The organism is Flavobacterium crocinum, assembly GCF_003122385.1.
Lineage (GTDB): Bacteria > Bacteroidota > Bacteroidia > Flavobacteriales > Flavobacteriaceae > Flavobacterium > Flavobacterium crocinum.
Genome location: NZ_CP029255.1, coordinates 3,287,273 through 3,344,943 on the forward strand (window position 1 = coordinate 3,287,273; position 57,671 = coordinate 3,344,943).

The 57,671-nt window shown below is 33.9% G+C and carries 55 protein-coding genes and 1 pseudogene (2 of these 56 running past the window's edge); 36 read left to right on the forward strand and 20 right to left on the reverse strand.

Translation table 11 applies throughout. The annotated features are described in order from the left end of the window. Both prfH and HYN56_RS14775 read left to right on the forward strand, forming a co-directional pair. Nucleotides 1-307, forward strand: the 3' end of a protein-coding gene (gene prfH, locus HYN56_RS14770) for a peptide chain release factor H (protein WP_109192875.1). 383 nt of this gene lie to the left of the window's left edge; the window shows 307 of its 690 coding nt (coding positions 384-690); its start codon lies beyond the left edge, outside the window; the stop codon is at nt 305-307. Next, on the forward strand, nt 294-824 hold the full coding sequence (locus tag HYN56_RS14775) for a hypothetical protein (protein WP_109192876.1): 531 nt from the start codon (nt 294-296) through the stop codon (nt 822-824). The genes prfH and HYN56_RS14775 overlap by 14 nt, the downstream gene beginning before the upstream one ends. Before the next feature lie 146 nt (nt 825-970). Here the strand turns inward: HYN56_RS14775 and HYN56_RS14780 are convergent, their stop codons facing one another. The 7 genes from HYN56_RS14780 to HYN56_RS14810 form a co-directional block, all read right to left on the reverse strand. After that, nucleotides 971-1,717, reverse strand: coding sequence for an acyl-[acyl-carrier-protein] thioesterase (locus HYN56_RS14780; protein ID WP_109192877.1), 747 nt, complete (start codon nt 1,715-1,717; stop codon nt 971-973). Between the two features lie 80 nt (nt 1,718-1,797). Then, the gene (gene miaA, locus HYN56_RS14785; protein ID WP_109192878.1) at nt 1,798-2,718 is read right to left on the reverse strand and encodes a tRNA (adenosine(37)-N6)-dimethylallyltransferase MiaA; all 921 of its coding nucleotides are present in this window, start codon (nt 2,716-2,718) and stop codon (nt 1,798-1,800) included. 153 nt (nt 2,719-2,871) lie between these two features. After that, a complete protein-coding gene (locus HYN56_RS14790) occupies nt 2,872-3,711 on the reverse strand; it encodes an ion transporter (protein ID WP_109192879.1) in 840 nt (279 codons plus the stop codon). A 30-nt stretch (nt 3,712-3,741) separates the two neighbouring features. Further along, a complete protein-coding gene (locus tag HYN56_RS14795; RefSeq protein ID WP_109192880.1) occupies nt 3,742-5,103 on the reverse strand; it encodes an exonuclease domain-containing protein in 1,362 nt (453 codons plus the stop codon). Nucleotides 5,104-5,200: 97 nt separating this feature from the next. Continuing rightward, nucleotides 5,201-5,860, reverse strand: a complete 660-nt coding sequence (locus HYN56_RS14800) for a YggS family pyridoxal phosphate-dependent enzyme (protein WP_109192881.1) — start codon at nt 5,858-5,860, stop codon at nt 5,201-5,203. An 11-nt stretch (nt 5,861-5,871) separates the two neighbouring features. Then, nucleotides 5,872-6,759, reverse strand: a complete 888-nt coding sequence (locus HYN56_RS14805) for a 3-hydroxyacyl-CoA dehydrogenase family protein (protein ID WP_109192882.1) — start codon at nt 6,757-6,759, stop codon at nt 5,872-5,874. Nucleotides 6,760-6,847: 88 nt separating this feature from the next. Continuing rightward, complete coding sequence (locus tag HYN56_RS14810; protein ID WP_109192883.1) at nt 6,848-7,813, reverse strand: Gfo/Idh/MocA family protein; 966 nt, start codon at nt 7,811-7,813, stop codon at nt 6,848-6,850. Between the two features lie 239 nt (nt 7,814-8,052). On the opposite strand from HYN56_RS14810, the gene HYN56_RS14815 reads away from it, so the two are divergent. Next, a complete protein-coding gene (locus tag HYN56_RS14815; protein ID WP_109192884.1) occupies nt 8,053-8,694 on the forward strand; it encodes a protein-L-isoaspartate(D-aspartate) O-methyltransferase in 642 nt (213 codons plus the stop codon). A gap of 28 nt (nt 8,695-8,722) precedes the next feature. Here HYN56_RS14815 and HYN56_RS14820 read toward each other — a convergent pair whose 3' ends face one another. The 3 genes from HYN56_RS14820 to smpB all read right to left on the reverse strand — a co-directional run bounded on the left by HYN56_RS14820 (nt 8,723) and on the right by smpB (nt 11,035). Then, nucleotides 8,723-9,772 carry a Fic family protein gene (locus tag HYN56_RS14820; protein ID WP_109192885.1) on the reverse strand — a complete coding sequence of 350 codons (1,050 nt, stop codon included), beginning with the start codon at nt 9,770-9,772 and terminating at the stop codon, nt 8,723-8,725. An 83-nt stretch (nt 9,773-9,855) separates the two neighbouring features. Continuing rightward, complete coding sequence (locus tag HYN56_RS14825) at nt 9,856-10,497, reverse strand: hypothetical protein (RefSeq protein ID WP_109192886.1); 642 nt, start codon at nt 10,495-10,497, stop codon at nt 9,856-9,858. An 82-nt stretch (nt 10,498-10,579) separates the two neighbouring features. After that, nucleotides 10,580-11,035: an SsrA-binding protein SmpB gene (smpB, locus tag HYN56_RS14830; RefSeq protein ID WP_091496954.1), complete on the reverse strand. Its 456-nt coding sequence runs from the start codon at nt 11,033-11,035 to the stop codon at nt 10,580-10,582. A 139-nt stretch (nt 11,036-11,174) separates the two neighbouring features. On the opposite strand from smpB, the gene HYN56_RS14835 reads away from it, so the two are divergent. Then, a complete protein-coding gene (locus tag HYN56_RS14835) occupies nt 11,175-11,813 on the forward strand; it encodes an outer membrane beta-barrel protein (protein ID WP_109192887.1) in 639 nt (212 codons plus the stop codon). 106 nt (nt 11,814-11,919) lie between these two features. Beyond that, a complete protein-coding gene (locus tag HYN56_RS14840) occupies nt 11,920-12,141 on the forward strand; it encodes a VF530 family protein (protein ID WP_109192888.1) in 222 nt (73 codons plus the stop codon). Here HYN56_RS14840 and HYN56_RS14845 read toward each other — a convergent pair. The 3 genes from HYN56_RS14845 to HYN56_RS14855 all read right to left on the reverse strand — a co-directional run bounded on the left by HYN56_RS14845 (nt 12,136) and on the right by HYN56_RS14855 (nt 14,214). Further along, complete coding sequence (locus HYN56_RS14845; protein ID WP_109192889.1) at nt 12,136-12,690, reverse strand: DUF3575 domain-containing protein; 555 nt, start codon at nt 12,688-12,690, stop codon at nt 12,136-12,138. The two genes, HYN56_RS14840 and HYN56_RS14845, sit on opposite strands and share 6 nt — an antisense overlap. Nucleotides 12,691-12,808: 118 nt before the next feature. Next, on the reverse strand, nt 12,809-13,357 hold the full coding sequence (locus HYN56_RS14850; RefSeq protein ID WP_109192890.1) for a GNAT family N-acetyltransferase: 549 nt from the start codon (nt 13,355-13,357) through the stop codon (nt 12,809-12,811). A 5-nt stretch (nt 13,358-13,362) separates the two neighbouring features. Next, on the reverse strand, nt 13,363-14,214 hold the full coding sequence (locus tag HYN56_RS14855; RefSeq protein ID WP_109192891.1) for an aldose 1-epimerase family protein: 852 nt from the start codon (nt 14,212-14,214) through the stop codon (nt 13,363-13,365). A gap of 184 nt (nt 14,215-14,398) precedes the next feature. Between HYN56_RS14855 and HYN56_RS14860 the strand changes: the two genes are divergently transcribed. Next, nucleotides 14,399-16,669 (forward strand): M1 family metallopeptidase, encoded by a 2,271-nt coding sequence (locus tag HYN56_RS14860; protein WP_109192892.1) that lies wholly within the window; start codon nt 14,399-14,401, stop codon nt 16,667-16,669. Nucleotides 16,670-16,769: 100 nt separating this feature from the next. Here HYN56_RS14860 and HYN56_RS25080 read toward each other — a convergent pair whose 3' ends face one another. Then, nucleotides 16,770-16,937 carry a hypothetical protein gene (locus HYN56_RS25080; protein ID WP_167398317.1) on the reverse strand — a complete coding sequence of 56 codons (168 nt, stop codon included), beginning with the start codon at nt 16,935-16,937 and terminating at the stop codon, nt 16,770-16,772. A 202-nt stretch (nt 16,938-17,139) separates the two neighbouring features. Between HYN56_RS25080 and HYN56_RS14865 the strand changes: the two genes are divergently transcribed. The 11 genes from HYN56_RS14865 to argH all read left to right on the forward strand — a co-directional run bounded on the left by HYN56_RS14865 (nt 17,140) and on the right by argH (nt 28,719). Next, the gene (locus HYN56_RS14865; RefSeq protein WP_091496941.1) at nt 17,140-17,787 is read left to right on the forward strand and encodes a GNAT family N-acetyltransferase; all 648 of its coding nucleotides are present in this window, start codon (nt 17,140-17,142) and stop codon (nt 17,785-17,787) included. A 55-nt stretch (nt 17,788-17,842) separates the two neighbouring features. Beyond that, nucleotides 17,843-19,036, forward strand: a complete 1,194-nt coding sequence (locus HYN56_RS14870) for an argininosuccinate synthase (RefSeq protein WP_109192893.1) — start codon at nt 17,843-17,845, stop codon at nt 19,034-19,036. Continuing rightward, on the forward strand, nt 19,029-20,006 hold the full coding sequence (gene argC / locus HYN56_RS14875) for an N-acetyl-gamma-glutamyl-phosphate reductase (protein ID WP_109192894.1): 978 nt from the start codon (nt 19,029-19,031) through the stop codon (nt 20,004-20,006). Before HYN56_RS14870 ends, argC begins: the two co-directional genes overlap by 8 nt. A 176-nt stretch (nt 20,007-20,182) precedes the next feature. Then, complete coding sequence (locus HYN56_RS14880; protein WP_109192895.1) at nt 20,183-21,322, forward strand: aspartate aminotransferase family protein; 1,140 nt, start codon at nt 20,183-20,185, stop codon at nt 21,320-21,322. A 160-nt stretch (nt 21,323-21,482) separates the two neighbouring features. Continuing rightward, complete coding sequence (locus HYN56_RS14885; RefSeq protein ID WP_109192896.1) at nt 21,483-22,676, forward strand: glutamate-5-semialdehyde dehydrogenase; 1,194 nt, start codon at nt 21,483-21,485, stop codon at nt 22,674-22,676. 156 nt (nt 22,677-22,832) lie between these two features. Beyond that, on the forward strand, nt 22,833-23,594 hold the full coding sequence (proB, locus tag HYN56_RS14890) for a glutamate 5-kinase (RefSeq protein ID WP_109192897.1): 762 nt from the start codon (nt 22,833-22,835) through the stop codon (nt 23,592-23,594). 108 nt (nt 23,595-23,702) lie between these two features. Beyond that, the gene (locus HYN56_RS14895; RefSeq protein ID WP_109194815.1) at nt 23,703-24,083 is read left to right on the forward strand and encodes a GxxExxY protein; all 381 of its coding nucleotides are present in this window, start codon (nt 23,703-23,705) and stop codon (nt 24,081-24,083) included. 107 nt (nt 24,084-24,190) lie between these two features. Then, entirely contained in the window at nt 24,191-25,144 is a 954-nt protein-coding gene (locus HYN56_RS14900) for an N-acetylornithine carbamoyltransferase (protein ID WP_109192898.1), read from the forward strand. 101 nt (nt 25,145-25,245) lie between these two features. Next, nucleotides 25,246-26,019, forward strand: a complete 774-nt coding sequence (gene argB, locus HYN56_RS14905; RefSeq protein ID WP_109192899.1) for an acetylglutamate kinase — start codon at nt 25,246-25,248, stop codon at nt 26,017-26,019. A gap of 281 nt (nt 26,020-26,300) precedes the next feature. Beyond that, complete coding sequence (locus HYN56_RS14910; RefSeq protein ID WP_109192900.1) at nt 26,301-27,371, forward strand: M20 family metallo-hydrolase; 1,071 nt, start codon at nt 26,301-26,303, stop codon at nt 27,369-27,371. A 67-nt stretch (nt 27,372-27,438) separates the two neighbouring features. Further along, nucleotides 27,439-28,719: an argininosuccinate lyase gene (argH, locus tag HYN56_RS14915; RefSeq protein ID WP_109192901.1), complete on the forward strand. Its 1,281-nt coding sequence runs from the start codon at nt 27,439-27,441 to the stop codon at nt 28,717-28,719. Nucleotides 28,720-28,791: 72 nt separating this feature from the next. Here the strand turns inward: argH and HYN56_RS14920 are convergent, their stop codons facing one another. Then, entirely contained in the window at nt 28,792-29,844 is a 1,053-nt protein-coding gene (locus HYN56_RS14920; RefSeq protein ID WP_109192902.1) for a pectate lyase family protein, read from the reverse strand. Nucleotides 29,845-30,106: 262 nt separating this feature from the next. On the opposite strand from HYN56_RS14920, the gene HYN56_RS14925 reads away from it, so the two are divergent. Further along, nucleotides 30,107-31,105, forward strand: a complete 999-nt coding sequence (locus HYN56_RS14925) for a DUF2157 domain-containing protein (protein WP_109192903.1) — start codon at nt 30,107-30,109, stop codon at nt 31,103-31,105. After that, entirely contained in the window at nt 31,102-32,268 is a 1,167-nt protein-coding gene (locus tag HYN56_RS14930; protein WP_109192904.1) for a hypothetical protein, read from the forward strand. Before HYN56_RS14925 ends, HYN56_RS14930 begins: the two co-directional genes overlap by 4 nt. A 155-nt stretch (nt 32,269-32,423) precedes the next feature. On the opposite strand, the gene ytxJ is transcribed toward HYN56_RS14930, so the two are convergent. Beyond that, nucleotides 32,424-32,813, reverse strand: coding sequence for a bacillithiol system redox-active protein YtxJ (gene ytxJ, locus HYN56_RS14935; protein ID WP_109192905.1), 390 nt, complete (start codon nt 32,811-32,813; stop codon nt 32,424-32,426). A gap of 205 nt (nt 32,814-33,018) precedes the next feature. Between ytxJ and clpB the strand changes: the two genes are divergently transcribed. From clpB to HYN56_RS14970, 7 genes are all read left to right on the forward strand, one after another. Next, nucleotides 33,019-35,616 carry an ATP-dependent chaperone ClpB gene (gene clpB, locus HYN56_RS14940; protein ID WP_109192906.1) on the forward strand — a complete coding sequence of 866 codons (2,598 nt, stop codon included), beginning with the start codon at nt 33,019-33,021 and terminating at the stop codon, nt 35,614-35,616. A 135-nt stretch (nt 35,617-35,751) separates the two neighbouring features. Next, nucleotides 35,752-36,243: a T9SS type A sorting domain-containing protein gene (locus HYN56_RS14945; protein ID WP_109194816.1), complete on the forward strand. Its 492-nt coding sequence runs from the start codon at nt 35,752-35,754 to the stop codon at nt 36,241-36,243. Between the two features lie 26 nt (nt 36,244-36,269). Next, nucleotides 36,270-37,310, forward strand: a complete 1,041-nt coding sequence (locus tag HYN56_RS14950; RefSeq protein ID WP_109192907.1) for a SadB/YajI family lipoprotein — start codon at nt 36,270-36,272, stop codon at nt 37,308-37,310. A 406-nt stretch (nt 37,311-37,716) separates the two neighbouring features. Further along, entirely contained in the window at nt 37,717-38,595 is an 879-nt protein-coding gene (locus HYN56_RS14955; RefSeq protein ID WP_109192908.1) for a DUF808 domain-containing protein, read from the forward strand. Between the two features lie 345 nt (nt 38,596-38,940). Beyond that, complete coding sequence (locus tag HYN56_RS14960; protein WP_109192909.1) at nt 38,941-39,351, forward strand: hypothetical protein; 411 nt, start codon at nt 38,941-38,943, stop codon at nt 39,349-39,351. A 144-nt stretch (nt 39,352-39,495) separates the two neighbouring features. Then, nucleotides 39,496-39,741, forward strand: a complete 246-nt coding sequence (locus HYN56_RS14965; protein WP_109192910.1) for a hypothetical protein — start codon at nt 39,496-39,498, stop codon at nt 39,739-39,741. Between the two features lie 390 nt (nt 39,742-40,131). Continuing rightward, nucleotides 40,132-41,022, forward strand: coding sequence for a carbon-nitrogen hydrolase (locus HYN56_RS14970; protein WP_026729496.1), 891 nt, complete (start codon nt 40,132-40,134; stop codon nt 41,020-41,022). Nucleotides 41,023-41,140: 118 nt separating this feature from the next. Here the strand turns inward: HYN56_RS14970 and HYN56_RS14975 are convergent, their stop codons facing one another. After that, nucleotides 41,141-42,400 (reverse strand): OmpA family protein, encoded by a 1,260-nt coding sequence (locus HYN56_RS14975; protein ID WP_109192911.1) that lies wholly within the window; start codon nt 42,398-42,400, stop codon nt 41,141-41,143. A 201-nt stretch (nt 42,401-42,601) separates the two neighbouring features. Then, the gene (locus HYN56_RS14980; RefSeq protein ID WP_109192912.1) at nt 42,602-44,119 is read right to left on the reverse strand and encodes a choice-of-anchor I family protein; all 1,518 of its coding nucleotides are present in this window, start codon (nt 44,117-44,119) and stop codon (nt 42,602-42,604) included. Between the two features lie 184 nt (nt 44,120-44,303). Between HYN56_RS14980 and HYN56_RS14985 the strand changes: the two genes are divergently transcribed. Then, a complete protein-coding gene (locus HYN56_RS14985; protein WP_109192913.1) occupies nt 44,304-45,344 on the forward strand; it encodes an agmatine deiminase family protein in 1,041 nt (346 codons plus the stop codon). Between the two features lie 214 nt (nt 45,345-45,558). Further along, nucleotides 45,559-46,743, forward strand: coding sequence for an endonuclease/exonuclease/phosphatase family protein (locus HYN56_RS14990; RefSeq protein WP_109192914.1), 1,185 nt, complete (start codon nt 45,559-45,561; stop codon nt 46,741-46,743). A 113-nt stretch (nt 46,744-46,856) separates the two neighbouring features. Here HYN56_RS14990 and fahA read toward each other — a convergent pair whose 3' ends face one another. Further along, nucleotides 46,857-48,140 (reverse strand): fumarylacetoacetase, encoded by a 1,284-nt coding sequence (gene fahA, locus HYN56_RS14995; protein WP_109192915.1) that lies wholly within the window; start codon nt 48,138-48,140, stop codon nt 46,857-46,859. Nucleotides 48,141-48,250: 110 nt separating this feature from the next. On the opposite strand from fahA, the gene glyA reads away from it, so the two are divergent. From glyA to HYN56_RS15015, 4 genes are all read left to right on the forward strand, one after another. Continuing rightward, the gene (gene glyA, locus HYN56_RS15000) at nt 48,251-49,525 is read left to right on the forward strand and encodes a serine hydroxymethyltransferase (RefSeq protein WP_109192916.1); all 1,275 of its coding nucleotides are present in this window, start codon (nt 48,251-48,253) and stop codon (nt 49,523-49,525) included. 105 nt (nt 49,526-49,630) lie between these two features. Then, on the forward strand, nt 49,631-50,224 hold the full coding sequence (miaE, locus tag HYN56_RS15005; RefSeq protein WP_109192917.1) for a tRNA-(ms[2]io[6]A)-hydroxylase: 594 nt from the start codon (nt 49,631-49,633) through the stop codon (nt 50,222-50,224). Nucleotides 50,225-50,483: 259 nt separating this feature from the next. Then, on the forward strand, nt 50,484-51,524 hold the full coding sequence (locus tag HYN56_RS15010) for a GMP reductase (RefSeq protein ID WP_109192918.1): 1,041 nt from the start codon (nt 50,484-50,486) through the stop codon (nt 51,522-51,524). 1 nt (nt 51,525) lies between these two features. Then, complete coding sequence (locus HYN56_RS15015) at nt 51,526-52,023, forward strand: GNAT family N-acetyltransferase (RefSeq protein ID WP_109192919.1); 498 nt, start codon at nt 51,526-51,528, stop codon at nt 52,021-52,023. Nucleotides 52,024-52,299: 276 nt separating this feature from the next. On the opposite strand, the gene HYN56_RS15020 is transcribed toward HYN56_RS15015, so the two are convergent. Beyond that, complete coding sequence (locus tag HYN56_RS15020) at nt 52,300-52,878, reverse strand: pentapeptide repeat-containing protein (RefSeq protein WP_109192920.1); 579 nt, start codon at nt 52,876-52,878, stop codon at nt 52,300-52,302. Between the two features lie 156 nt (nt 52,879-53,034). On the opposite strand from HYN56_RS15020, the pseudogene aspA reads away from it, so the two are divergent. The 4 genes and pseudogenes from aspA to HYN56_RS15040 form a co-directional block, all read left to right on the forward strand. Continuing rightward, nucleotides 53,035-54,445: pseudogene (gene aspA / locus HYN56_RS15025) on the forward strand (aspartate ammonia-lyase). Between the two features lie 151 nt (nt 54,446-54,596). Further along, nucleotides 54,597-55,871 (forward strand): BamA/TamA family outer membrane protein, encoded by a 1,275-nt coding sequence (locus HYN56_RS15030; protein ID WP_109192921.1) that lies wholly within the window; start codon nt 54,597-54,599, stop codon nt 55,869-55,871. Nucleotides 55,872-56,089: 218 nt separating this feature from the next. Next, nucleotides 56,090-56,764 (forward strand): response regulator transcription factor, encoded by a 675-nt coding sequence (locus tag HYN56_RS15035; protein ID WP_109192922.1) that lies wholly within the window; start codon nt 56,090-56,092, stop codon nt 56,762-56,764. 1 nt (nt 56,765) lies between these two features. After that, nucleotides 56,766-57,671 carry the 5' portion of a HAMP domain-containing sensor histidine kinase gene (locus HYN56_RS15040; protein ID WP_109192923.1) on the forward strand. 477 nt of this gene lie beyond the right edge of the window, so 906 of the gene's 1,383 nt are visible here — the first part of the coding sequence; it begins with the start codon at nt 56,766-56,768; the stop codon falls past the right edge of the window.

Consider the following 57,671-nt stretch of genomic DNA (forward strand, 5'->3'; position numbering starts at 1 on the left):
TAAAGTAAGTTCGGCAATTCGGGCAACACATATTCCGACTGGAATTGCGGTTGTTGCTATGGACAGTCGTTCGCAACATCAAAACAAAAAACTGGCAACAGAAAGATTATTAAAAAAACTAGAAGACGAGAAACTGGTTCAGCTTAAAAATCACGTGGGCAAACAATGGGAAAATCAGCTCAATATTGAGCGTGGAAATCCGGTAAGAGTGTTTACTGGAAGTGATTTTAAAAAGGATAAAGCAGCGAAAAGCTACAAAGGAACTCGTCAGAAATTAAAAAACGATTTACGAAATGAAAACAACTGATAAATACCTTTTTCAGGCCTTGGATAATTATCCGTTTTGGCTGGAAGGAACAATAGAATCTTTAGATTACGCTTTTTCTTATGATGATAAAAATACAATGGTTTTATGTTTGTACGGAAGAATTCAGGCAGAACAATTAATGAACTATGAAGAGGCGAAATCTTATTTTCAACAAGCTTTATCGATTAATATTCATGCTCTTGAAGTGTATCCGTATTATTTAAAGACATTGATTTTAAATGAAGATTATGAAGAAGCACGAAAACTGATTGATTTTGCCTTAACGGTAAAAGGAATTAATAAATCAGAGATTTATGTCAAGAAAGCCATTCTTTTAGAAGCACAAAATGAGTTTAAAAAAGCATTAAATGAAATTAAAAATGCAAAAATTCATTTATTGCAATTCAATTATGAATCTGATATTGCAGATGTTGAGAAGAGAATTGAGAATAAAATTGATTTGCTTAAAAAGAAGAAAAAGAAAACTAAAAAAGATTCTAAAAAGAAATCGAAATGATTTTGATAAAAAAAACGATGCAATTTGCATCGTTTTTTTTTAGTATGGGTTCCTGCAAGGTTTTCAAAACCTTGTAGGTTTGTTATTTAAATTCTAATATTTTATACCTACAAGGTTTTGGAAACCTTGCAGGATGGGATTGCAGTTTACTTCCAATGCAACTCCAAAGCAAAACAGGTCTTTTCGTCTTTTGTAATGCTGAATGTTGCTGTGGTATGATCGTCGTCTTCGCTTTCATGAATTACAACATTATCTTGTAATGAAAGCTCTTTCATGAAATTCATTTCAAAGCTTTTAACTTCTTGTTTTAGGATTCTTTTTGGATCAACGTGATCCAAACACCATTCCAGATATTTTACGTTATTGACGTGATTTACAATATCTAAATCGGATAAATAAACTGTTTTTTCAAAAACCGCTTCTTTTTCGTGGTTGATATTTATTTTAGAAAAACCTTCTTCAGTAGCTCTGTTTTCAGGGAATAATTCGAAATGTTCATAAGGAAGAGCCAAAGCTTCGGGGCGACGTGCCAGTGTATTGAAAACAGCCCAATACGTTTCACAGCCCACTATTTTTTTTCCGTTTACATACATTTCTAAGGCACGAACAGAACGTGAATTTTCTAAGCTGTTAATCCATGTTTTTACGGTTACAACATCTTGCCATTTTGGTAAAGCGTGGACTTCAACGCGCATTCGGCTTAAAACCCAGGCTTGATGAAATTCCTGCATATCATAAAAGCTGATTCCTCCAACTTCAGAATGTGCAGCGGCGGTTAATTGTAAAATATTACACAAATCGGTATATTTTAGGAATCCGGTTGGCGTGCATTGTGTGAAATTGATTTCCCAGTCTTTGCTTAAAACTGATGTGAAATTCGGAGATATTGGCATTTTGTGATTTTAGATTTTAGATTGCTGATTTTAGATTTTTACCTCAGAGAATAAAATATGGAAGAAAGAATATAGACTTTTTACTTTAGAAGATTTTCTATGTAAACTATAATTTCTTTTCTATCTGTTGCGTAATCAAACCATTTTGTATTTTCGTTTCGTTTGAACCATGTTAATTGTCTTTTGGAAAATCGTCTTGTGTTTTTTTTGATCTCTTCTACAGCAAAAGGCAAAGTGAATTCTTCATCAAAATAACTAAATAATTCTCTATAACCGACGGTTTGGAGCGCATTTAACGCTTTATTAGGATACAAAGCTTTTGCCTCTTCAAGTAATCCTTCGTTCATCATAATATCAACACGTTGGTTGATTCTGTTGTAAATGATTTCTCTGTCTGCATCTAAACCAATTAAAATAGGAGTGAAGTCTCTATTGTTTTTCTTCTGATTTAAAAAAGAAGAATACGGTTTTTGAGCTCCAATACAAACTTCTACAAAACGCATCATTCGTTGTGGGTTTTGTAAAGTCTGCGGGTTTTCTAAAGCTATTTTTTGATAATATTCGGGATCTAAACTTTTCAATTGTTCTTGAAGATATTCAATTCCTAGTTTTTCGTAATTTGAATTTACTTTAGAACGAACTTCGGGATCTATTTCGGGGAATTCGTCGAAACCTTTTAAAATTGCATCTACGTATAATCCTGAACCGCCAATAAGAATTGCAAAATCATTGTTTTGAAATAATTCTTCGATTTTGGCTAAGGCTTCTTTTTCGTAATCGCCAACAGTGTAATTCTCAAAAATCGATTTGTTTTGAATGAAATGATGTTTTGCTGAATTGAGTTCTTCCTGACTTGGAACTGCGGTTCCGATGGTCATTTCTTTGAAGAATTGGCGACTGTCGCACGAAACGATTTCGCATTTAAAATGTTGTGCCAAAGCGATACTCAAGGCTGTTTTGCCTATCGCTGTTGGTCCGACAATGGTAATTAGATATTTCATAGTTTTTAGCCCAGATGGAAATGGAAACCCCGGACTTGTATTTGTTTAATTTTTTTGGCGTAAAAGAGCGACCAACGGAAGCTCCTTTTATGCCTTAAAAAATTACAAATATAAGGAGGAGTTGGAATGTACAGCTGGATTAGCTTCTAAAAATTAATTATTTGGTAATTCGGTTCCGCATTCATAACAATATTTAGCGTTATCGAAGTGAACTTGAGACTGGCATTTTCGACATGTTTTTTTCCCGCTTACAGTACTGTTTCTCATACTGCTTTTGGCGAATTCGGCAGTTACAATTCCGGTTGGAACCGCGATGATTCCATACCCTAAAATCATTACAAAAGCGGCAATGAATTGTCCAAGAGGAGTTTGTGGAGAAATATCTCCATAACCGACTGTTGTTAAGGTAACTATTGTCCAATAAATTCCCATTGGAATACTTGTAAATCCAGATTCTCTGCCTTCAACCAGATACATAATTGTTCCAATTATGACGGTACTGATTAATACAAAATAAATGAAGACTAGAATTTTTTCTTTACTGGCTTCTATTGCTTCTTTTAGTTGCAGGGATTGATGGTTGATTTGTGGAATATGCAAAATTTTGAATAAACGAAGAAAACGCAATGCTCTCACGATTGATAAAATACTTGCACCAGGGAAAAAGATGGACAAATACATGGGCAAAACGGCAAGCAAATCGATGATTCCGTAAAAACTGAAAACGTATTTAACGGGTTTTTGAATGGAAATAATTCTCAATATATACTCGATGGTGAAAAATACGGTGATTATCCATTCGCAAATCAATAATTGTTCATGATATTTAGAACTGACTCCTTCGACAGTATCAAGCATTATTAAAAGAACGCTCAATAAGATTAAACCCAGCAATACTAAATCGAACATTCTTCCTAATATGGTGTTAGTGCCATATAGAACGATTTTGACTTTTTCCCTGAAGATTTCGTATTGTGATTTTTTGTTTTTCATATCCTTAAAGATAATGAAAGTTTGGTTTTGTTAAAAATGAAGTATTTTTAGCGATTTGCTTTTACGGATATAGCTTTGAATGATATTCTTTACGTCGCGATTGTGTTGCATTGGAACCAAAATATTTTTCAGGATATCAATATTGGTGATTTGATAATTCAGATCATAATACGCATAACCTTTGTAGATTCCGTTTTCAATCAGGATTGCACTTCGTTCGTTTACATTTCTTCCTCTGTCTACCAGAATCATGCTTTTGTTTTCGAAACTATTTTCTGAGATGAATTGCTGTACTCTTAAATTGTAAATTTCGGGAGTCACTTTGCCAATGCAGGCACCGTCACATTCTTTGATTGTGTATTGAAAGCACTCTTTTTTGGTTTGATATAAACCGGTCAGTTTTTGACACAAATGGTACTTTGCTGTAATTTTAAAAAGCGCATTTTTGCCTTCCTGCAATGATGCGTAAGAAGTAATTTCTTTTTTACGTCCGTCTGCTTTTTCTAATTTTAAATTGATATAACCGTTTGAATCTTTTTCGGCATATAATGCAAAAGGGAAAACTGATTTTTTTTGTGAGCGATTGTATCGGGGACGATTGATTTTGACTTCCTGACTTTCTTTTAAAAGCGCTATTAGCTCGCTTCCGGTTTCGTCATACGTAATCGTAAAGACTTCGGCCTGAATTCTTTTGCTTTTAGTGGTAATTCCAGTAAAGTGCTGATTGACTCTTTTTTTAATGTTTTGGCTTTTGCCAATGTAAATTAAAGTTCCGTCTTCCTTGTAGATGTAATATACTCCAGTTTTAGCCGGCATTTGATTTAAAATATCTAAGAATTTTGGAGAAATTCCTTTTTCTACTTCGAGTTTTATAAAATCCTTTACGATGGTTTTTTCGACATCTTTTTCTAAAAGCATTTTGAAAAGCTTAGTTGTAGCCATAGCGTCTCCGCTGGCACGATGTCTGTCTGCCATTGGAATTCCTAATGAACGCACCAATTTTCCTAAACTGTAAGAGGGTTGTTCTGGAATTAACTTTTTAGCTAATTCTACAGTACAGAGTGTTTTGGCTTCAAAATCGTAGCCTAAACGTCTGAATTCTGTACGTAGGATTCTATAGTCAAATGAAGCATTGTGAGCTACAATTACGCAATCTGTGGTGATTTCTATAATACGTTTGGCTACTTCATAAAACTTTGGAGCAGAACGCAACATGGCATTATTTATCCCGGTCAGTTTTACTACGAAGGGCTGAATCGGAATTTCAGGATTGACAAGGCTAATGAATTGATCAACTACTTCATGTCCATCAAATTTATAGATGGCGATTTCGGTAATTCCTTCTTCATTAAATTGTCCTCCGGTGGTTTCTATGTCAAGTATTGCGTACAAATTCAGTATTCAGTGTTCAGATTCGATTGAAATCGAAATTAGTGTTCAGTTTTTCTGTAAAGACACAAATGCTTCCTTACGATTGTGGTTTAAAAAATTATCTTCCTCCAAAAATATTACTTCCAATGCGAACCATTGTGCTTCCGCATTCTATTGCTAGTTTATAATCTCCGGACATTCCCATTGATATAGTATTCAGTTGGCAGTTTTCAGTTTTCAGTTCTTTTATCGAATCAAAAATCGATTTTAAATGGGTAAATTCTTTTTTAATTTGGTTTTGGTCTTCTGTGAAGGTTGCCATTCCCATTAAACCTAAGATACGAATATTTTTCAAGTCTTTGAACTCCGAAGAAGTTAAAAGTTCATTTAATTCGTTTTCGTCCAAACCAAATTTGGATTCTTCTTCGGCAATATAAATTTGAAGAAGACAATCTATAGTTCTATTATTTTTTAAAGCTTGTTTGTTGATTTCCTGTAATAATTTCAAACTGTCAACGCCGTGAATTAAATTCACATAAGGCGCCATAAATTTGACTTTATTCGACTGAACATGACCAATCATATGCCATTGAATGTCTTTTGGCATTTGCTCCCATTTTTCAGTCATTTCCTGAATTTTGTTTTCTCCAAAAATGCGCTGACCAGCTTCGTAAGCCTGCATCAAATCGGATACAGGTTTTGTTTTTGAAACGGCAACTAGAGTTACGTGCTCAGGTAAAGTAGCTTTAATTGTATTTAAATTCGATTGAATCGACATAATAATTCTTTTTATAAAAACTGCTTAGAGATTTTCTCAGCCTTTTTGTTTTCGCTATAATCATAAAATCCTGCACCAGATTTTACTCCCAGTTTTCCAGCTCTCACCATATTTACTAAAAGTGGACAAGGAGCATATTTAGGATTTTTGAATCCATCGTACATTACATTTAAAATGGCAAGACAAACATCAAGACCAATAAAATCGGCTAATTGTAATGGTCCCATTGGATGCCCCATTCCTAATTTCATAACGGTGTCAATTTCGTAAACACCAGCAACTTTATTGTATAACGTTTCGATTGCTTCGTTTAGCATTGGCATTAAAATTCTGTTTGCTACGAAACCTGGATAATCGTTTACTTCAACAGGAACTTTACCTAATTTTTCAGCTAAATCCATTATGATTTTGGTTACTTCATCGCTCGTATTATAGCCTCGAATGATTTCAACCAATTTCATAATTGGTACCGGATTCATAAAATGCATTCCGATAACACGCTCAGGATGTGCTACAACAGCTCCGATTTGTGTAATTGATATAGAAGAAGTATTAGTTGCTAAAATCGTATTATGAGAACAGTATTCGTTTAATTGTTTGAAAATGTTCAGTTTTAATTCAACGTTTTCAGTTGCTGCTTCTACAACTAAATCAACGCCAACAAGACCATCTTTTAAATCTGTATAAGTAATAATATTAGTGATTGTTTTCGCAACATCTTCCTGAGTGATTGTTCCTTTTGCAAGCATACGCTCCAAATTGCCTGCAATAGTTGCCATTCCTTTATCTAATGATTTTTCTGAAACGTCGATTAATTTTACGGTGAATCCGCTTTGTGCAAAAGTATGGGCAATTCCGTTACCCATTGTTCCTGCGCCAATTACAGCTATTGTTTTCATTTTTTGCTAGATATTTTTTTATGATTTAGCCACGAAATCACCAATTAATTCGTGAATTCGTGGCTAATTATTTTGATTTTTTTTCTAATTATTTATCGAAACACTCAATAATTTGATACGCCACGCGCAATGCGTCTGTAGCTTGTTCAAGTGTAACAACTGGAGTTGTATTATTGTTAATGGCATCTGCAAACGAATTTAATTCGTCTAAGATAGCATTGTTTTGTTCCACATCTGGATTGGTGAAATAGATTTGTTTTTTTACGCCTTCTGCATTCTGCAAAATCATATCAAAATCTCCAGGAACTTCAGGTGCGTCTTTCATACGAACGACTTCACATTTTTTCTCTAAAAAGTCAACTGAGATGTAGGCATCTTTTTGAAAGAAACGAGATTTTCGCATGTTTTTCATTGAAATTCTGCTGGCTGTTAAATTGGCAACACAACCATTTTCGAATTCGATTCTGGCGTTGGCTATATCAGGCGTTTCACTAATAACCGAAACGCCACTTGCGTTTATACTTTTAACTTTAGATTTTACAACGCTTAAAATTGCATCGATATCATGAATCATTAAATCTAAAACTACAGGAACGTCTGTACCACGTGGGTTAAACTCTGCCAAACGATGCGTTTCTATAAACATCGGGTTTTCGATCATTTCTTTTGTAGCGATAAAAGCAGGGTTAAAGCGCTCTACGTGACCAACTTGTCCTTTTACGTTGTATTCATTTGCTAAAGCAATAATTTCTTCGGCTTCTTCAACTGTATTGGCAATTGGTTTTTCAATAAAGATATGTTTTCCTGATTTGATGGCAACTTTAGCGCATTTGTAGTGCGAAAGCGTAGGAGTAACAATGTCAATCACGTCGACAGCGTGAATAAGTTTTGCAATTGTGCTGAAATTTTTATAGCCAAATTCTTTTGAGATTCTTTCGGCATTTTCTTGATTTTCGTCGTAAAATCCAACTAATTCGTATTTGTCAGATTGTTGTAATAAGCGTAAATGTATTTTACCAAGATGACCAGCACCTAAAACTCCTACTTTTAACATGAGAATGTATTTTAAACAAAAATATAATTTATTTGTTTACCGTGAAAATGAATTTATGGAATTGTGAATTGTGAGTTGGAAGTTATGAGTTGGAAGTTATGAGTGATGAGTTATTGATAGTGCTTTACGATTTTTAACCCCTAACCCATAACTTTTAACCTTTAACCTTTTTTAATTTAAAATCAATATTTGAAATCCTGTTTTCTTTCTTATTTTTGCGAAAATAAAACCTACCCATTTTGAAAGACACTGCCAAACATCAAGGACTTCGTAATCAATTAGTAACTACTTTAGAGCAAAAAGGAATTACTGATAAAAACGTTCTGGATGCGATAAAAAAAATCCCAAGACACCTTTTTTTGAATTCTAGTTTTGAAGATTTCGCTTATCAGGATAAGGCTTTTCCTATTGGTGCAGGCCAAACTATTTCGCAACCTTACACTGTTGCTTTCCAATCTCAGCTTTTAGAAGTGCAGAAAGAACATAAAGTTTTGGAAATTGGAACGGGTTCTGGATATCAAACTGCCGTTTTGTTTCATCTTGGAGCAAAAGTTTATACGGTAGAAAGACAAAAGGAATTGTTTAAACAGACTTCTATTTTGTTTCCGAAATTAAATATCCGTCCAAAACATGTTTCTTTTGGAGACGGTTATAAAGGTCTTCCAAATTTTGCGCCTTTTGACAGCATAATAGTTACAGCGGGTGCGCCTTTTATTCCACAGCCATTAATGGCACAATTGAAAATAGGAGGAAGACTCGTTATTCCATTGGGAGAAGATGTTCAGATTATGACTTTGTTAATTAGAAAAAATGAAACGCAATTCGAAAAACATGAGTTTGGAGAGTTTCGATTTGTTCCTTTGTTAGAAGATAAAAACTAATGAGAAAGCCCGTTTTGAACGGGCTTTTTTATTGGGTAAGAATTGAAATATATCTTTCCAGACTTTCTTTTTCTTTTTGAGCGATAAACAGAAAAAAATCTTCTTTGTCTTTTTTAGTTTGAGCAATTTCTAAAGACTGGTAATATTGCATACGAGTTTCGTAATCACCTTTTATATTAGCAATTGGATATCCTTTTTGCATTAAAATTAAATTCATAATTAATCGCGAAGTTCTTCCGTTTCCATCAATAAAGGGATGAATTGTAGCTAAACGTTCGTGCATTTCTGCCGCTAGAATAATAGGATGTAGTTTGTTTTTATTGATTTCATACCAAACAAAATATTCTTCCATTTCCTGTGGAACTATTAAAGGTTGTGAAGGCATGTGACTGCTTCCCTGAATCATAACCTGAACTTTTCTGTAACGTCCTGCATCTTCGGGAATAATTCCTCGTAAAACTAGATTATGAATAGATAAAAGATCTCGTTCGTTTAAAGAGTTGTTTTTATTTATTAAATCTTTAATAAAACCAATTGCTTCCTGATGATTTATAGCTTCAAGATGTTCCCGCATGCTTTTTCCGGAGATCGTCAAACCTTCATTGATGACCATATCTGTTTCACGAAGTGTCATTGTATTTCCTTCAATTCGATTGCTTTCAAAAGTATATTCCAATTCTAAAGCCTGTTTTATTTTAAAGCTGTCATACTCGCGGTAAGAATTTAACTTTTCTTTTAAGGCATCAATTTCTTTTAGAATTTTTTCTAATGAAGTAGATAATTTAAGATTTGAAACTGTTTTGTTGTATTTGATTTCATCTTCAGCAACTTTTAAAGCTTTTAAGGCGAGTTCATCATCGCCAATTTCATAAAGAATCTTTTCTTTAAGCCAGGCGATCATTAAAGTTTCATAATCAATTTCTAAAAGCTGAGACAGCTTAATAACCTGTTCCTTAGTTGGTTTTCTGGTTCCTGATTCGAATTTGCTGATCAATGCCTGATCAATATCTGCAAGTTGCGCCAATTCACGAGTTTTTAAACCTTTTTGCTCTCTGGCATTTTTAAGAAGTGATTTCATTTTAATGAAAATTTTTGTCTTGACAAATTTAGTCAATTTTTAAAGTGTAAAAAAAGCAACCATTAAATGTTGCTTTGAGGATTTTATTTTGGAGGTAAAGAACCGTCTTTTCTCATTTCTTTTACAACGGCCTGCATAATTGCATCGACAGTTTGTCCCAAATCTGTAACGTACTCGGATTTTGTAGTTCCTGTCCAGATTAATTTGTTTTCTTTTAATGAAAAAATATTGGTTTCAACCATGTAAGATGTAGTTTCCTGATAATAACCCGGATCATAAAATGCAGGAGAATACATTCCGTACCAGTTTCCAAAACCATATCCGTACATTCCGGTATACATTCCGTCAAAACCTCCATAATACATTCCGGTGTAAGTTCCGGGAACATAATTGGTTTCTTTGTCTTTGCTTACAAGTCTCATTGTGATTACTCCGTCAAAATTTTCATCCTGAAGAATTTTTAACTTTTGTTCTTTTGTAAGGTCTTTGGTTGTTTCGTTTAAGTACTGATAAGAAGTTCTGAAAATTGGATGATTTGCGGCTATTCGGTTTTCTGTAACTCTTCTGGAGGCTTCATCTTTTACTAAAGCGACAACCAAAACCTTTTTGAAATTTTCCTGAGCAACAGTTATTTTTGGATCTCTCCAGCTGTTAACAATGGAAGTGTTGCTGCCACAACTTGAAAATATAACTACAGCGAAAAATAAAAGTAAAGACTTTTTCATATTTTACAGTTAAATTGGTTATAAGTAAAAATAACGATAAAATATTAATAATTAAGGTTTTGTGTGAAAAATAAAAAAGCTTTTAGTTAAAAGCTTTTTTAATACGATCTAAATCTCGTTTGGTATCTTGTTCTTTTAAAGATTCTCGTTTGTCATAGTTTTTCTTTCCTCTGCAAAGGCCAATTTGCAATTTTGCTAAACCTTTTTCATTGGTGAATAATTTCAAAGGAACGATTGTAAGTCCCTTTGCCTGTACATTCTTATGAAGCGTTTTCAATTCCTTTTTGTTTAAAAGAAGTTTTCGTTCGCTTCTTGACTTATGATTGAATTGATTTCCAAAAGAATACTCTTCTATATAAGTATTAATGGCAAAAAGCTCCATACCACTGAATTCGCAAAAGCTTTCTGTGATATTGGCTTTTCCTAAACGTATCGATTTGATTTCGGTACCAGCTAAAACAATTCCAGCTGTATAGGTATCGATTATTTCGTAATCAAATCGAGCTCTTTTATTTAATATATTGACTGATTTTAACATGTGTGCAAATGTAAGACAAAATTGAAAAACTTACGACGGCTAAGATAATTAAAGTTTTATTCTAATCTATGATTTTAATCATCCGAGACAAAAATGCTTCCTTTTAAGTTTGCTTCATAATTTCAAAAACAAATTTAAAATGAAAAAAATTGTAACGCTGGTTAGCATCGTGCTAATTAGCTTGTCTGCTAAAGCACAAGAAACGAGTCAGGGATTAAAAGGGGCTTGGTTTGCTACTTCTCAATTTGGTTACCAACAAACAAAAACGGCAGATGCTAAAAATACCACTTTATCAGTATTGCCAATTGTCGGAACGTTTGTAACTCCATCTGTAGCTGTTGGAGCGGGAGTTGGATACATTAATATTAAAGCAGATTCTGATGCGGGCACTGCTGCTAAAACAGATTTGTTTGTTGCACAGCCTTTAGTTAGAAAGTATTGGAATATTGCAGGTTCACTTTATTTCTTCGGACAATTAGCGGTGCCGGTTATTACTGGTAAAGAGAAAGAAAGTGAATTAAAAGTAACTCAAATTGGTGTGTCTATGTCAGGAGGTTTTGATTATTTTGTAACTAAAAATTTCTCAGTTGAGTTTTCTTATGACTTAGCTAACTTCACATCGACTACAATTGATCCTAAAACGGGAGATAAAACTACAGTAACTAATTTTGGTTTGGCACACGTAGCCAATGTGGATCCGTTTTACAATACTGCTTTGGCAGGAAGTAATCCTAATCTAACTTCTCCGGTTTCGGTTGGATTTAAATTCATATTCTAATTTATTCTTTATTTGATTACTGTAAAATTCAATTTAGTAATTTTGCAAAAAGAAAGACCGTACTTTTTAAGTACGGTCTTTTTGATATAATTTAAAAAAGTATAAAATGCAAAATCAGTCTAAAGATCCGTTACATGGAATCACGCTTCAAAAAATTTTAGAAACCTTAGTTGATTATTATGGTTTTGATACTTTGGGAGAATTAATTCCAATTAAATGTTTCAATTCAAATCCAAGTGTGAAATCAAGTCTTACTTTTTTAAGAAAAACAGATTGGGCTAGAAAGAAAGTGGAGGAACTTTATATTAAAACACTTCCTAAGTTATAATTTATAAGAAATCATAACTCCTCCTCGATATGGAAGCCATTCACCGCTTTTATTATAATTAGGCGCTTTCTCGTATCTGCCTGGCGTTCCGTCATTGTAATAACCGTGATAGAATCCTTGGTGCCATCCGCCTCCAACAAAAAAGTCAAGCACGAATTTGTCGTTTAGTTTTAAGTTGTAACCTACGGTTGCTCCAATTCTGTAACCAAAACCATCTTCATAACGATTGCTATCCCAGTAATTCCATTTTTGCAGTTCGTATTTATCTGCACCTATATGCGCACCGGCATAAAAACCATTGTATTTTTCTTTAAAATGATAGCGAATTTCTGGGGTCACAGTGATAAACTTCATCGGATGATGCCCATCAAAGGATTCCCAAAAAGAAGCCATTATATCTGCACTAAAAGTTGTTTTTTCTCCAATACTTGTTTCGATCCCAATATTAGGAATTGCGAGTAATGCAGTCGCTCCGTTAAATTTAACAAAAGTCTGACTTTGTAATTGAACTGATAAAAGAAGAACGGTAAGGGCAAATATTTTTTTCATGGTATTTTTATCGGAGAAAATAATTTTTCGGCACAAATATAACGCAAGTAAACCGTTACTATTGCCGATTAACCTACTTTTAACAAGATTATTTTTTATCAGAATTGAAGGCTGTTCTTTAGTTGTTTAACAATGAGTAGATTACTTTGTCCAGAAATTTACCATCATAGAAATCAGATTCTTTAAAATGAGCTTCTTTAACAAAACCGCATTTTTGTAAAACTTTTTCAGAAGCATAATTTTCAGGGTCTATTACGGCTTCAATTGAGTGAAGTTTTAGTTCTTCAAAGCCATATTTAGTAAGCCTCTTTACTGCCTCAGGAACAAATCCTTTTCCATGAAATTCAGGTAAAATCATATAGCCAATTTCAGCTCTATAGTTTTCCGGTTGTAATCTGTAAAATCCTATGAATCCAAATAATTTTGGATCATCTTTAAGTCTTATTGCCCAGTTAATTCCTTTGTTGGTATCGATTGCCTCTTTTATTATTTTAATATGCTCCAATGCATCATCAGTATTTTTTGCCAGTGGCCTTGGAATATATTTCATTATCTCAGGATTAGAACGTAATGCGAAAATTTCGTTTAGGTCTTCTTCTGTAATTTTGTTTAATATCAAACGCTCAGTTTCGATAATGGGAAATGGAGAAAAATTAAATTCTAACATCCTGATTAAAGTATTGTAATGCTAAATTCAGCAGTAAAATTTTTACTTTCATCCAAAATCAAAATCCCTTCTTTTTGGTGTAAATCCCCTGTGTTTTCATCAGTATCAGAATAACCCAACCAAGGTTCAATGCAAATGAAAGGTGCATTTTCTTTTGTCCAGATTCCTAAACTTGGAAAGTTCTGATAGTCTACTTTTGTATAAGGTTTTGAGTTTTTTAGGATAGTTAATGATTTTGAATTTAATGTTTTAAAAATCAAAGCGTCGTTTTTAAACAATTCATAATTTAAAGGAACCACATTGTTACTTGTTTCTAATATTTTAGTTTTAGAAGAAATCAAATCATTTTCTAATAGATAGTATTTTAGCTCTTCTTCTTTTTCAAATTGAAGCGCATAATCATCAAAATTACCTGGTAATGCGATTGCAGGGTGAGCACCAATTGAAAAAGGCATTTGTTTGTTGCCTTTATTAACTACGTTGTATTTTAAGATTAGTGAATTTTCGTTAAGAGTATAAATAAGCTGTAACTCAAATTCGAAAGGATATTTTTCTAGAGTTTCTTCAGAAGATTTTAAAGAAAAAACGGCGCTGTTTTCGGTTTTATCTAGTAATGCAAATTCCATATCACGGGCAAACCCATGTCTTGGTAATTGATATTCTTTACCATTTATAATGTAAGTGTTATTTTTTAATGTTCCGACAATAGGAAAAAGAACAGGGGAGTGTTTACCCCAGAAATCCGGATTTCCTTCCCAGATATATTCCTTGTTTTGATTGTCTTTTATAGAAAATAACTCAGCTCCTGCATGTTTGATAGAAGCGCTTAGTTTTGAATTTGAGATTGTTGTAGTCAAAATATCAAGTATAAAATGATTGCTTTTTTAAGTGATGTAAATATATTTTATAAAATTTAGTTTTTAATAAAATGCATCAAATTATTTTATTGATAAAATTTTGCTAAAATTGAATTTATCTTTGGAAATTTCTCTATCAATAGCTTTTTTTTTCATTAATTTGCTACATAAACAGCTAAAAAATATGAAAAAGCAATGTGCAAAAGCCATTTTAACCGCGGCTTTATTTTTTGGGATTTCAGCGGTCTGGGCGCAGCAAACTCCGTCAGCGACAGCAGCAAATCCGGTAAACAATTACAATTATCATGATGCCTTTGGTCCGCATTTTTATACAAAAAACGGAACATCAACGCGTACAGCAAGCGGTCAGCCGGGAATTGAATACTGGCAAAACAGAGCCGATTACCAAATTACAGCAAAACTAAATGGAACTACGAATGAGATTGTAGGTACAGATGAAATTACATATACTAATAATAGTCCGGATAAATTAGGTTTTTTGTGGCTGAATTTAGATCAGAATTTATTTAAAGAGGATTCCAGAGGAAATGCTGTTGTACCATTGACGGGAAGCCGTAACGGAGCACAAGGACAGGTTTTTGATGGCGGAAACAAAATTAAATCAGTAAAAGTGATTTCTGTTGGAAAAAAGAAAACAGAAGTTGAAGCAAAATACGTTGTTACAGACACCAGAATGCAGATTTTCCTTCCGGAAGAATTGGCTGCAAAAGGAGGAACTGTAAAAGTTAAAATAGAGTTCTCTTTCATTGCGCCATTTGAAGGTTCTGACAGAATGGGAGTTTTGGAAACTAAAAACGGAAAAATATTTACGATTGCACAATGGTACCCGCGTATGTGTGTGTACGATGATGTAAGAGGATGGAACACAGCTCCTTATTTAGGTGCTTCTGAGTTTTACTTGGAATATGGAGATTTTGATGTGAAATTAACTGTTCCCGGAAATCAGTATGTTGTGGCATCAGGAGAATTGATTAACGGTCAGGAAGTGTTTTCTGCTGATCAGTTGAAAAAGTATAAAGAGGCATCTAATAGCGATCAAACGGTAACAATTCGTTCTGCTGAAGAGGTAGCTGCTACAGCAAATGCAAACGCAGGAACTGAAAAAACATGGCATTATAAAATCAAAAATGCACGTGATTTCTCTTGGGCATCATCTGCAGCTTTTATCTTAGACGGAGCTAAAATTAATCTCCCAAGTGGTAAAAAATCTTTAGCATTATCTGCGTATCCGGTTGAAAGTGCAGGAAGAGATGGTTATGGACGTTCTACAGAATATGTAAAAGCTTCAATCGAACATTATTCTAAACAATGGTTTGAATATCCTTATCCTGCAGCGACAAATGTTGCTGGAAACGAAGGAGGGATGGAATATCCTGGAATCGTTTTCTGCGGATGGAAATCTAAAGGAGCCGATTTATGGGGAGTGACAGATCACGAATTTGGTCATATTTGGTTCCCAATGATTGTAGGTTCAAACGAAAGATTGTTTGGATGGATGGACGAAGGTTTCAATACTTTTATCAATTCATTAAGCACAGCTGCATTCAATAATGGTGAATACAAAGAACCGGCTGCTAATTTACACGAAGAAGCAGAATCTTTTACCCGTCCTGATTTAGAAACAATCATGAGTTCGCCCGATAATATGAAAGAGGCTAATATTGGAATGTTATGTTACTTTAAACCAAGTGCCGGATTAATTATTTTAAGAGAGCAGATTTTAGGAAAAGAGCGTTTTGATAATGCTTTTAGAACTTACATCGATCGTTGGGCTTACAAACATCCACAACCGGACGATTTCTTTAGAACTATAGAAAATGTAGCCGGAGAGGATTTAAGCTGGTTCTGGAGAAGCTGGTATGTAAACAACTGGAGATTCGATCAGGGAATCAATTCTATTAAATATGTAAAAAACGATCCTAAAAAAGGAGTTGTAATTACAGTTGAGAACTTTGATAAAATGCCAATGCCAATTGTTTTGGATGTTAAAACAAAAAGCGGAAAAGTAACAAGAGTTAATCTTCCTGTAGAAATCTGGCAACGTAACAACAGCTGGTCTTTCAAACACAATTCAACAGAAGAAATTGAAAGTATAACTTTGGATCCGGATAATGCTTTCCCGGATAATAATGAATCAAATAATGTTTGGACAGCTGCAAAAGGTAAGATAGAAAAAGATATTATTTTGGATGGATATGTAGGTAGCTATGTTACTTCAAGATCTCCTTTGACAATTGAATTGACAGAAAAAAATAGTGTTCTAAATGCAGAACTTCCAAACTATCCAAAATTTGCTTTAGCTCCGGTTACAGGCGAAAAAGACACTTTCGAATCACAAAGAGCTGGATTAAAATTCAAATTTAACGAAGCTAAAACAGGTTTCGATATGATTCTTTTAGGGAATAATCAAGTAATCCCTTTTACGAAGAAGTAAAAAGTTTAAAATATAAAGAGTTTAAAACCCGATAATTAGAGATAATTATTGGGTTTTGTTTTTTAATGTATTAACAAAACGCAAAAAAAATGTTAGAATTTTAATTTTTTGTTTTGTAAATAAAAAAAAGATGTACTTTTGCACCGATGAATAAAATAAGTTTACATATAACTTCTTTGTCACGGACAAACTCACCGATTACTTCTCCCGAAGTACGGACACTAGCTCTATAGTGTTCACTGAGTTTTATAGCCGTATATTTATTCATATCCCTTTTTCATTTTGAAATCACATAATTTGTCCATTGGACAAACATATCCTAAAAGTATTTATTATTTTGTAAATTTTCTTGATCAAGTTTTTGATTTTGAGAGTGTTACTTCTATTTTGCTTAATTTTATTGGATTCAATTCTGGATTTCAAGCCAAACAATATTCTTTAATTTTTAACGCTAAACTTCAATTATTGAAATGAAGATCTCTATTGTTGTTACCCAGGAAGAACACTTCAAATTCGCACAGGAAATTTGCGATACGATAGAATCATCTGCCTTGTTGAGAGGTACGGGGATTGCTAAAAGAACTCCTGAGTACATTCAGAAAAAAATGTCGAATGGTGATGCAATGATTGCTCTGGCAGACGGGAAATTTGCAGGTTTTTGTTATATCGAAAGCTGGGAACACGGAAAGTTTGTAGCGCATTCGGGATTAATTGTACATCCTGATTACAGAAGTTTAGGATTGGCAAAAAAGATAAAATCAAAAGTTTTTGATTATTCTTTGAAAAGATACCCGGATGCTAAAATATTCGGAATTACAACCGGTTTAGCGGTTATGAAAATTAACTCTGAACTAGGTTATAAACCAGTTCCATTCTCAGAATTAACAACCGATCCAAGTTTTTGGGCGGGCTGTAAAACCTGTACTAATTTTGAAATCCTACAAAGCAAACAAAACAAAATGTGCCTTTGTACGGGAATGTTGTACGACCCAAAAGAAAAACAAAAAACACCGCCGAGACATCCTTTCAATGAGGCTGTTTTAAGCAGACTTAAAAAAATCAAACAGGCTTTATTCTTAAATAAAATATTGTCATTTATTTTTTTATTCAAAATTTAATCAGAAAGAAATCTCAAACTGCTACATACGAAAGTATTAGCCTAAATTATAAAAAATGAAAAAAGTAGTATTAGCTTATAGCGGAGGATTAGATACCTCGTATTGTTTGAAATATTTAAAAAACGAAAAAGGATACGAAGTTCACACTGTTCTTGTTGACACAGGAGGATTTTCTGCTGAAGAATTAACAGCTATTGAAAAAAGAGCTTATGAGTTAGGAAGTGCTCAACATGCCAACTTAACAATTTTAGACAAATATTACGATAAAGCAATAAAATATTTGATTTTCGGAAACGTATTAAAGAACAATACATATCCATTATCAGTAAGTGCAGAGCGTGTTTTCCAGGCAATTGAAGCTATAAAATATGCGAAAAAAGTAGGAGCAACTGCTATCGCACACGGAAGTACCGGTGCAGGAAATGACCAAATTCGTTTCGACTTGATTTTCCAAACTATTGCTCCGGAAATCGAAATTATTACTCCAATTAGAGATTTAAAATTATCAAGACAAGAAGAAGTTGATTATTTAGCTCAAAACGGAGTTCATTATTCTTGGGAAAAAGCACAATATTCTATCAATAAAGGACTTTGGGGAACTAGTGTTGGAGGAAAAGAAACTCTAACTTCAGGTCAGCCATTGCCAAGTGAAGCGTATCCTTCGCAGTTGCAAAAAGAAGGAGAAGAAAAAGTAACGCTTCATTTTGAACAAGGAGAATTAGTTGGTTTAAATGGAAAAACAGATAAACCTTCAAACAATATTGTGGCTCTTGAAAAACTGGCAAGTGCTTATGCAATTGGTAGAGATATTCACGTTGGAGATACTATTATCGGGATCAAAGGAAGAGTTGGTTTTGAAGCTGCTGCACCATTAATTATTATCAAAGCACACCATTTATTAGAGAAACATACTCTTGGAAAATGGCAGCAATACTGGAAAGAACAATTAGGAAACTGGTACGGAATGTTATTCCACGAAGGTCAGTTCTTAGATCCGGTTATGAGAAACATCGAAACTTTCTTGCAAGACACTCAAAAAACAGTAAACGGAACGGTAACAGTTTCATTAAAACCATATCATTTCTCACTTGATGGAATCGAATCTGAAAATGATTTAATGAACACAGGTTTCGGTCAATACGGTGAAATGAATAATGCTTGGACATCTGACGATGCAAAAGGATTTATCAAGATTTTAGGAAATGCACAAAACATATTCTCATCTGTAAACAAATTAGATCATGATTAATGTCGGAATTATTGGTGGTTCGGGCTACACAGCCGGCGAACTCATCAGAATTTTAATGTATCATCCAAAAGTAAACATTGATTTTGTTTACAGTACAACAAACGCTGGGAAACCGCTTTCTGTAGCGCACCACGATTTGATGGGCGATATCGAAATGAATTTCACAGCCGAAATCAATCCAAATGTGAATGTTGTTTTCTTGTGCTTGGGTCACGGAAAATCGATTTCATTTTTGAAAGAAAATCAGTTTGCAAGTCATACTAAAATCATTGATTTAGGAAATGATTTCAGATTGAATAAGGATGCTCATTTTGAAGGAAAAGATTTTGTTTACGGATTGCCTGAAATCAATAAAGCCGAAATCAAAAAAACAAATTATATCGCCAATCCGGGTTGTTTTGCAACGGCTATTCAATTGGCATTATTACCTTTAGCAAAACACAATTTGCTGAATAATGATGTTCATATTAATGCAACAACTGGAAGCACGGGAGCAGGAGTAAGTCTTTCTGAAACTTCTCATTTCAGCTGGAGAAACAACAATATGTCACATTACAAAGCTTTTGAACACCAGCATTTAGGTGAGATTTCAGAAAGTCTGGTTCAGTTGCAAGATGATTTTGACAGCGAATTGCTTTTTATTCCGAACAGAGGAGATTTTCCAAGAGGGATTTTTGCAACTTTATATACGTTATGTGATGATAGTTTGGAACAATTAGTAGCGAAATACGAGGAGTTCTATAAAAATGAGCCTTTTGTAACCGTTACTACAACAAACATCAACATGAAACAAGTGGTGCAAACGAACAAATGTATCATTAGTTTATTGAAAAAAGGAAACCGGGTTTTAATAACATCAATTATAGATAACTTAACCAAAGGTGCTTCGGGACAAGCGATTCAAAACATGAATTTAATGTTCGGTTTAGAAGAAACCACAGGTTTACATTTGAAACCAAGCGGATTTTAATTATAAAAGTTATGAGTTATAAGTTATTGGTTAAGCGGTATATAGCTGCTTATATTTAAAAACTTCTAACTCCTATTATAAATAACTTTTTCCAGAGTTAAAAAGTTATAAGCAGTTTAAAGTCTGCTAAATAACTCTTAACTCTTAACAAATAACCTTTTAACTTTAAAAAAGAAATGAACTTATTCAACGTTTACCCATTATACGACATCACTCCAGTAAAAGCAGTAGATTGTACCATTATTGACGACAAAGGAGTAGAATATTTAGATTTATACAGCGGACATGGTGTGATTTCTATCGGACACACACAGCCGGATTATGTAGCAAAACTTAAAAATCAAATAGACAATTTAGGATTTTATTCTAATGCCATTCAGAATCCTTTACAGGTTGAATTGGCTCAGAAGTTAGGAAAGCTTTCTGGTCTTGAAGATTACGAATTGTTTTTATGCAGTTCTGGAGCTGAAGCAAACGAAAATGCTTTAAAGTTAGCTTCTTTCCACAACGGTAAATCAAGAGTGGTAGCTTTTGATAACTCTTTCCACGGAAGAACTTCTGCAGCAGTCGCCGTTACAGATAACAAAAAAATTGTTGCGCCAATAAATGCACAGCAAGAAGTAACGTTTTTGCCACTAAACCAAATTGAATTAGTTGAAGCTGAATTAGCTAAAGGCGATGTTACAGCAGTAATTATCGAAGGAATTCAAGGAGTTGGAGGTTTAGATCAAGGAACAACAGAATTTTTTCAAGCGTTAGAAAAAGCGTGTAAAAAACATGACGTTGTTTTGATTTTAGATGAAGTACAATCAGGATACGGAAGAAGCGGAAAATTCTTCGCTTTCCAACATCACGGAATCAACGCTGATATTATTTCAGTTGCAAAAGGAATGGGGAACGGTTTTCCTGTTGGAGCGATCTTAATTTCTCCAAAATTCGAAGCAAGTTTCGGATTATTAGGAACTACTTTCGGCGGAAGCCATTTGTCTTGCGCAGCAGGAATTGCAGTTTTAGATGTAATCGAAAAACTAGATTTACAAAAAAATGTAAACGAAGTTTATGAATATTTCTTAGAAAAAATCAAAGAAGTTGAGGGAATCAAACAAGTAAAAGGAAAAGGATTAATGCTTGGAGTGGAGTTTGATTTTGATGTTGCGGCTTTAAGAAAGAAATTAATCATCGAAAAACACATTTTTACAGGAAGCGCCAACAATAAAAATCTGTTAAGAATTTTACCGCCTTTAACTGTCAAAAAAGCAGATATAGATACGTTTGTAAAAGCTTTAAAAGAAAGTTTGGAAGAATTAAAAAACTAAACACACGATATCCTAACAGGTTTCCAAAACCTGTTAGGTATGTAAAAATAAACTTGGAAATATTCAAGGATCAAACCTAAGAGGTTTTGGAAACCTGTTAGGATGAATAAAGTTTCGATAAAAAAGAAACAACCAAAAAACAACCAACCCACTTGAAATTATGAAACCATTAGCAATTGAAACACGTAACGCGGTTTTGCGGACTATGGCAAAGCTGGTCGAGCAAGAGCGGAATGAGATAATCCTAACTAATCAGGAAGATCTTGCCGATTATGACGGCTCAGATTTAGCGATGGAAGAACGCTTAAAAGTAGATGATAAAAAAGTCGACGAGATGATTTTATCATTAAATCAATTGGCTTCACAGGAAGACCCCGTTGGCGTTGAGCGTTTTCATTTCACACATGATAATGGAATAAAAGTCATTAATAAAACAGCTGCTTTCGGAACGATTTTAATTATTTACGAATCTCGTCCTGACGTTACAATCGAAGCCGGCGGAATTGCCTTTAAATCCGGAAATAAGATTTTATTAAAAGGAGGAAAAGAGTCTTTAAAATCAAATTTAAAAATTGTAAGTCTTTGGCACAAAGCTTTAGAAGAAAACGGAGTTTCAAAAGACTGGGTGGAATATCTGAATTATAACAGAACAGAAACTCAGGCTTTTTTAGAAAAACCAACTCAAAAAGTCGATTTAATAGTTCCAAGAGGCGGAGAAAAATTAATTGAGTTTGTAAAAGCACACGCAACCTGTCCCGTAATCGTAAGCGGACGCGGGAATAATTTTGTTTACGTTCATGAAAAAGCAGATACTGATTTGGCTTTGAAAGTGATTTTGAATGCTAAGACTGCGAAAATATCAGCTTGCAATGCTTTGGATAAAGTTTTAATCGATTCTAAACTCCCAAATTTTGAAGGTTTCACCGCTATGCTGATTGAAGCTTTGCTAGAAGCAAAAGTCGAAGTTATTGTGGATAAATCTTTAGAGAATTTTGAAAATACCAAAACCCTTGAAAACGAAGATATTTGGTACGAAGAATTTCTAGATTATAAAATTGTAATCGGAACAATCGATTCTAAGGAACATGCCATTGATATGATTAATAAATATTGTGGAGGACATTCAGCAGCAATTATTACAAGAGATAATGAAGTCGCACAGCAATTTATGGAATCAATAGATGCTGCGGCAGTTTACCAAAATGCGTCAACTCGTTTTACAGACGGAGGACAATTCGGTCTTGGAGGAGAATTAGCAATAAGCACAGATAAATTGCATCAACGTGGCCCAATTGGACTTCAGCATTTGGTAACCAATAAATGGTACGTTTACGGAGAAGGACAGATAAGATAATTGTAGATTTTAGAGTTTAGATTATTGGAATTTGGAATTTATTTATTAGAATTTATTTATAGATAAAGCTTTGCGAACTTGGCGTTTGTAAACATAACGTATATCAAAAAACCTTGCGCACTTTGCGGTTAAAAAAATCGCAGCAAAACAACAAAAATGGGTAAGAAACGGATTTTATTAAAAATAGGAAGTAATACTTTAACCAAAGAAACCAATCATATTTCGCGGGGAAAGATTGAAGACCTTGGAATTCAGATTGCGGCTTTAAACGACGAATATGAGTTTATCATAGTTAGTTCAGGAGCAATTGCGGCAGCAAAGCAATTTGTAAAACTGGATAATCAGGATAAAGATGTTTTTGTAAAACAAGCTTTAGCTTCAATCGGACAACCACATTTAATGCGGATTTACAATGAAAATTTCAAAGATTTAGGTTTAAATACGTCACAGTGTTTGCTTTCTTATTCTGATTTTGAAAAAGAACAGACCAAAAAGAACATTGTAAATACCATTAATGTTTTAGTCAAAAACAATTACATTCCGATTATCAATGAAAATGATACCGTTGCTACAGATGAGATTCGGTTTGGAGATAACGATAAATTAGCGGCTTTGACGGCCGTTCTTTTAAATGTTGATATTCTGATAATTGCGACCAACACAAACGGAATTTATACGAAAGAATCAATTCATGATGAAGTTCCTCAAACAATTAAATTGGTAAATGATTTAAAATCGCTGGAAAAAGAAATCGGAGATTCAAAATCATCACACGGAACAGGAGGAATGCAATCTAAAATAGAAGCGGCCGCAATTTCAAAAGCAGCAAATATTGAAACCTGGATTGTGAATGGATTAAATGATAATTTTATTCTAAAGGCATTAAAAAACGAAATTCCTTTTACTAGGATTGTGTAATAAAGAACGCGGATGAAACGGATTCGCTATCGCGAAGACGCGGATTAAGACGGATTTTATATTTAGTTTTAAAATTTATGTAGTATATTTCATTCAAATATGTTTTTTATGAAATTATTACATCAAGAGTTAACCGAAGTAATTATCAAAACTTTTTATGAAGTTTATAATGAGTTGGGATATGGATTTTTAGAAAGAGTTTATCAAAATTCATTGTATTTAGAATTAAAGAATAAAGGACTTAATGTTGAAGCGCAGAAGAAAATCGTTGTTTATTATAAAGGAATTAAAGTTGGCGAATATTATGCAGATTTAGTAGTAGAAGATTTAATTATATTAGAATTAAAAGCAGCTGATTGTATAGTAGCAGAATTTGAAAATCAAATTTTAAACTATTTGCGTGGTACGGATTGTGAAGTAGGTTTACTTCTAAATTTTGGAACAAAACCAGAATTTCGAAGAAAGATTTTGAAAACAGCAAAAAAGTAAGAATATAAAAAATCCGTCTCAATCCGCGTCTTCGCGATAGCGAATCAGTATAATCAGCGTATAATTTTAGACATCACAAAATAAAAATAAAAACAAAGGCAAAACAAATGAACTATATCTCAATAAAAGAAATCAACTCATTATCAAAATGGGTAAAACAAGCGATTAAAATCAAAAAGAATCCGCTTAAAAATCAAAGTTTAGGAAAAAATAAAACTCTTGGAATGTTATTCTTCAATCCAAGTTTAAGAACGCGTTTGAGTACTCAAAAAGCGGCAATGAACTTAGGAATGAACGTTATGGTAATGAATTTTACTAACGAAGGATGGACATTAGAATTCGAAGATGGAGCTGTAATGAATTCCGGTGCTTCAGAACACATCAAAGAAGCAGCAGAAGTGGTTTCGCAATACTGTGATATCATTGCAATTCGTGCTTTTGCAGGTTTGGTTGATAAAGAAAAAGATTATCAGGAAACTGTAATTTCAGGATTTTTGAAATATGCTACAGTGCCAATTGTAAACATGGAAAGTGCTATTCGTCACCCATTACAGTCGTTGGCAGATGCAATTACAATGGAAGAATTCAAACCTAGACACAAAAACAAACCAAAAGTAGTTCTTTCGTGGGCGCCGCATCCAAAAGCATTGCCACAGGCAGTTGCCAATTCATTCGTAGAAATGATGCAGATGCAAAAAGATATGGATTTTGTAATTACACATCCAGAAGGTTATGAGCTTAGCCCAGAAATCACAAAAGACTGCACAATCGAATACAACCAAGATAAGGCTTTTGAAAATGCTGATTTCGTTTATGTAAAAAACTGGAGTAATTTCAACGATTACGGAAAAGTAACCAATAGTGATCCAAATTGGACAGTTACAGCCGAAAAAATGGCTTTAACCAACAACGGAAAATTCATGCACTGTCTTCCGGTTCGTCGTAACGTAATTGTAAGCGACGAAGTCCTAGACGGAGAAAATTCAATCGTAATCGAACAAGCGAATAATAGAACGTATTCAGCACAATTAGTTTTACAAAAGATTTTGAAGAAATTGTAAATTAAAGTGACAAAGACACAAAGTTGCAAAGTGACAGAGGCTTAAACCTTGTAAAAAAACTTTGCAACTTTGTCACTTTGTCTCTCTGAACCTTAAAGATAATGAACGTATCAGTAATCAAAATAGGTGGAAACATCATCGACAATCCGGCAGAATTAGAACAATTCTTAACCGATTTTTCTAAAATAGAAGGCTATAAAGTTTTAGTTCACGGAGGTGGAAAATCGGCTACAAAAATGGCGCAGAGTATTGGTTTAGTTCCGCAAATGATTGACGGACGTCGAATTACAGATGCTCCAATGCTTGATGTTGTTGTGATGATTTACGCAGGTCAAATCAACAAACATATTGTAGCGCAGTTACAGGCTAAAGATAATAATGCCATTGGTTTTTCTGGTGCTGACGGAAATTTGATTCAGTCCACAAAAAGAAACCACCCAACAATCGATTACGGATTTGTAGGCGACGTAAAACAAGTAAACACGAAGTTGCTAGCTACTTTGTTAGAAGCTGGAGTTGTTCCTGTTTTCTGTGCCATCACACACGATAAAAACGGACAATTGTTAAACACTAACGCTGATACAATTGCAAGTGAACTATCAATTGCTTTATCTGAAGTTTTTGATGTTACGTTGACATATTGTTTTGAAAAACAAGGCGTTTTACAAGATTCTGAAGACGATTCATCTGTAATTACTGAAATCAATGAAGTTTTATATCATAAACTAAAAGAAGAAAAAGTAATCCATTCCGGAATGATTCCAAAATTGGATAACTGTTTCAATAGTTTGTCAAGAGGCGTGCAGAAAATCAAAATTGGACATCACAAAATGCTCCAAAATTCAGATATTCCGCATACAACGATTACGTTGTAAAGATATAGCCACGAATTGGCACTAATTTTTTTCTGTTTAAAAAAGAGAAAATAATTTTTAAAATACATGAAAAAGTTCATTTTGATTTTTAATCTCTAACAAAAAGATAATTTGTGAAAATTCGTGTAATTAGTGGCAAAAAAACAGCACTGCGCAGTGCTTTTAAATATTAATTTAAGAAATTTGCGCAAATTAAAAATGTCGCATATTATTTTAATTAAGAAAGTTAAAGCTTAAAAAAACTTAGCGACTTAGCGCCTTTGTGGCAAGAGCACAACAAAATGAAAAATATAGATACGCTTACCCAAGAAGCAATTAGTTTATTAAAAAGCCTAATCGAAACCCCTTCATTTTCAAGTGAAGAAGATCAGACGGCTCTTTTAATCGAAAATTGGTTCAATCAGAATGAAATTCCATTCAAGAGAGAAAATAACAATGTGTGGGCTTTCAACAAATATTTCGACGAAAACAAACCAACACTTTTATTAAATTCACATCATGATACGGTTCGACCAAATCAGGCGTACACCAACGATCCGTTCAAAGCGATTGAAAAAGACGGAAAACTATTCGGTTTAGGAAGCAATGATGCAGGAGGCTGTTTAGTTTCGTTACTGGCAACTTTTGTACATTTCTACGAACATCAAAACCTTTCTCACAATATTGTAATCGTGGCTTCTGCTGAAGAAGAAAGCAGTGGAAAAAATGGTCTAAATAGCGTTTTAAAAAGCTTACCAGAACTAGATTGTGCCATTGTTGGAGAACCAACTTTAATGCAATTAGCAGTTGCAGAAAAAGGTCTTTTAGTTTTAGATGTAAAAGTAAAAGGAACGGCAAGCCACGCCGCACATCAAAACGACGACAATGCATTATACAAATCAATTCCGGTAATGGAATGGTTTAAAAACTATAAATTCGACAAAATCTCAGACGTTTTAGGACCTGTAAAAATGACCGTGACGCAGATTAATGCAGGAAAACAACATAATGTTGTGCCATCAGAATGTGATTTGGTTGTGGATATTCGTGTAACAGACCGTTACACAAATGCTGAAATTTTAGAAGTGGTTAAAGCAAATGTAAATGCCGAAGTAACACCAAGATCAATGCATTTAAATGCATCATCAATTCCAATTGAGCACGGTTTGGTTCAGGCCGGAATTGCTTTGGGAAGAACAACATATGGTTCGCCAACACTTTCAGATCAATCCGTTTTAAGCTGTCAGTCTTTGAAATTAGGACCAGGAGAAACATTACGTTCGCATTCAGCCGATGAATTTATTTTTGTAAATGAAATTGTAGAAGGGGTCGATTTGTATATCAAAATACTAACCGATTTCTTTAAATTATAATAATATCGAAGACAAACCTAACAGGTTTTTAAAACCTGTTAGGTTTCTTCCGAAATATAAACGACCTATGAAACTTTGGGAAAAAGGAATACCAACAGATAAACAAATTGAACAATTCACAGTAGGAAACGATCGTGAACTGGATTTAGTTTTGGCAAAATATGACGCTTTAGGTTCAATTGCACACGCCAAAATGTTAGGGCAAATTGGCTTATTAACTTCAGAAGAAACAACATCTTTAGTTGATGCTTTAAACGAAATTATTGCTGATATTGTAGTAGGTAATTTTGAAATCGAAGACAGTTTTGAAGACGTGCATTCTAAAATCGAATATCTTCTAACCGTAAAACTAGGTGATGCAGGAAAGAAAATCCACACGGCTCGTTCTCGTAACGATCAGGTTTTAGTAGATGTAAATTTATATCTTAAAGACGTTGTAAAAGAGTTAAAAGAACAAGTAAAAACACTTTTTGACTTAATGATGGAATCGGCAGAAAAACACCAAAACGTTTTATTGCCTGGTTATACACATTTGCAAATCGCGATGCCGTCTTCTTTCGGAATGTGGTTTTCTGCTTATGCCGAAACTTTGATTGATGACATTACTATGCTGAATGCGGCCTTGAAAATTGTAGATCAAAATCCGTTAGGTTCTGCTGCAGGTTACGGAAGCTCTTTTCCTATTAACAGGACATTTACAACACAAGAATTAGGTTTTGAAACTTTAAAATACAATTCGGTTGCAGCTCAAATGAGCCGTGGTAAATCAGAGAAAACAGTTGCTTTTGCAATGAGTAGTGTTGCAGCCACGTTAGCTAAATTTTCAATGGATGTCTGTTTATATATGAGTCAGAATTTCGATTTTATTGGTCTTCCTGCGCATCTTACAACAGGTTCAAGCATTATGCCTCATAAAAAAAATCCGGATGTTTTTGAGTTAATCAGAGGGAAATGCAACAAGATTCAGGCGCTTCCATACGAAATCACTTTAATTACAAATAATCTTCCAAGCGGTTATCACAGAGATTTACAGCTTTTAAAAGAAGGTTTGTTTCCGGCGATTCAAACTTTAAAATCTTGTTTAGATATTGCAATTTTCTCAATAAAAGATATTACGGTAAAAGATCATATTTTAGAAGATAAAAAATACGATTATTTGTTTACTGTAGATACTTTAAACGAAATGGTTGTGGCAGGAATGCCGTTTAGAGACGCTTACAAAGCTGTTGCCGAACAATTAGAAGCGGGAACGTATAAGTCTCCAAAAGAAACCAAACACACGCACGAAGGCAGTATTAATAATTTATGCTTAGATGCAATAAAAGATAAAATGAAAGCTGCTTTTTAAGCTTTTTCCAAAAAAGAAAAACCGATTTGTAATTCAACAAATCGGTTTTTTTTATATGTTTTTAATCCTTAATTAGCTTTTGTTACTGCAGTTTGTAGATACTATACCACTAGAACTTACTTGTAATGTTGCTCCGGCACCGCAAGATGTATTAGAAACAAATTCCTCCACTTTTCCTAAAGGAATTACAGAATAGATATAAGAAGGTTTACTTACTTTTATTCCAAAATCCATTGGCTCTTTACGACAATGATCAAATACAATTCCAACTGTACCACCGTCTGTACTTATGTAATCTTTAAAGACTTTTTCAACGTTAGCAAAATCACTTCCTTCAACATAACAAGTTGAATTTTTGGTTCCACCGCCTAATCCAATAGCCACAGAACCAGATTCTGATGTTTTGTATAGACAGTTTAAAATATGAATTTCTGCATTTCTAACGCGCGGCATTCTTTGTCTGCATCCCTGTGCCCAATAACAGTTTTTGAAAGTGATGCTGTAATGACCATCAGAAGGTGCATCAGTCTTGGAAGATCCAACTAAGTTTGAAAATCTGTGATCGTCAGCTCCGCCAGTTCCTCCGGCTTTAGGTGTTTTGAGATAAGTAAACTTGCACCAGGAAATCGTAACATTATCTGCAGCTCCTTTGTTATCAAAATTGCCGTCCATTCCATCTTGAAATTCGCAATGATCTACCCAGATATTTGTAGCTTCCGAAGTTAAATTATCGTGTCCGTCAACGTCATATGAACCGGGGCCTTCAAAGATCAAATTTCGAATGATGATGTTATTTGAGCCAGATTTTAGATTTAAAATTCCTGAATTCGAAGCAGTTTGATCAAGATTAACCAATCTGGCACCCGGAAGCCCAATTATTGTTTTGTCATTGATTGCTAAACTAGTATAGGAGCAGTTTATAGTTCCGGAAACTAAAATTACCTGTGGCGTTTTAAGTTTCAGTTTTGCTGTTAAATCTGCGAGAGTTGAGACTGTTACCGGAACAGCATTTCCTCCGCCGGTAGCAGAAGCCCCAAATCCTTCCGAAGAGCTCATAAAATAATTTTGAGCAAAAAGAAAAGAACATGGAATAAGAAGTGCTAATAAAATAAGCTTTGTTTTCATTTGTGGTTTTTGTGTGGCTTAATAGTTAATGTAATCGATTGCACAAATGTAAAAGTTTCAGATTAATTTCAAATTAATTTATCAATTTTTTATGTTTTAAAGTTTTGATTATAAGAATTATAAGTGTTGTTTTTACACTATTTAAAAGCTTTTTTTTGAGAAAATAAAATGAAACAAACAAATACAGTAGTTGAATCTGATGGATTAAAAGAGAAAATTCATACTAAATACATATATTTGAATATAAGTTTAAATTAATCAAATGAAGAAATTTAATGAGCAGGCGACTGCAGACCTATTTGAAAAAGGTTTGATTACAGAAAATCAGTTTGAAGAAGTTAAAGCATATCGAAGTTTGAATATCTTTTCAGTAAACGCAGAATTAAAACTGTTTCTTTATCTATCGGTTATATTGTTTACTTCAGGAATCGGAATTTTGATTTATGAAAATATTGATTCTATCGGACATATTGCAATTCTCTCACTTCTTTTAATTGTAACTGTAGTTTGTTTTTTCTATTGTTTTAAAAACTCAAATGGCTTTCAGAAAACCGAAACACAATTTGATCATCCTGTTTTAGAATATCTGGTTTTGCTGGCTAATATTTTGACATGCATTTTTATTGGTTATCTACAATTTCAATACAAACCTTTTGGAGAACATTACGGATTGGCAACATTGGTGCCCACAATAGTAAGTTTCTTTTGCGCTTATTATTTTGATAATAGAAGCGTGCTAACTATTGCTGTTACCGGTTTAGCGGCTTATATAGGACTTTCTGTTACGCCTCAGGATTTATTAAACAACAATGATTTTTATGCTAGTGAGAGTTTGAGCTATTCTGCTGTTGTGCTAGGGATCTTATTGATATTGTGGACAATCTACAGTAATCGAATTGTATTAAAAACACATTTCAGTTTAATCTTCCTGACTTTTGCCTTGCATATTATCAGTATCGCATCGATCAGTAATTTATTAAATCATTATAATTTAATCTGGCTGGTTTTTGCTGTTGTTTTAGCAGGATCTACTTTTTACTTTTATAAAATTAGTTATGAATTGAAAGCAATGTCTCTATATGTTTTTATGATTGTTTACGGTTATATCGGAGCAAATATAGTTTTGTTCAGACTTTTTGAAAATGTTGATTTCTCTGATATTTGGGAATTGTTTTTTTTCTTATTGCCGGCTTATTTTATAGGCTCCATTGTAATGTTCATTAAATTAATTAAAAATTTTCATAAAGAAATAGCAGAATGATAGTGTACGAAAAAAAAATACTGGATAATGAAATCTTAATTAATGAAGCTGATACTTTATATAAAGGAGGTTTTATAAGTAAGGATCAAAAGAAATTTGTAAAAAAAGAATTACCAGCTTTTAGAAGTCAGGATAACATTTTGGTTAGAATTGGATTCTTTTTGTTAGGAAGTATGTTATATAGTTCAATTTGCGGTGCAATTTCTATTATCGGAATGAATGCAGAGAATGCTTATTTTCAAATCTGCTGTTATATTTTTGCCGCTGTTGGCTTTTTAGTTTCAGAGCTTTTGGCAAAACAAAATTATCGTAATCACGGATTGGATGATGCTTTTATATTAGGAGCTACTTTAAACGTAGGATTTGCTATTGGAATTACGACAGACGGATCTCAATCTGTGATAGCTTTTTTTATGGCAATATCCGCAATTTACATGTTTATGAGATACCTGCATCTGCTTTCAATGCTTGTTTTCTGTATAACTGTAACTTCATTTTTATTTTTTCTGATGTTTGAATTAGGTGATATAGGAAGAGCTATTCTGCCGTTTATTGCCATGATTTTTGCAGCTATTTTATATTTTTTGACAAGTAAATTAATCAGTAAGCTAAAAGAAAGTTACTATTATTATGGACTTTTATTAGCTAATAGCTTTTGTTTGGTATTGTTTTATCTTTCCTGTAATTATTTGGTAGTAAGAGAGCTTTCAGAAGAACTTTTAGGAACAGAAGTGAAACCAGGTGCCGATATTCCGTTTGCTTTTTTCTTTTATGCCTTTACTTTTGTGGTTCCAATTTTATATTTAGTTCAGGCTTTAAGAACAAAAGACAGAATTATGCTTTGGGTAAGTTTTCTGGGAATCGGATTTTCAATCTATACCATTCGATTTTATTATGCAGTTCTTCCAATAGAATTGGCATTAACTTTAGGCGGACTTGTTTTATTCGCAATAGCTTATTTCTCAATCAGAAAATTAAAAGAAAAAGAGAGCGGTTTAACATTCAAACCAGACAGAATTAATCATTCGGATGCTATTTTAAATGCAGAAGCTTTAGTAGTAGCTTCAACTTTCGGAATGAAACCGGAAGTAAAACCGCAAGATTCTCCAATGGAATTTGGAGGCGGAGGATTTAGCGGTGGAGGATCTGGCGAGAGTTTTTAAATTATTTTGCCACAGATTAAAGGATTAAAATGATTTTCTAATCTTGGTTAAGTTGCCACGAATTACACGAATTTTCACGAATTGATTTGTGTAAATTCGTGTAATTTGTGGCTTAAGAAATCATTTTAATCCTTTAATCTGTGGCAGAAAAAAAACTATACTTTGCTTTTTAATGCTTCAGCATCGATATCGCTGTGCGAAACATCGTAAATAGCTTTTCCATTTTTAATTAAAATCAATTGTGGCGATTCGTGATAAACTCCGAATCTGCTGGCAATTTCGTTCGAAATATCACGGTGCGCAATCAAATCTAAAAAGTAAGCATCTACAACTCCTTCAAGATCAAATTCTCTTTCAAATTGTTTTAGCGCCATGCGGCTAATACTGCATCTTGTGCTGTGCTTAAAAATTACAACTGGTTTCTCATTTGAGATTGCTTCAATTTCCATTAACTGAAGCATATCTGTTAATTCTGTCCAGTTAACTTTACTTTTTGGGGCTTCTGAGTTCTCTGAACTTCCGAAGATTGAATTAAAAAAACTCATATTTGGCTTGTTTTGTGACTTTTTGACAGCTAAATCTGATAAAAATCATGATTTTTAAGTCATTTTGTCTTTATTTTTAATGTGGAATATATTTTGTCTATTTCAATGCAAAGTTAGATTATTTGAATTAAAAATGTACTTCAATAAATCGTAACTTTAATCTTATAGAATATTAAACACATAAAATCAATCAAATTATAAAAATATGAACATAAATAAATTTACTATTAAATCGCAGGAAGCCATTCAGTTGTCACAGCAATTAGCACAACGAAATGGCCAGCAGCAAATTGAAAATGAACACATTTTCAAAGCCATTTTTGAAGTGGACGAAAACGTAGCACCATTTATTCTGAAAAAACTAAATGTAAACGTTCCGTTGTTCCTTCAAATTTTGGACAGTACAATTCAGAGTTTTCCAAAAGTTTCCGGAGGAGATGTAATGCTTTCCAGAGATGCGAACAAAGCTTTAAATGAAGCCGAAATTATTGCACAAAAAATGAACGACGAATACGTTTCGATCGAGCATTTAATTTTAGCCATTTTTGATTCAAAAAGCAAAGTTTCCCAAATCTTAAAAGATCAGGGAGTTACCGGAAAAGGTTTAAAAGCAGCAATCGAAGAATTAAGAAAAGGCGAAAGAGTAACATCGGCTTCAGCTGAAGAAACTTATAATTCGTTAAATAAATTCGCTAAAAACTTAAACGAATTAGCAAGAACAGGAAAACTAGATCCAGTTATCGGTCGTGACGAAGAAATTCGTCGTGTATTGCAGATTCTGACTCGTAGAACAAAAAATAACCCAATGTTAATTGGAGAACCTGGAGTTGGTAAAACCGCAATTGCAGAAGGTTTAGCGCACAGAATTGTAGATGGAGACGTTCCGGAAAACTTAAAAGATAAAATCGTTTTCTCGCTTGATATGGGAGCTTTGATTGCCGGAGCAAAATACAAAGGAGAATTTGAAGAGCGTTTGAAATCGGTTGTAAAAGAAGTTACAGCTGCTGATGGAGATATTGTTCTTTTTATTGACGAGATTCATACGCTTGTAGGAGCGGGTGGAGGAGAAGGTGCAATGGATGCTGCTAATATCCTGAAACCAGCTTTGGCTCGTGGAGAATTAAGAGCAATTGGTGCAACAACTTTAGATGAATATCAAAAATATTTTGAAAAAGATAAAGCACTCGAAAGACGTTTCCAAAAAGTATTAATCGATGAGCCAGATACAGAAAGTGCCATTTCGATTTTACGTGGTATCAAAGAGAAATACGAAACACACCATAAAGTTCAAATTAAAGACGAAGCAATTATTGCAGCAGTTGAACTTTCACAACGTTATATTACGAATCGTTTCTTGCCAGATAAAGCAATTGACTTAATGGATGAAGCGGCTTCTAAACTGCGTATGGAAATCAATTCAAAACCAGAAGAATTAGATGTTTTGGATCGTAAAATCATGCAGTTGGAAATCGAAATTGAAGCTATCAAACGTGAAAAAGAAGAAAGCAAGCTGAAAATTTTAGGGATGGAATTGGCCAACCTAAAAGAAGAACGAAACGAAATCTATGCAAAATGGAAACAGGAAAAAGATATCGTTGACGGAATTCAGGCTGTAAAACACGAAATAGAAGACTTTAAATACGAAGCAGAACGTGCAGAACGTGAAGGCGATTACGGAAAAGTAGCCGAAATCCGTTACGGAAAAATAAAAGAAGCACAGGAACGTCAAGAAACTTTGCAGAAACAATTGCTAGAATTCCAATCTGGAAATTCTTTAATCAAGGAAGAAGTTACTAGGGAAGATATCGCAGAAGTTGTAGCAAAATGGACAGGAATTCCGGTTACCAAAATGCTTCAGACAGAAAGAGAAAAACTATTGCATTTGGAAGACGAATTGCATAAACGTGTGGTAGGACAGGAAGAAGCGATAGAAGCAGTGAGTGACGCCGTTCGTAGAAGCCGCGCCGGTTTACAGGATATGAAAAAACCTGTTGGTTCATTCTTATTCTTAGGAACAACCGGAGTTGGTAAAACAGAATTGGCAAAAGCTTTAGCAGAATATCTTTTTGATGACGAAAATGCCATGACTCGTATCGATATGAGTGAATACCAAGAACGTCACAGTGTAAGCCGTTTGGTTGGTGCGCCTCCAGGATATGTTGGTTATGATGAAGGAGGTCAGTTGACAGAAGCTGTTCGTAGAAAACCATATTCTGTAGTGCTTTTAGACGAGATCGAAAAAGCGCATCCGGATACATTTAATATTTTGTTGCAGGTTCTGGACGAAGGACGTTTAACAGACAACAAAGGACGTTTGGCCGATTTCAGAAATACGATTATTATTATGACCTCAAATATGGGAAGTAATATTATTCAGGAGAAATTTGAAAACCTAAAAGGAAGTGTTGAAGCAGCAACAGAAGCGGCTAAAAACGAAGTTCTGGGATTATTAAAACAAACGGTTCGACCTGAGTTTATCAACCGTATCGACGAAATTGTAATGTTTACACCGCTTACGGTAGAGAATATTTCAAGAATTGTAAGTTTACAGTTAAAAAGCGTTACTAAAATGCTGGCGCTGCAAGGTATTACAATGGATGCAACTCCGGAAGCTATTGCTTACTTGGCAGACAAAGGTTACGATCCGCACTTTGGAGCCAGACCAGTGAAACGTGTGGTTCAAAGAGAAGTGTTAAATCAATTATCAAAAGAAATTTTGGCAGGAAACATAACAACAGACAGCATCATTTTATTAGATGCTTTCGATGGCAATTTGGTCTTTAGAAACCAGACAGCTAAATAATTTTTTTCATGTTAATCTTAAGAAAAGCATCAGTCGAAAGACTGGTGCTTTTTTTGTATTATTTCAAATTTACTTTTTTGATTTATTTTGTAAGAAAATATCATATATTTGATTCGAAAAAATATTAAATCTGATATGAAAAGAAAACAAAAGGCATTTTTACATTTATTTCTTGTTAGTATTTCATTTGTAAGTAATTTATACTCTCAAGAAAGTATTGTAGTTGCAGGTGGAAAAGGTACAGGTAATGGCGGAGCATCCAGTTATTCAGTGGGACAGATTGTCAATATGCAATTAAGAGGAAGTGGCGGATCAGCACAAGAAGGGGTGCAACAGCCTTATGAAATCACAACTTTAGGTAATGATCAATTCGATGAAATTAATTTAGTAATGATTGCTTTTCCAAATCCTGTTATTGATGAGCTGAATCTTACTGTTTTCAATAATAAATTCGAATCGTTGTCTTATAACTTAATTGATACAAATGGAAAAATACTATCAAAAGATTTGAACATTACTTTATCAGAAACTAAAGTCTCTATGTATGGACTACCACATGGAGTCTATTTTCTAAAAGTAATTAACAATTCGAAAACAATAAAAACTTTTAAAATTATCAAAAAGTAGAAATCTAAAAAACGCAAAAAAGATTTATGAAAAAAATTACTCTGGGATTACTTTTATTGAGTTCTTTTACCATTTTATTTGCTCAAGCCCCGCAAAAGATGAATTATCAATCTGTAATTCGTAAAAAAGACAGTACATTACTTGCAAATACCATAGTTGGTATAAAGACCAGTATTTTGCTAGGTTCGGCAACTGGAAATAGTTCTTACGTTGAAACTCAAAATATAAGAACAAGCGTTAATGGATTAGCAACAATGGAAATAGGAGGTGGGAATCCAGTTTTAGGTACCTTTTCCGGAATAGATTGGGGAGCAGGACCTCACTTTATAAAAACAGAAATTGATCCGACAGGAGGAACTAATTATACCATTAGTGGTACAAGTCAGCTTTTAAGCGTTCCTTATGCATTATATGCTGGAAGTAGCGCCAATAAAGGAAAAACTAGTATCATCTTAACTGGCAGTATCACGGATGCAGAAGCTGTAGAGCAAATAAAAGCTCAAATAGGCCTTTATACAGAAAATGTTTATGTTACTAATGCATCAAACCTAACAACCTTAGACTTAAGTGAAGCTAAAAATTTAATAAATTTAATTATACAGGACAATGCAAATTTGGCTTCTATAAAAGTAGATAATCTGACTGAGGTTTATGGAGATTTAGAAATCGAAAACAATGCAAAATTGAGTTCGCTTACATTTCCTGTTTTAAAAGCCTTATATGGATATGATACTAGTATATTAAACAATGCAGCATTAAAAAAAATTTCTTTTCCATTGTTGACTACTGCAAGGGGTATTGATTTTAGCTATAATGCTTCACTTAATTCGATTGATATACCATTATTAGCTTCGTTACATATTTCTCAGTCAAATACCGTTTTTTCACATAACGCATTACCTAGTTCACAAATTAATTTGATTTTGAGTAGATTGTTAAATGTATCTCCTTCAAGTGGGAAATACATTGATCTTTCGCAGCAAAATCCGTCAGCAGTACCAACTGGCCAAGGGATTCTGGATAAGGCAACTTTAATAAGTAGAGGTAATAGTGTCTCTACTGATTAATTAAAAAAAAAGTAGTTAATTAAATAAAAAAAAAGCATCAGTCTTTTGACTGATGCTTTTTTTATGCCTAAATTCTATAACTTTTAATTCAAGTTCTATAACAATTCATTTGTAAAAAATATTCAATTTTAAAATCTATAGAAATCAGCAAATTATTAATTAAAAAATCAAAATCATGAACAATATATTCAGAGGATTACTTGCAGGATACGGTGCTAAAAAGTTAGGTGGAGGATGTTTCGGAACTATCTTAGTTTTCATCATTTTATGGGTTCTGTTAGGACAATGCAGCTAAAAAGCACAATACAGAAAAATAGGAATAAAATTCATAAATTTTGATGGCTAATTATTGGGCAGATTAAGGCAAAATGTCTAGATTCGCATCACTAAAAATAAATTTAAAAAAATGGGTTCAGGTTTTTTCGCCTTATTAGATGATATCGCAGCAATTATGGATGATGTTGCAGTAATGAGTAAAGTTGCTGCAAAAAAAACAGCTGGAATTTTGGGTGATGACTTAGCCGTAAATGCAGAAAAAGCTTCCGGATTTGCGTCTTCAAGAGAATTGCCGGTTTTGTGGGCAATCAGTAAAGGCTCGCTGTTGAATAAAATCATTATTCTTCCAATTGCATTCTTATTGAGTGCCTTTTTTCCAATTGCAATTATAGTAATTTTAGTTTTAGGGGGACTTTTTTTAGCATACGAAGGAGCCGAAAAAATTTATGAATTTATTTTTCCTCACGAGCACGAAGAATCTGAAGGAATTACAGATGAAGTTCTTACAGAAGAACAAATTTTAGTAATTGAAAAAGAAAAAGTAAAGTCAGCAATTATTACAGATTTTATTCTTTCAGTCGAAATTGTAATTATCGCTTTAGGAACTGTAATCGGCAAACCATTGTTATCACAGATTATCACAGTTTCTATTATTGCAGTTATCGCTACAGTTGGAGTTTACGGAATCGTAGCGCTTATTGTTCGTATGGACGAAGTAGGTTTCAAAATGATTCAGCACAGTAAAAAAGAGAAAAGTCTTTTAAAAAGTGTTGGAAATATATTGGTTCAAGCATTGCCAAAAGTAATTAAAGCGTTGACCGTTATTGGAACCATTGCCTTAATTTTGGTTGCAGGAGGTTTATTCGTTCATAATATTGAATTTTTCCACCATCTTTTACCAAATTTCCCATCTATTATAAAAGAGTTTGCTATTGGACTTGTAATTGGTTTTATCGTTCTTGCGATAGTAAATCTTTTCAAAAAGCTGTTTAAGAAAAAGGAAGCTTAATCAGGAATTTTACAATATTTTAAATAAAAAAACATCAGTTAACGCTGGTGTTTTTTTGTTTTTGGAGCAGATCGATTCATTTTCAAAAGAACGTTTTGTCCCGCTATCCACTATATCTTTTTCCTGCTAAAGGAGCAGGAAAAAGGATGCCGTTTCTATCGGGGCTAGGCTAGAAGATTTTTATTTTCATAAGAAATAACAGTATTTTTTGAATATTTTTTTATTAAATAATGTGTTGATTTATAATTGTTTAATCTTTTGTTGGAACTTTTTAACATTTTTTATAAGCAACCATTGCAACCAAGACACGTCTTCATAGTAATTAACAATTAATTATTATTTTATATGAAAAGTTTTAGATTAAAATCAGTTTTGGTAGTATTATTTTTATCAATTGCATTTGTTTCATGCAGTAATGACGACGATGAAAAAACTCCAGTTGTAACTACAAAAGCTGCTTTAGTAACAGAAATTAAAGGACCGGCAACAGGAAAAGTAAATGACGAATTAAGCTATGATGTAACTTACACGGTTGATAATGCTTGCGCAGAATTCGATAAAATCTCAGAAGTAACAATTGGAGATGTAAAGGGATTACAGGTAATTGCAAAATATCCATCAGAAGTTTGTACACAGCAGGTTCCTGAGCCTAAAAAGACAGTTTACAAATTCAAAGCAACTGCAAAAGGAACTATCGAAATTAAATTCAAAAAATCAGAAACTGAATTCTTGACTCAGAAAGTTGTAATCGAATAGCAACTAATTTAGTTGATATTTTTTTAGGTTGATAAGCCATTTTGCAAAGATTTAGTTTTTAAATCGATGTGAAATGGTTTTCTTTTTTGACTTTAAAAAGTGAACGAAAATCTCTATCTTTGAAAGATCAAAAAAAGTATGATTATGGGAGCTTTAGAGTTGAGAGAAAGTGTGTTAGAATATATTAATACTGCCGATGAACGTCTTTTAAAAGTGGTTAAAGCAGTTATTGAAAGTTATCAAGAAGAAGAAATAGTGGCGTTTTCTGTAGAAGGAAAACCAGTCACTAGAAGTGAATACAAAGCTCAACTGGCTGATATCAAATTGGAAATTGAAAGAGGAGAGTATACTTCACAAGAAGATTTAGAGAAAGAAGCTGAAAACTGGTAATGGATAAGTTTTTAAAAGTTATTTGGACTAATACGGCCAAAAATTAGCTGAAAACAATTGATAATTACTATAAAGAGAAATCTATTCAAGGTGCAAATAATATTAAAAATGAAATCTTAGATGCCACTAAAAAAATACGTTTTGGTGAGCAATATCAAAAAGATGAAATTGAGCCTGAATATCGGAGAATTATAATAAGGGACAATAAAATTTTGTATCTTGAAGTGGATGGTGTGATTTATATTTCTAAAATATTTTCTACAAAACGAGATAGTATAAAACAATTATGAAAGAGCTTTAAAGCTCTTTTTTTATATCTGAGTTAAGTAAATTAAACTCGCTTTGCCATTCCTTTAAAAAGTATTATTTTTGCACTCTAAATTTTATGTCATGCCGAAAAGAAAATATAAAATATCAGTAATTCAGTTAAATCTGAATGATGTTGCTGAAAATAATCTTAAGAAATGTATCAGTTGGGTAAGAGATGCTGCAAGTCAGGGAGCAGAGGTAATCTTACTTCCGGAACTATATAGCAGTCATTATTTCTGCCAAAGCGAAGATGTAGATAATTTTGCATTAGCAGAACCTTTATATAGCACTTCATTTATTGCTTTCAGCGAATTGGCAAAAGAATTAGGAGTAGTAATTATTGTTCCTTTCTTCGAAAAAAGGATGGCTGGAATCTATCATAATAGTGCGTATATCATCGATACAGATGGTACAGAAGCTGGTTTATACCGTAAAATGCACATTCCGGACGATCCGCATTTCTATGAGAAATTCTATTTCACTCCGGGAGATTTAGGTTTCCAGGCAATAGAAACTAAAAAAGGAACTGTTGGAACTTTAATCTGCTGGGATCAATGGTATCCGGAAGCTGCGAGAATTACAGCTTTAAAAGGTGCTGAGGTTTTATTCTACCCAACAGCTATCGGATGGCATCCTAAGGAAAAAGAGCAGTACGGAGAAAATCAGTACGGTGCTTGGATGAATGTAATGAAAGGTCATGCTGTTGCAAATGGTGTTTTCGTTGCAGCGGCGAATCGAATTGGTTTAGAAAAATATATTGAAGGAACTGAAGGAATTCAATTCTGGGGAGCATCATTTATTGCCGGGCCTCAAGGAGAAATTTTAGCTCAGGCTTCTCATGATAAAGAAGAAATCTTAATCGCTGAGGTTGATTTAGATCTTCAGGAAAATGTTCGTCAAAACTGGCCGTTTTTCAGAGACCGAAGAATTGATGCTTTTGGAGATATTACAAAAAGAGCAATCGACAAATAATTTTTTTTAAAAATATATGAAAGAGCTATCTCAAAATGAACTGCCCCCAAAAAGTTAGACACTATTTGGGGGCAGTTCATTTGAATAGCTCTTTTTCTCGTTTTTAGCTTTATATGGATTACTTCACCTGGAAAGTAACTCTTCTCACGATTTGACGTGCCTCTTTAGAGTTCTTGTTAACAGAAGTATCTTCTCCGTTAGCAATTACATTCAATCTTGAAGCGTCTATTCCTGCATTTACTGCTACCTTTTTCACAGCTTCCGCTCTTTTTCTAGACAATTCAGTATTGTAGTTTGTGTTTCCAATTTCGTCAGCATAACCAATAATATCAGCTGATTTTCCTGGATTATTTTTCAAATATTTCACTAAGAAATCAACACCGGATAAAGAAGCGTTTGTTGGTTTAGATGAATTAAAGTCGAAATAAACATTTACATAACCTCCATTGATTAATTCTTCAACAGTGTTGTTTGTAGCTGTTCCGGCTCCTTTTTTCTCATACGTTTTGTCTAAGTAGCTTTCCAACTCATCCGGCACACCATTTTGATTCGTATCAATAGATTGTCCTTTAGTGTTAACAGCAACTCCTGCAATAGTGTTTGGTTCTAAATCGTATAAATCCGCAACTCCGTCTTTGTCTGAATCGATCAGACCAGTTTCAACTAAGTCCACTCTTCTTTCCAATTCACTAATTCTGTCTTCTTCACCAACCCAGTCAGCATGTCTTTCGTGTTTACCTAAGTAGAATGTTAGACCAACAGAAGCGTTTAATAAAACTCCGTCAAAAGAACCTGTAGTAGTGTTACCCATTCCGTCGAAGTTCCAGTTTTGTCTTCCGTTTACAATTCCTGTAAGGTCACCAGTTAAAGCTACACGATTACTTAATTTGATTTGTCCCGTTAAACCGGCAATTCCGTGCGCCATGTAATCTTGTCCGCCAAATCCTGTTTCAGTACTAATTTGCGAAACTCCAAAACCTCCATGTGCCAAAAGACCAATTGTGTTTGTCCAAGTTTCAAAATTTAAAGCACGTCCCACATTCACAACTCCTTGTAAACTCGCTCTTACGTAACGGCTTTCAAAATCTGGAGTATTTTTTTTCTCTTTAAATTGATCGTATCCAACATCCAATTTCAAACCAAACTTAGGGCTAAACATATATCTTACACCTAAATCTCCGTGAAAGAAGTTGGCAGATTCTGTAGTGTAACCTGGAGTCATAGCTCTCGTTGGTTTGTTAACACCACCATTAAGTTCTATCGACCATTTATTGAATTCCTGATCTACACTTGGTTTGGTAGAAGTGGTAGCCATATTTTGTGCGCCAGCGGCAAAGGATAGTAATAATAAAGAGGCTGATACTAATTTCTTTTTCATGATATCAAAAATTAAATTGTTTTTATTTTAAACTCATGACAAAATTAGAGCACGTATTGTAGAAACGCGTTCTATATCTGGTTACATAATTCCCATGTTTTAGCTTATAATTATGAAAATTAGTTAATTAAGTATCAATAAAAAGCAAAAAAAGAGCAAAATTTAGTTTTTGCTCTTTTTAAAATTTTGATAATTTTATGATTATTTCAAATCTGGCTGGTAAATTTTTACCGTTCCGTCGCCTTCACTGCTTACTACTAACAAACTTCTTTTAGTTGGACTTTTAGAAGCCGGAATAAATAATAATCCTTCTGGAGCATCTCCTGTTTTTACTGTTTGTAAATATTGCGGAGAGTTTGGATTTGTTACGTCATAAGTTAAAAATGCATCAGATCTTTCTAAACCAACGAAAAGAATATTCTGAGTTCCCATTTTGGCTACATATACCGCTTCTGGCTCAGAACCTTTATCGTCACTTCTTTTGTCATCATAAAGTCCCAGTTCGTTAGATTTTTTATCAAGATCATTTTTACTGTCGTAAACAATTTTTCCTGTGTTTCCATTCCAGATTGAGAAAGATCTCGCACCAAAACTTACCATTTCGTCTAAATCACCGTCACCATCAGTGTCACCCATATCTGCAACAAGATTTAATCTTCCGTAATTAGCGTCAAGTTTCATATTAGTTGCATCAGGAAAAACTGTAGCATCAAGTTTTAAGCTTTTCATTCTTTTAACGTCAGTATATGCAGTATATTCCCTTGCATCTCCTTCATTAGCAGTAACAAAATAAGGAACATTGTTGGCTGAGAAATGGCTGATTGCATCTGGCATAAATAGACCTTTTACTTTCCATGGATTGAAGGCGATTTTATCGTCACTATCGCTAATATCAATTGCATTTTCGGCAGTATTGTAATCTTTTAAACCTAAAGGATAAATAGCTGTAATCGTTTTAGAAGTTAAATCAACTTTTGCGACACCATTATTTTCCTGTAAAGTTACCCAGGCCGTTTTGGAATCATCTGAAATAGTAATGTATTCTGGTTCGATATCCTGAGCAAAGCTTTTAGCAAATTTAGAAATTCTGAATCCATCTTTTGCTAAAGCTGCTGCCTGACTTGCGAAAGAAGCAAAATCTAAAGTAGTTACTGTGTAAGTACTTGTTTCAATAATAGAAATAGTTCCGTTTGGATCTTGTGAATAATCTGTATTTGGTTCACCTTCGTTGGCTGTTATAATATATTTTCCATCCGGAGAAAAAGTAACCATATCAGGTAATGCACCAACCGTAACTTGTTTGATTAAACTATAATCAGAAGTATTGAAAACAGCAACTTTTCCGTTAGCTTGTTTGTTTGTTGTTGATTCCAGAGCAACAGCCAGCTTTCCGTCAAAAGCAGAAACGCTGTTTGCGGCTCCTTCGTAAGTACTCAAATCGATTTTTCCAATTTTCATTGGTTTTGTTGGATCTGTGATATCAATAACATCAATTTGATTGACACCGCTGTTATTTACCGTAAATAATCTTTTTGTTTTTTCGCAGTAAGCTGAAATTTCTGCTGCAGCTTCACCACCAATTGTAATAGAACCAATTTCTTTAAAAGTTGCCGGGTTTTCGCTTACCGTAACCTCTGGTTCGTTGTTTGAATTTTCATCATTATTACAGCTTGCCATAATAAAAAAAGCTGCTAATAAAGAGATAGATAATTTTTTCATGTGTTAGTTTTTAGTTTTGGCAAAAGTAATTAGCGTCTTTCTGTCGAATATTAAGAACATATTATATAATCTTTAACTTAAATTTTGCAGGATATTTATTGTGAAATAAAAGATGATTTTCGTTCAAATGTTTTATAATCCTAACGAATGCTTATCTTTGCACTTTCTAAATTAGAACCTGTTTATGTCAACAAATAATAGAAGATTTCCAGCAGAATGGGAAAAACAACAAGGAATTGTATTGTGTTTTCCGCATAATGGCAACGATTGGCCGGGAAAATACGAAGCTGTTCAATGGGCTTTTGTAGAATTTATAAAAAAGGTAGCCACTTTTGAAACTGTTTTTTTGGTTGTAGCCGATGAGAAACTGAAAGAAAAAGTTGCCGATATGCTTGAAAGAGCTCGTGTAAATCTTGAAAACGTTTCTTATATCATTCATAAAACCAACAGAAGCTGGATGCGTGACTCAGGGCCAATTATTGTTAGAAATGGTTTAAAAAGAGAAGCCTTAAATTTCAATTTTAATGGATGGGCGAAATATAAAAACTATCAGTTAGATAAATTCGTTCCGGGAAAAGTGGCCGATTTTATTGATGTTCCTTTAACTCAGGTAATGTATAAAGGAAAACCGGTAATTGTAGAAGGTGGTGCTATTGATGTAAATGGAAAAGGAACTTTACTGACTTCTGAAGAATGTTTAATGCATCCAACAATTCAAGTTCGTAACGCTGGCTTTACCAAAGAAGATTACGAAGCTGTTTTCAAAGAATATCTTGGGGTAACCAATGTAATTTGGTTAGGAGATGGAATCGAAGGAGATGATACACACGGTCATATCGACGATTTATGCCGATTTGTAAATGAAGATACCATTGTGACGATTGTAGAAACGGATAAAAACGATTCAAACTACAAACCATTACAGGACAACTTGAAACGTTTGCAAAATGCAAAATTAGAAAACGGAAAATCTCCTGTTATTGTGGCGCTTCCGATGCCAAAACGAGTTGATTTCGAAGATTTAAGATTACCGGCTAGTTATGCTAATTTCTTAATCCTGAATAATTGCGTTTTAGTACCAACATTCAACGATAGTAATGATCGTGTAGCATTGAATATTTTAGCAGAATGTTTCCCAGACCGAGAGGTTATTGGAATCAGTTGTATTGATTTCATCTGGGGATTTGGAACTTTACATTGTTTAAGTCAGCAGATTCCTGCATAAAAATAGTAGCTACAGCTTATAAAGTAATCGTTTTGATTTTTTTAATCTGTGATAGAATTGTCAAATACACAGAGGTTCTCTTGTGTTATTTAAGCTGTCACCAAAAGTGGCAGTTTTTTTTTGTTGTATATTTAACAGACGGATTTGCTGTGTGTCCCAACATCCTTCTTATATTCGTATGTTCAATAATGCAGAAATGCAGATTTAATTTTTTATGAAGAAAATATTTTTTATCCTTTCCGTGCTTTCTTCCGGAGTTCTTTTTTCACAGTCTGATTTGCAAGAAAAAACTGAGCTTACATTTGCGACCTACAATGTAAGCATGGAATCTGATAATTATTCTCCAAAAGGCGCAATGGGAAAATCGGAGCAGATACTGATTACTCAACTGAATTCAGGGCATAATGCTCAAATTAAAAATATTGCCCAGATTATTCAGACTGTTAGGCCAGATGTTATTTTGTTAAACGAATTTGATTATATTAAAGATCCTGAACTTGGTGTAAAGGCATTTATTAAAAATTATTTGAATTTGAGTCAGGGTGGAGCCACTGCCATTGATTATCCTTACTACTATTATTCAACGGTTAATACTGGTCAACCAAGTCCTTATGATTTGAACAATGATGGAAAGTTCAGTAATTTTGGAAATGATGCATGGGCATTTGGTATGTATCCTGGTCAATATGGGATGATGCTTTTGTCTAAATATCCTATTGATGTTAACGCGATTCGTACTTTTCAACATTTTAAATGGAAAGATATGCCGGGAGCATTGCTTACTAAAAAAGCAGATGGATCGGATTGGTATAGTAAGAAGGCATGGAAGGAATTTCCTCTATCTTCAAAATCTCATTGGGATCTTCCTGTACAGATTGGTAATGAAACAGTTCATATTTTGGCCAGTCATCCAACTCCTCCGACCTTTGATGGTGCTGAGGATCGTAATGGAAAAAGAAATCATGATGAAATCCGATTCTGGAAAGACTATATTTCAGACAATTCTGCTTCGTATATTTATGATGATAAAGGTATAAAAGGCGGTTTGTCTCCGAATTCTCGATTCGTTATATTGGGCGATCAAAACGCTTCATCAGTTGAGGGCGACGCTATTAGAGAAGGTATAAAGTCTTTAGTAGATGATCCGAAAATTAATAGCGACTTTACACCTGCTAGTAAAGGTGGTGCTGAATTTAGCCCTGAAAATTCTTTTGGAATCAATCATACTGCGTTTTGGAGAATGCGCGCTGATTATGTATTGCCATCCAAACTTGGTTTTAAAGTCATCAACAGTGGAGTGTTCTGGCCTGCAAAAGGTGAGCCAATGTCAGAATTAGTTGAAAAACGGGAATCAAGTTCTGATCATCGTTTGGTTTGGGTAAAGGCGATTCTAGAATAAACAATTTTTTATTTCAGTTTTTAGAGATTTAGATATATAGAAAACAAAAAACCTTGGCGATAACCAAGGTTTTTTGTTTTCTATATATCTTCAGATGATTCTTTATCTGCTCTTCATTGTCTGATAAACGGAGGTAATAATTGACTTGAAACTTCTCCAAAACCAATTCTTACTTCAGCATTTTCACAGAAACCTCTAATGATTACGGTATCATTATCTTCTATAAATTTACGTTCACCTCCGCCATTTAATTTCAACGGATTTTTTCCACCCCAGGTCAATTCCAGCATAGAACCGAAACTGTCAGGAGTTGGACCAGAAATAGTTCCAGAACCCATCATGTCACCAGAATTTACGCGGCATCCGTTTGAAGTATGATGTGCTAATTGCTGACTCATTGACCAGTATAGGTATTTGAAATTTGATTTCGAAATAACCGTTTCTTCTTGATCTTCAGGTTTTAATGAAACTTCTAAATGAATGTCAAAAGCTTTTTTACCTTTCGTTTGTAAGTAAGGAAGTGGTGTTGGATCTTGTTTTGGGCCCTTAGTTCTAAAAGGTTCCAAAGCATCCATAGTCACAATCCACGGTGAAATTGAAGTTGCAAAGTTTTTTGCTAAGAATGGTCCAAGAGGCACATATTCCCATTTTTGAATGTCGCGAGCGCTCCAGTCATTCAATAAAACCATTCCGAAAATATAGTCCTCAGCTTCGTAAGTTGGGATGTTTTCTCCCATTACATTGACATCAGTTGTAATGAAAGCAGTTTCCAATTCAAAATCGACTAAACGTGACGCGCCAAAAACAGGTGTTTCATGTCCTGCTGGCAGCGTTTGTCCCATTGGTCTGTGAACCGGAATTCCAGAAGGTACAATTGTAGAACTTCTTCCATGATATCCAACCGGAATATGAAGCCAGTTTGGCAATAAAGCATTTTCTGGATCACGGAACATTTTACCTACGTTTGTAGCGTGTTCTCTGCTCGAATAGAAGTCAGTGTAATCGCCAATCAAAACTGGCAATTGCATCTCTACATCTTCGATTTTAAATATAACAATATCTCGGTGTTTTGTTGAATCTCTAAGCTGCGGATTATTAATATCAAAGATTTCTGCGATACGATTTCGAACCAAACGCCATGTTTTTTTTCCGTCAGAAATAAAATCATTCAGCGTGTCCTGCATAAACATATCATCTGTTAAATCTATTCCCTCAAAATAGTTTAATTGTTGTAAAGCCCCTAAATCTATAGCATAATCGCCAATTCGTGTTCCCACTGTAACGACATTTTCTTTGGTAAGAAACACGCCGAAAGGAATATTCTGAATAGGGAAGTCGCTATTTTCTGGCACTTCTAACCATGATTTTCTACTGGTATCGTTGGCGGTTATAGGCATGTTAGATGTTAATTAGTTTGTTGAAAAAATACATGTCAAATATATCATAATCTAACAGTACAACAAACGTTTTTTTGTATTTTTGCGTGAAATTAACGAAAAACAAAAAAATGCAACGCGACGAACAAATTTTTGATCTTATCCAAGAGGAAAAAGAAAGACAAATTCACGGACTAGAGCTTATTGCTTCAGAGAATTTTGTAAGTGATGAAGTAATGCAGGCAGCTGGGTCTGTTTTAACTAATAAATATGCTGAGGGATATCCTGGCAAAAGATACTACGGCGGTTGTGAAGTAGTTGACGTTATTGAGCAAATTGCTATTGACAGAGCTAAAGAATTATTTGGTGCTGAATATGCAAACGTACAGCCTCACTCTGGTTCTCAGGCTAACACTGCTGTGTACCACGCTTGTTTGAATCCTGGTGATACTATTTTAGGTTTTGACTTATCTCACGGTGGTCACTTAACTCACGGTTCTCCAGTAAACTTTTCAGGACGTTTATACCGTCCGGTTTTTTACGGAGTAGATGCTGAAACTGGTCGCTTAGATTATGATAAAATTCAGGAAATTGCAACTAAAGAACAGCCAAAATTAATTATCGCAGGAGCTTCTGCTTATTCTCGCGATATGGATTTTGCTCGTTTCAGACAAATTGCTGACAGCGTAGGAGCAATCTTATTTGCTGATATTTCTCACCCGGCAGGTCTTATTGCAAAAGGATTATTAAGTGATCCAATTCCACATTGCCATATTGTTTCTACAACAACTCACAAAACATTAAGAGGACCACGTGGAGGTCTAATCTTAATGGGGAAAGACTTCCCAAATCCACAAGGATTAACAACTCCAAAAGGAGAAATCAGAATGATGTCCTCTTTATTAGACTTAGCTGTTTTCCCTGGAAACCAAGGAGGTCCTTTAATGCACATTATCGCTGCTAAAGCGGTTGCTTTTGGTGAAGCATTAAAAGATGAGTTTTTTACTTACGCAATGCAATTGCAAAAAAATGCAAATGCAATGGCGGATGCTTTCGTAAAAAGAGGTTACAACATTATCTCTGGCGGAACTGACAACCACATGATGCTTATTGACTTAAGAAATAAAAATATTTCTGGTAAAGAAGCTGAAAATGCATTAGTAAAAGCTGAAATTACAGTAAACAAAAACATGGTTCCATTTGACGATAAATCTCCATTTATCACTTCTGGTATTCGTGTTGGAACAGCTGCAATCACAACTCGTGGTTTAGTTGAAAAAGATATGGAAACTATCGTAGCTTTAATCGATAAAGTTCTTACTGATCATACAAATGAAGATCTTATCGAAGAAGTTGCTGAAGAAGTAAACGAATTAATGAGCGAAAGACCAATTTTTGCGTATTAATTAAGATAAGTCTTAAAGTTTTTAAAATCGAAAGTCAAAAGTCTTATTTTTGACTTTCGATTTTTGCTTTTAAGACTAATAACTTTTAACTCATAACTTTTAGAAATGGGCGTATTAAGATTACAATTGCCAACCGACCCAAGATGGGTAAATATTGTTGAGAAAAATATAGAAGAAATTCTAACCGATCACGCTTGGTGCGAGCAGAAAGCAGCAACAAACGCAATTACAATTATTACAAACAATCCTGAACATCAGGATTTGGTTCAGGATTTATTGGCTTTAGTAAAAGAAGAAGTTGATCATTTTGAGCAAGTGCATAATATCATCATCAAAAGAGGATTGAAATTAGGACGTGAGCGTAAAGACGAGTATGTAAACGAACTATACCAATACATGAAAAGAAGCGGAGATGGAAGCCGTGTTTCTGGACTTGTAGAAAGACTTCTTTTTTCTGCAATGATTGAAGCCAGAAGCTGTGAACGCTTTAAAGTGCTTTCTGAAAATATTCAGGATGAAGAATTGTCTGTTTTTTACAGAGAATTAATGGAAAGCGAAGCAGGACATTATACCACTTTCATTACTTACGCTCGTAAATACGGAGTTGGAATTGATGTTGAAAAACGTTGGAGAGAATGGTTGGCATTCGAAGAATCAATTATTACCAATTACGGGAAAAACGAAACGATTCACGGGTAGTTTTTTTAGTGGTCAGTGGTCAGGTTTTTTAGTGTTCAGTATCATTAGCAGTTCTCAGTTTTTAGATTTGTAAGACTGAGTGAAGTCGAAGTCCACGCAAAAGACAGAAAAAAATCCGCTTTAAATCCGCTTTAAATCCGCATTTTCGCGAAAGCGAATCACTTTTATCTACGTTAAATTTTTTAAGTTTATATAATCTAAAATCTAAAGTCTGCAATCTAAAATTCCCTATATTTGAGAGTAACCAAAAACTCGAACTATGAGAATAGAAATGGACTTAAAATTAGGATTTAAAGACGTAATGTTTAGACCTAAAAGATCAACGCTAAAAAGCAGATCAGAAGTTTCCTTAGAACAAAATTTCAAGTTTTTGCATAGTACTGCAAGTTGGACAGGAATTCCAATAATGGGTGCTAATATGGATACAGTTGGTACCTTTGAAATGGCAAAAGTTTTAGCAAAAGAAAAGCTTTTTACAGCAATTCATAAACATTATTCTCTTGAAGAGTGGAATGCATTTCTTCAAAACGCAACTCCGGATATTTACGATTATATCGCAGTCAGTACAGGAACTGGAAAAGAAGATTTTGATAAAATTGGAGAAATAATAACTGCAAATCCATTATTAAAATTCATTTGTATTGATGTTGCCAATGGTTATTCAGAACATTTTGTCCAGTTTCTAAAGAAAACCAGAAAACAATATCCAGACAAAATCATTATTGCCGGAAATGTTGTGACTGGTGAAATGACTGAAGAACTTTTATTAGCTGGTGCTGATATAGTAAAAGTCGGAATTGGCCCAGGTTCTGTTTGTACCACACGAGTAAAAACGGGTGTTGGTTATCCGCAGTTATCTGCAATTATAGAATGTGCCGACGCAGCTCACGGTTTAGGCGGACATATTATAAGCGATGGTGGTTGTACAACTCCGGGAGATGTTGCCAAAGCTTTTGGTGCAGGAGCTGATTTCGTGATGTTAGGCGGAATGCTTGCAGGTCACTCCGAAAGTGGCGGAGAACTAATTGAAGTGAAAGGCGAAAAATTCAAACAATTTTATGGAATGAGTTCTAAAACTGCAATGGACAAGCATTCTGGAGGAGTTGCAGAATATAGAGCAAGTGAAGGAAAAACAGTTCAGGTTCCGTTTAAAGGAGATGTGATTCACACTGTTTTAGATATTTTAGGTGGCATTAGAAGCACTTGTACTTACGTTGGAGCCTCAAGATTAAAAGAATTAACAAAACGAACGACTTTCATCCGCGTAAGCGAACAGGAAAATCAGGTTTTTACAAAATAATATGATTAAAATTACCGAAGCATCAATTGATAATATTGTTAAAATTCAAGAGATTGCACATATAACCTGGCCAATTACGTATGGCGAAATTTTGACTTCAGAACAATTAGAGTATATGTTAGATCTCATTTATTCTAATGAAGCGCTATCAAAACAAATTCAGAATAAAGAACAATTATTTTATTTGGTTTCAGATTCTGAATCAGTAATTGGTTTTATAGGAATTGAACATAATTATAAAAACGAAGCCATTACCAAAATCCATAAAATCTATCTTTTGCCAGAAACACAAGGAAAAGGATATGGCAAAACAGTTTTTGAATCTATTGAAAAACTGGCTTTAGAAAACAATTCAAATGAACTTTTATTAAATGTAAACCGTTTCAATACCGCTTTAAATTTCTATAAAAAGCTAGGTTTCGAAATTAAAGAAACCGTTGATATAGAAATTGGAAATGGGTATTTGATGGAGGATTATGTAATGGGGAAAAATATTTAAAAAAGGTAGTTCTTTCGCGCAATCTTGTCATTTCGACGAAGGAGAAATCTTCGTAAGAAACTCTACAAAGATTGGCTTTTCGTTGCGGAGTTACTCGTGGAGATTTCTCCTTCGTCGAAATGACAAACTTTATGTGTATACTTTGTAGAAATACTAGTGTGATCCTTCGTTCCTCCTTTAGATTTGTTTTTTGAAATTTAAGTAGATTTATGATTGAGAAAGGAAGCAAAAGTAAACTATTCGTTCAGGATGACAAACTGTACGCTTTTTAGTCGATTAAGACACAATCACATCATGTGTAAACAATAGTCCTTTCACTTCATTCAAAGAAAAAACAGCTTTCTTCAGTTTCGTTTTAGAAGGATCAATAGTATAATTGAAACTTGTTTTAAAATCGGCTTTATTGGCGATGGCTTTGTTAAATTCGGAACGGTATAAATCGCAATTGTCAAAAACTACACTGGTTAAATCTGTTGCCATAAAATCTACAGCAATTAAACTGCAATTGATAAATGGAGTTCCTTTTAGTTTTAAAGTATAAAACTTCGAAAAATCGAGAATACAGTCATTAAAATGTACTTCAAAAATTAGTTTGTCGCACATGGCGAAATTCACTTCTTTAATTTCGCATCGATTAAAAGTGACTGTTCTCAAAGCGACGTAATTAATCTTTGCTTCACTAAAAATACAATCATTAAAAACACAGTCAATAAAAGTAACGGCTAGAAAAGTGCAGGCAGAGAAGTTGCAATCATTAAATACGCAACCTTCGAAGTCTTTAAAATTAAGATCGTCTTTGGTGTAAATAATCGTATTGTATTCTTTATCAAGAAAATATTCGCTTTCTTTTTTCAACTCTTTCCAGTAATTATTTGAGGGTGAAAAGGTACTAATTTACCATAAAATAAATAGAACTAATCCTAAATCATTTTGATTCTAATTCTATTTTTAATGCTTAAAATGCTGTAGCTTTACGCTTATTTTTAAGTCAAAATTGATCAATTTTATTATATGGAACCAACAAGAAAGGAACATGATTTTTTAGGAGAATTAGAAATTCCGAATCATTTATACTACGGAATCCAGACTTTTAGAGCTGTAGAAAACTTCAATATTACCGGAATTCCCATTTCAAAAGAACCTCTATTTATCAAAGCTTTGGGTTATGTAAAAAAAAGCCGCGGCAATGGCAAATAAAGACTGCGGTGCAATCGATCCTAAAATTGCAGAAGCAATCTGTTATGGAAGCGATCAGGTTATTGCAGGGAAGTTTGATCAGGAATTTGTGAGCGATTTGATTCAGGGCGGAGCGGGAACCTCGGTAAATATGAATGCTAACGAAGTTATAGCAAATATTGGTCTGGAATATTTAGGTCATAAAAAAGGAGAATACAATTTTCTTCACCCAAATAATCATGTAAACTGTTCACAATCTACAAACGATGCTTATCCATCGGCTTTTAGAATTGCTTTGTATTTGAAAATGGAAAGTTTTATTAAAACTTTTGCAGGTTTAGAAGTTGCTTTCGCTAAAAAAGGAGAAGAATTTAAGGATGTCCTGAAAATGGGAAGAACGCAGTTGCAAGATGCCGTTCCAATGACGTTAGGACAGGAATTTAAAGCTTATGCGACTACTATTGGAGAAGATATCCAACGCTTGAAAAATGCTCAGGAATTATTGTTGGAAATCAATATGGGGGCAACGGCAATTGGTACAAAAGTAAATGCGCCCGAAGGTTATCCAGAAATTTGTGTAAAATATTTAGCAGATGAGGTTGGAATTCCGTTAACGCTTTCGCCAGATTTAATCGAAGCAACGGTTGATACAGGAGCTTATGTTCAGATTATGGGAACTTTAAAACGTTCTGCGGTTAAGATTTCTAAAATATGTAACGATTTACGTTTGTTGAGTTCCGGACCAAGAACAGGTTTAAACGAAATTAATCTTCCTGCACGTCAGCCGGGTTCTTCTATTATGCCGGGAAAGGTGAACCCAGTAATTCCAGAAGTAGTAAACCAGACTTGTTTTTATGTAATTGGTCAGGATTTAACAGTTACAATGGCAGCAGAGGCAGGTCAATTGCAATTGAATGTAATGGAACCAGTTATTGCTTTTGCCATGTTTACGTCATTAGATTATCTTTCTAATGCCATTCAGACTTTAATTGATAAATGTATTGTTGGAATTACAGCAAATGTTGATCATTGCTACAATATGGTAATGAATAGTATCGGAATCGTAACACAATTAAACCCAATTATTGGTTACGAAGAAAGTGCCAGTATTGCTGGAGAAGCTTTAAAAACAGGTAAAAGCGTACATCAAATTGCTGTTTTGGAAAGAAAGCTGATTACTCAGAAAAAATGGGATGAAATCTATTCTTTAGAGAATTTAATTCATCCAAAATTTATCACAAAGTAATTTTAGATATAAAATTTATAATAACAAGCCGTTAAGAAATTAACGGCTTGTTTTGTTTGTTTTAAAAATAGTATTATGTAAAGTATTGAAAATGAGTTATATTTACATGAGGTTTGAGTCTTGGATTATATAAAATTAAAACTTTACAAGTGTGGAATTTTTAAAAAACACAAATTTTAAGCGTACATTAAAAGTAGCCATTTTACTTTTTATTATTCCGTTATTTCTAAATGCTCAAACCGAAATAGAATCTCAAAATAAGGAAGAATGTTCTCCTAAAACTATTTTAGAACTTTTTAAGAAGAAAGATTCTGTTTACGTTGTAAAACCTACTAAAAATGATTTTTTTCTTGTAATTCCGGCCATTGGCTCTCAGCCTGCTACGGGATTTTTCTTTGGTGGTGTTGCACAATATACTTTCAAAGGAAAACAGGAAAACGACAAATATTCTGTAGCCAATCTTGGAATTCTTTATACCCTGAAAAAACAATGGATGATTAACGTTAAGAATAATATTCTGCTAAAGAATAATAAAATATTTCTAAGCGGAGATTATCGGTTTTATATTTTTTCACAACCGAATTACGGATTGGGAACAGCTATTATTCCGCCTCGAAGAGATCGTCCAGATGGTTTCAGTATTGATTCTATTGCACAATCCATGGATTACAATTATTTCAAGTTTCATCAAACGGCTTCTTTTGAGGTACGAAAGAATTTTTATGTCGGCGGAGGCATAAACATTGATTGGTACACTAATATAAAAGATAAAGAACTGGATGTTGAGAATGGAAATCTAACCTATCATTACAATTACAGTCAATTGCATGGTTTTGATAATTTAGAATATTTCCTCACTGGAGTCAGCTTGAATATGGTTTATGATTCTCGTGACAATCAGGTCAATTCTTCTCGCGGTTGGTTTGCGAATCTCAACTATCGCTTTAATCCGGTTTTATTTCACAATCAAAAATATAGCAATGTTTTGTATGCAGAATACAGGCATTTTATCCCGCTTTCGCGAAAGAATGATCGTTATATTCTGGGAATCTGGACTTACGGACAATTTGTAACCAGAGGTGATGTCCCGTATTTAAATCTTCCGGCTATCGGTTGGGATCAGCGAAGCAGGAGTGGAGAAGGTTACACTCAGGGTTTATTTAGAGGAAACGGATTAATTTATCTTTCAACGGAATTCCGTTTTCCAATTACTTGTAATCAAATGTTTAGCGGAACGATTTTTACCAATTTTGTAACTGCAAGTAATGCAGACAATAATACAGGACTTTTTCATTCCGTTCAGCCTGCCGCAGGAGTTGGATTCAGAATATTAATTGACAAAAAAACAAGAACCAATCTCGTTGCCGATTATGCCTGGGGAAATAATTCCAGAGGATTTTATCTAAATGCAGGTGAAGTTTTTTAATGTAAAACTTTTCAATTTGAGCCAGACGCAACATTAAATTTAAATTTTAAAAATTAAGAATCACAAGCATTTATCTAAAATAAATAGGAATAAGCAGGCTATTTGGCATGCTTTTTTATTTAATGTCCTAATTGTTCATAATTAAATCATAATTTCTATCCGTAATAAGTACTATTTTTAAAACTCAATCCTTATTTTTGTTGTATATACAAATTCCTATGAAGTTACTAATAGTCGAAGATGAGCCAAATCTATTATCAATTCTGCGTAAAGGATTTGCTGAAAATAATAATGAAGTTAGTGTAGCTCTTGACGGTAAGACCGCTTTGGAGATGATTCATAATTATACTTTTGACGTTGTAGTTTTAGATGTAATGCTTCCAGATATTAATGGAATCGAGATTTGCAGAAGACTTCGTGCCAGCAAGAATTTTGTTCCCATTTTATTGCTTACTGCTTTAGGAACTTCAGAAAACATTGTAACTGGCCTTAATGCCGGTGCCGATGATTATTTGGTAAAACCTTTTAAATTTGGAGAACTAGATGCCCGAGTGAATGCACTTTACAGAAGATCACATCAGGAAACTGAAAAAATTGATACTATCGTTATTGGTGATTTAGAGATAAACGGACGTGCCAAATCAGTAAAAAGAGGAGCTGATAGCATTATTCTCACCGCAAAAGAGTTTAAACTATTATATTATTTGGCAAAAAATATGGGAAGAATCGTTTCTCGTGACCAAATTTTAGATAATGTTTGGGATATTAATTTTGACATGAATACCAATGTTGTGGATGTATATATCACTTATTTAAGAAGAAAAATCGATAAGCCTTACGATACCAAACTTATTCATACTATGAAAGGTTTGGGCTATGTTATAAAGCCATAAAATGGATATTAGAAAAAAAATTACTTTTAACTACGTTGCCCTTTCTACCTTTAGTACGTCATTATTGTGCATTATTGTGTTTTTCTTGTTTAGGGAAAATAACAGATACCACTTCTTAAAACGTTTAGATGATAGGTCGAAAATTGTAGCGTCTATTCATTTTCAAAAAGATCCTGAGAAAATAAAATATTATAAAAATCTTCAAAAAAACGGTCTTGAAGAACTAATTGAGGAGGAAGAATATGTATTAAAAATCAACAGTCATAATTCTTTTGATTATAATACAAATCTAAATCTTCCGAATACTTTTTACACTAACATTTTAAGTACAGGAAAAGATTCTTACGAAAAAGATAATAAATATTATCTAGGCCAGATTTTTCAGGAAAACGGACAAAGATATATTGTTATTGTAGGAGCCAGAGACCGAAAAGGAAAAGATACAACGGTTTACATTGTCAAAATTATGCTTTTTGGAGGCATCGGTTTTGTGATTCTGGCTTTCCTTTTAGGGCGTTTTCTAGCAAAACGTGTTATTAATCCTGTTGCCCGCATTACAAAAGAAGTAAAAAGAATTAGTGCTTCTAACCTTCACAATCGTTTGCCCGAAGTTGAAAATTCTGACGAAATATCGGATTTGACCAATACCTTTAATAATATGTTGGATCGACTGGAAACTTCTTTCGAAATTCAGGCCAACTTTATTAATAATGCTTCGCACGAATTAAAAACACCAATAACGACCATTATTGCCGAAGCAGAAATTATGCTTCTTAAAGAACGTGCTGTAGAAGAATATGTAGAATCATTAGAAAATATATATAGCCAGGCTTCTCGCTTAGGAAACTTAACAGAAAGTCTTTTAAAGTTAACTCAAACAGGTTACGACGGACAAAAACAAGTTTCG

Coding starts and splice junctions, on each gene's coding strand:
- HYN56_RS14775 (WP_109192876.1), top strand. CDS start 294: ATGAAAACAACTGATAAATACCTTTTTCAGGCCTTGGATAATTATCCG.
- HYN56_RS14780 (WP_109192877.1), bottom strand. CDS start 1,717: ATGCCAATATCTCCGAATTTCACATCAGTTTTAAGCAAAGACTGGGAA.
- miaA (WP_109192878.1), bottom strand. CDS start 2,718: ATGAAATATCTAATTACCATTGTCGGACCAACAGCGATAGGCAAAACA.
- HYN56_RS14790 (WP_109192879.1), bottom strand. CDS start 3,711: ATGAAAAACAAAAAATCACAATACGAAATCTTCAGGGAAAAAGTCAAA.
- HYN56_RS14800 (WP_109192881.1), bottom strand. CDS start 5,860: ATGTCGATTCAATCGAATTTAAATACAATTAAAGCTACTTTACCTGAG.
- HYN56_RS14805 (WP_109192882.1), bottom strand. CDS start 6,759: ATGAAAACAATAGCTGTAATTGGCGCAGGAACAATGGGTAACGGAATT.
- HYN56_RS14810 (WP_109192883.1), bottom strand. CDS start 7,813: ATGTTAAAAGTAGGAGTTTTAGGTGCTGGTCATCTTGGTAAAATACAT.
- HYN56_RS14820 (WP_109192885.1), bottom strand. CDS start 9,772: ATGAAATCACTTCTTAAAAATGCCAGAGAGCAAAAAGGTTTAAAAACT.
- HYN56_RS14825 (WP_109192886.1), bottom strand. CDS start 10,497: ATGAAAAAGTCTTTACTTTTATTTTTCGCTGTAGTTATATTTTCAAGT.
- smpB (WP_091496954.1), bottom strand. CDS start 11,035: ATGTTAAAATCAGTCAATATATTAAATAAAAGAGCTCGATTTGATTAC.
- HYN56_RS14835 (WP_109192887.1), top strand. CDS start 11,175: ATGAAAAAAATTGTAACGCTGGTTAGCATCGTGCTAATTAGCTTGTCT.
- HYN56_RS14840 (WP_109192888.1), top strand. CDS start 11,920: ATGCAAAATCAGTCTAAAGATCCGTTACATGGAATCACGCTTCAAAAA.
- HYN56_RS14845 (WP_109192889.1), bottom strand. CDS start 12,690: ATGAAAAAAATATTTGCCCTTACCGTTCTTCTTTTATCAGTTCAATTA.
- HYN56_RS14850 (WP_109192890.1), bottom strand. CDS start 13,357: ATGTTAGAATTTAATTTTTCTCCATTTCCCATTATCGAAACTGAGCGT.
- HYN56_RS14860 (WP_109192892.1), top strand. CDS start 14,399: ATGAAAAAGCAATGTGCAAAAGCCATTTTAACCGCGGCTTTATTTTTT.
- HYN56_RS25080 (WP_167398317.1), bottom strand. CDS start 16,937: ATGAATAAATATACGGCTATAAAACTCAGTGAACACTATAGAGCTAGT.
- HYN56_RS14865 (WP_091496941.1), top strand. CDS start 17,140: ATGAAGATCTCTATTGTTGTTACCCAGGAAGAACACTTCAAATTCGCA.
- HYN56_RS14870 (WP_109192893.1), top strand. CDS start 17,843: ATGAAAAAAGTAGTATTAGCTTATAGCGGAGGATTAGATACCTCGTAT.
- argC (WP_109192894.1), top strand. CDS start 19,029: ATGATTAATGTCGGAATTATTGGTGGTTCGGGCTACACAGCCGGCGAA.
- HYN56_RS14880 (WP_109192895.1), top strand. CDS start 20,183: ATGAACTTATTCAACGTTTACCCATTATACGACATCACTCCAGTAAAA.
- HYN56_RS14885 (WP_109192896.1), top strand. CDS start 21,483: ATGAAACCATTAGCAATTGAAACACGTAACGCGGTTTTGCGGACTATG.
- proB (WP_109192897.1), top strand. CDS start 22,833: ATGGGTAAGAAACGGATTTTATTAAAAATAGGAAGTAATACTTTAACC.
- HYN56_RS14895 (WP_109194815.1), top strand. CDS start 23,703: ATGAAATTATTACATCAAGAGTTAACCGAAGTAATTATCAAAACTTTT.
- HYN56_RS14900 (WP_109192898.1), top strand. CDS start 24,191: ATGAACTATATCTCAATAAAAGAAATCAACTCATTATCAAAATGGGTA.
- argB (WP_109192899.1), top strand. CDS start 25,246: ATGAACGTATCAGTAATCAAAATAGGTGGAAACATCATCGACAATCCG.
- HYN56_RS14910 (WP_109192900.1), top strand. CDS start 26,301: ATGAAAAATATAGATACGCTTACCCAAGAAGCAATTAGTTTATTAAAA.
- argH (WP_109192901.1), top strand. CDS start 27,439: ATGAAACTTTGGGAAAAAGGAATACCAACAGATAAACAAATTGAACAA.
- HYN56_RS14920 (WP_109192902.1), bottom strand. CDS start 29,844: ATGAAAACAAAGCTTATTTTATTAGCACTTCTTATTCCATGTTCTTTT.
- HYN56_RS14925 (WP_109192903.1), top strand. CDS start 30,107: ATGAAGAAATTTAATGAGCAGGCGACTGCAGACCTATTTGAAAAAGGT.
- HYN56_RS14930 (WP_109192904.1), top strand. CDS start 31,102: ATGATAGTGTACGAAAAAAAAATACTGGATAATGAAATCTTAATTAAT.
- ytxJ (WP_109192905.1), bottom strand. CDS start 32,813: ATGAGTTTTTTTAATTCAATCTTCGGAAGTTCAGAGAACTCAGAAGCC.
- clpB (WP_109192906.1), top strand. CDS start 33,019: ATGAACATAAATAAATTTACTATTAAATCGCAGGAAGCCATTCAGTTG.
- HYN56_RS14945 (WP_109194816.1), top strand. CDS start 35,752: ATGAAAAGAAAACAAAAGGCATTTTTACATTTATTTCTTGTTAGTATT.
- HYN56_RS14950 (WP_109192907.1), top strand. CDS start 36,270: ATGAAAAAAATTACTCTGGGATTACTTTTATTGAGTTCTTTTACCATT.
- HYN56_RS14955 (WP_109192908.1), top strand. CDS start 37,717: ATGGGTTCAGGTTTTTTCGCCTTATTAGATGATATCGCAGCAATTATG.
- HYN56_RS14960 (WP_109192909.1), top strand. CDS start 38,941: ATGAAAAGTTTTAGATTAAAATCAGTTTTGGTAGTATTATTTTTATCA.
- HYN56_RS14965 (WP_109192910.1), top strand. CDS start 39,496: ATGGGAGCTTTAGAGTTGAGAGAAAGTGTGTTAGAATATATTAATACT.
- HYN56_RS14970 (WP_026729496.1), top strand. CDS start 40,132: ATGCCGAAAAGAAAATATAAAATATCAGTAATTCAGTTAAATCTGAAT.
- HYN56_RS14975 (WP_109192911.1), bottom strand. CDS start 42,400: ATGAAAAAGAAATTAGTATCAGCCTCTTTATTATTACTATCCTTTGCC.
- HYN56_RS14980 (WP_109192912.1), bottom strand. CDS start 44,119: ATGAAAAAATTATCTATCTCTTTATTAGCAGCTTTTTTTATTATGGCA.
- HYN56_RS14985 (WP_109192913.1), top strand. CDS start 44,304: ATGTCAACAAATAATAGAAGATTTCCAGCAGAATGGGAAAAACAACAA.
- HYN56_RS14990 (WP_109192914.1), top strand. CDS start 45,559: ATGAAGAAAATATTTTTTATCCTTTCCGTGCTTTCTTCCGGAGTTCTT.
- fahA (WP_109192915.1), bottom strand. CDS start 48,140: ATGCCTATAACCGCCAACGATACCAGTAGAAAATCATGGTTAGAAGTG.
- glyA (WP_109192916.1), top strand. CDS start 48,251: ATGCAACGCGACGAACAAATTTTTGATCTTATCCAAGAGGAAAAAGAA.
- miaE (WP_109192917.1), top strand. CDS start 49,631: ATGGGCGTATTAAGATTACAATTGCCAACCGACCCAAGATGGGTAAAT.
- HYN56_RS15010 (WP_109192918.1), top strand. CDS start 50,484: ATGAGAATAGAAATGGACTTAAAATTAGGATTTAAAGACGTAATGTTT.
- HYN56_RS15015 (WP_109192919.1), top strand. CDS start 51,526: ATGATTAAAATTACCGAAGCATCAATTGATAATATTGTTAAAATTCAA.
- HYN56_RS15035 (WP_109192922.1), top strand. CDS start 56,090: ATGAAGTTACTAATAGTCGAAGATGAGCCAAATCTATTATCAATTCTG.